Origin of the sequence: Vibrio sp. YMD68 (assembly GCF_029958905.1) — a bacterium.
Lineage (GTDB): Bacteria > Pseudomonadota > Gammaproteobacteria > Enterobacterales > Vibrionaceae > Vibrio.
This window is the reverse complement of the sequence record NZ_CP124614.1, coordinates 688,916-746,586: the sequence shown is the minus strand read 5'-3', so window position 1 is coordinate 746,586 and position 57,671 is coordinate 688,916. Positions and strand designations below refer to the sequence as shown.

Genomic DNA, 57,671 nt, shown 5'->3' with positions numbered 1-57,671 from the left:
GCCGACAACCGTTCAGGATCATCATCTGTAGCTTTAAGGTGCGCTAACCCCATCGCTGAACAGACCGTGTTTAAATTCGCCGGAATGGCACTGTTGTTGTTTAGCACGATAGCGCTAAATCCACACTCTAGCCCTCCTTCTGCTCGCCAGTGAGCGATACGAGCATCAATCTGGTTGTTAGCCACCTTTATTTGATAAAAGACACCTCGATAAGAACTGAGTGCAAACGCTAACGCCCCAACCAATAGCAGTGCAGTGACGACCAACGCAGCCGCCCCTTGTTGATTTTTTCTCATCGCCAATTCCTTTGCTTTATACCCATAGAAATGGACTGGTTGTATCGACCATCGTGCAGTTCGGCTTCGAGGTAAATATGAGTAAACAGGTTTTCAGCGCTACTGGTAACAAGTGGAGTAGTGGTTACCGCAAATGACACTACGTTTAGAATATTTTGATCAAGTAGATGAGTACACCCTGTTAACTCGGCTAAAGACGCTAGCGCAGCCTGCTTTCTTTCACATGCTTTCAATGAACCATTATCCAACGTGTATTTCACATGCTGATACTGGCCTGATTTTGAGTGATAATAAGCAAACCCCATGCTGCTGCCACTCACCGCAATGGTATCCTCAGCGCCTGTCAATCTAACTGATTGTCCATGCCCCCCATCAAAACCCGCACGCTGTATATCTGCTCGTATCATTGACGTTGTGGTCATCAAACTTTGCAGAACCAATAGATCCAAACTTCGCTCTTTTGCAATGCGCTGCCCGCTGATAAATACCGAACCTATAACCATGATTGCGATCAGAGTAATTGACGAGGAAATCATCAACTCAAGCAATAAGCTTCCCCGCTGATTTTTAGCACGCTTTATAACCATATCGGTCCCCTTCAATGCCACAAACTCTTATTCTGCCTGGTGGGTTAGACGTTTTAATGGCCATTTTATTGGTGCTGTCTAACTTGGGATGAAAAGTAAAACTGCCGGATTTAGGGCGACCTCTAATTTCCTCAAAAGAGACCTGTTGAGAACTGAACGTATGAGTCAACTTTATGCCTTTGTACGGGCTACCATCAAAGTGGGCAATCGTATATGCGGTACTCAAATCATCGGAGTCAGCTAATACGATACTCCAAGTGCCGGTCGCGTTCTCCGTCCCCTCAAGAAAAGATATATGTGCATAGAGTGCTTCATTTCGCATCACAGCCTCTGATCTCGCTTGAATCAAAAATCCGTTTAGCTCTGTGGCGAGACGTTGCATCTTGCTACTTTCGATCATTTTGCTAAAGTTTGGGGCAGCAAAAGCGAGGACAACACCACAAACACTCATCGTTATTACCAGTTCCAACAAAGTAAAGCCGCGAGTCATTTCCCAAATCCCCCTAAAACTTTTTGCTTAAAAATCAATTTACTTGCATCGATGCTAGCAGCTAACAAAAATAGGAGGAGAATATATAAGGACAACACGTAATGATTCGAATAATTAGCTGTAACCTATACAAAAATCGACAGGTTGGGATGACACTGATCGAGTTATTATTCACAGTTGCCATCATCGCCATCTTATCGGCGATCGCTTACCCTAGTTACACTTCTCATGTAATCGAAGCGCACAGAACGGCAGCAAAAATGGATATGATGCGAATACAACTATTGCTTGAAGAAGGGTATGTGGGAACTTATAGCTGGAGCAGTATTATTTCGGCGGGGACCTGCACGGTTTGTGAGAGTAGTGGTGAACGGTACCTGTTTTCAGTCGTTAGCTCCTCGACCTCGACCTATACCATTACGGCAACAGCGCAAACGGATAAAGGACAAACGAACGATGCTTGTCTATCAAGCGACCACAAGATGACGCTTAACGCGAAAGGTGAAACCGCCCCGAGTGATTGTTGGTAAGAGTGATACAGGTAAGAGTGATGCAGGTAAGAAAGGCATGAATATATCGGCTAAATCTTCAAACAATAAAATGCCGTAAGATTAGTGTAAATAGGCAGGATAAATTGACATAAAAAAGGGCATGCTAGATTAGCACACCCTTTCTTTTCAACACGTTACTTAGCTTGTCAGATCGTCAAAGAACTTTTTAACACCATTAAAGAAGCCTTCAGATTTTGGTTTATGCTTATTAGCCGCATCACCACCACAAGACTCTTCAAATTCTTTGAGTAACTCTTTTTGACGTGAACTTAATTTCACTGGTGTCTCAACGACCAGTTTAACCAGTAGATCACCAACACCACCGCCGCGAACACCTTTCACGCCTTTGCCACGCATACGGAACATGCGACCAGTTTGCGTCTCTTCTGGCACTTTTAGGTTAACTCGACCGTCCAGTGTTGGAACTTCAACTTCACCACCAAGCGCGGCCATTGCAAAGCTAACCGGCACTTCACAGTAAAGGTTGTTACCATCACGCTCAAAAATATTGTGTTCTTTTACGTGTACTTGTACATATAGGTCACCAGCCGGTGCGCCCATATCTCCCGCTTCACCTTCGCCTGAAAGACGAATGCGATCTCCGGTATCTACACCAGATGGGATTTTAACATTCAGTGTCTTCGTCTTTTGCTTACGCCCTTGTCCATGACAAGAGTTACAAGGGTCTTTAATGATCTTACCCTTGCCGTGACAAGTCGGACAGGTTTGCTGTACAGCAAAGAAACCCTGACGCATTTGAACTTGACCATGACCATGACACGTGCCACACGTTTCTGGAGATGAACCTTTTTTAGCGCCACTTCCATCACATGAGTCACAATGAACCAGTGTTGGAATCTCGATTTCTTTAGACACACCACGAACCGCTTCTTCTAACGACAGTTCCATGTTGTAACGAAGGTCTGATCCACGTTGAGCACGTTGACCGCCACCACCACCACGACGACCGCCACCGAAGATATCGCCAAACACATCACCGAAGATATCACCGAAGTCGCCTTGACCGCCACCGAAGCCACCGCCGCCGCCCATTCCACCTTGCTCAAACGCCGCATGACCATACTGATCATAAGCCGCCTTCTTTTGAGGGTCAGTTAGGATTTCGTACGCTACTTTGACTTCTTTAAATTTTTCTGGTGCGCTGTCATCACCCTGATTTCGATCGGGATGAAATTTCATTGCTAAGCGTTTGTACGCTTTTTTAATATCGCGCTCTGATGCATCGCGGCCTACGCCTAATACTTCGTAAAAATCACGTTTTGACATGTTCTAGGTCACCAAAATAATTGCTACTACCAAATAGTCACTTGAGTAGTCTATGTATCAATCTAGATAAAAGTTCTGTTATTAAAATATCAAATAAAGCTATTAGCTAGATCGACAAGTCTAAATACAAATTTACGGGCGTGAGAGTTACCTCTGACGCCCGTACTAATAAGTCTTTGAGACAATTTCTAAGCAAGTAGCTTGAACTCTAGGAGGAAGCGCTGAGCCTACAATGGTAGTGGTAGGTGAGCACTTCCGATAAGGAAATCAGGCTACTCTGCGACGAAATTATTTTTTGTCTTCTTTAACTTCTTCAAACTCAGCGTCGACAACATCGTCATCTTGATTTGATTGCTGATCACCCGCTTCTGCGCCAGCGGCTTGCTGTGCTTGAGCTTGTTGTTGAGCAATTTCCATCAGTTTTTGAGCTGCTTGCATAAGTTCTTGAACTTTAGCATCGATCGCTTCTTTATCATCACCAGACTTAACGGCTTCTAGTGCAGTAATAGCCGCTTCGATCTTCTCTTTATCTTCAGCAGGTAAAGCTTCACCCGCTTCTTCAACTTGTTTGCGAGTACCGTGAATCATTTGGTCAGCTTGGTTACGAGTCGTCACTAACTCTTCGAACTTTTTGTCCTCTTCTTTGTTAGCTTCAGCCTCTTGTACCATTTTCTCGATCTCTTCCTCAGACAAACCGCCTGATGCTTGGATAGTGATCTTCTGCTCTTTACCCGTTGCTTTATCTTTAGCAGATACGTTCAGGATACCATCAGCATCTAGGTCGAATGTTACTTCGATTTGTGGCATGCCACGTGGTGCTGGTTGGATGCCTTCTAGGTTGAACTGACCAAGAGACTTGTTGTAAGTCGCTTGCTTACGCTCACCTTGAAGAACGTGGATAGTTACTGCATTTTGGTTGTCTTCAGCGGTTGAGAACACTTGATCCGCTTTAGTAGGAATCGTTGTGTTTTTCTCAATTAGCTTAGTCATTACGCCACCCATCGTTTCGATACCGAAAGATAGAGGAGTAACATCTAAAAGAAGAACGTCTTTAACGTCACCAGCAAGAACACCACCTTGTACAGCCGCACCCATTGCAACCGCTTCATCAGGGTTCACATCTTTACGAGGTTCTTTACCAAAGAATTCTGTTACTTTAGCTTGAACCATAGGCATACGTGTTTGACCACCCACTAGGATAACATCATCGATGTCACCTACTGACAGGTCTGCATCAGCTAGAGCAACTTTAAGAGGCTCAAGAGAACGCTGTACTAGGTCTTCAACAAGAGACTCTAGCTTAGAACGTGTCACTTTAACGTTCATGTGCTTAGGACCTGTTGCATCAGCCGTTACGTAAGGAAGGTTTACGTCAGTTTGCTGTGCTGAAGACAGTTCAATTTTCGCTTTCTCTGCCGCTTCTTTAACACGTTGCATAGCAAGAGGATCGGTCTTAAGATCAATGCCTTGCTCTTTTTTGAATTCGTCAACTAGGTAGTTGATTAGACGGTTATCAAAGTCTTCGCCACCTAGGTGAGTATCACCATTAGTTGCTAGTACTTCAAATGTCTTTTCACCTTCAACTTCGTCGATCTCAATAATAGAGATATCGAAAGTACCACCACCTAAGTCATAAACAGCGATAGTGCGGTCGCCGCCTTTTTTGTCTAGACCGTAAGCCAATGCCGCAGCTGTTGGTTCGTTGATGATACGTTTAACATCAAGACCAGCAATACGGCCAGCATCTTTCGTTGCTTGACGCTGTGCATCGTTAAAGTAAGCAGGAACAGTAACGACTGCACCAGTGACTTCTTCACCAAGGAAATCCTCAGCGGTTTTTTTCATTTTCTTCAATACTTCAGCAGAAACTTGAGGAGCAGCCATTTTTTGGCCTTGCGCTTCAACCCAAGCATCACCGTTATCAGCCTTAACAATTTTGAATGGCATGATTTTGATGTCGCGTTGTACTTCTTCGTCTTCAAAACGACGACCAATCAAACGCTTGATAGCAAATAAAGTGTTTGTTGGGTTAGTTACCGCTTGACGTTTTGCAGGCTGACCTACTAGCGTTTCGCCGTCAGTGTATGCGATAACTGAAGCAGTTGTACGCTCACCTTCTGCATTTTCGATTACACGTGGCTTGTCACCGTCTAAAACAGCAACACAAGAGTTAGTAGTACCTAAGTCAATACCAATGATTTTACCCATCAGGCGATCTCCGAATTAATTCTATTTAGATTTTCTATATCCCCTATGTGGGGGATAAATAGTGGGCTTTCAACCCTTACGAATAAACAAAAATATAATCTTTGTTTTTGTATGAACCATAGATAAGGGCGGCAAAATTCTTTTCAAGGGGAAATGAAAAAAAAGTTACGTTAATTTCTCGCATAAAAAAGAGAAGCAACGGCTTCTCTTTATCTTTTATCCAAAAACTGTGGATGTTATTTAGCGACCATCACCATTGCCGGGCGAATCACTCGACCATTGAGTTCGTAACCTTTTTGCATAACAAACATCACACTATTTGATTCGTGATCTGGGCTTTCTTGGATAGACATCGCCTGATGCATTTCTGGATTAAAGGCTTCACCTTCAGGGTTAATTTCCTTAAGGCCATTCTTCGTCAGTGCATCTTGGAAAGACTTATGCGTGAGCTCGATACCTTCAAGGATTGGCTTAATCACTTCGTTTTCTGCATCAGCAGCTTGAATTGCGCGTTCAAGGTTGTCGATCACTGGCAACAATTCTTCAGCAAATTTATTAACGGCAAATTTACGCGCTTTATCGATTTCGATTTCAGTTCGACGACGCATGTTCTCGACTTCCGCTTTAGCACGAAGTACTGAATCCTTTTGCTCTTCAATTCTAGCTTCGCTAGTCAGCAATGCCGCTTCAAGTTGCGCTATTTTCGCTTCCTGTTCATCGACTTGTACTTCTTCGTTCCATTCGATATCAGCATCGCTTCCAACAACATCAGCATCTCGCTCTGTGTTTTCAGTTTGCTTTAATTGTTCTTCGTTCATTTTGTTTTCTTCGTTGCTCATGATATCTCCAGAATTTAATATAACGTGCGCCTAAACTCTTTATTACTCTCTTAAGGCACAAAAATTCGCATAAAAAGGTGACTTGCCCTTATTATGGGGATGAAGATTCTTGAATCAAGCCCAATTAGTCTGGAAAACCTATGAAAAAATGCTTTGAAGTGATTGCGATCATCGGAAAACCTCGAGATCAACAAGCAATACAAACACATAAAGAGCTCTATCTATGGCTAACCGCTGAAGGTTACCACGTCTTTATTGACGATCGTTTATGCGACATTCTTGATGATATCCCTAAAGAAAACTTCTCAAGCCTCATTGAACTGGGCAAAAAGGCAGACCTTGCCATCGTCGTAGGCGGTGACGGTAATATGCTTGGCGCTGCGCGAGTGTTGTCTCGCTTCGACATATACGTTATCGGCGTCAATCGAGGTAATTTGGGCTTTCTGACCGATTTAGACCCCGACAACTTTCAAGGTGGATTGCTTGGCGTTCTTAACGGTGAATACCTCATCGAAGACCGATTTTTACTGGAAGCAGAAATACATCGTCATGGGCAGGTAAAAAGCCATAATTCAGCGCTCAATGAGGCCGTTCTTCACCCAGGGCAAGTTGCTCACATGATCGAATTTGAAGTCTATATTGATGACAAATTTGCGTTTTCTCTACGTTCTGACGGTTTAATTATTTCCACACCAACGGGCTCGACGGCCTACTCATTATCGGGGGGCGGGCCAATTCTTTCACCAAGCTTAAACGCGATCAGCTTAGTCCCCATGTTTCCCCACACCTTATCCAGTCGCCCATTAGTGGTTGATGGCAATCGACGAATTAAGCTCATTGTCTCTCCTGACAATCGTGGCACGCAAGAAGTCAGCTGTGACGGCCAAATATCGTTACCGGTTTCTCCTGGTGATGAAATCCATATTTATCAAAGCCCTACGGCGCTAAAACTGATTCACCCTAAAGATTACAGCTACTATCATGTGTTAAGAAACAAGCTCGGTTGGTCAAGTAAACTATTTTGATTTTGCTCACAATCTAGCCACTACCGACAAATAATTTATCTGCACAACTTTACTGTACAAAGAAACAGTATATACTGTTTTCTTATACAGTATTGTTCAATTGTACAGGTAAATAAAATGCTGGCTCATTTAAGTGTAAACAACTTTGCTATCGTTAAATCTTTGCAGCTCGAACTCTCGAAAGGGATGACAAGCATTACTGGCGAAACTGGCGCGGGCAAATCCATTGCTATCGATGCTCTCGGCTTATGTCTTGGAGGTCGAGCTGAAGCCGGAATGGTTCGACAGGGTGAAGAAAAAACCGAAGTTAGCGCCGCCTTTTTATTGGACAATAACTTACTCGCTTCACGTTGGCTTGAAGACAACGACCTACTCGACGGAAACGACTGTATTTTACGTCGTACCATTACCAAAGAGGGTCGTTCAAGAGCCTTCATCAACGGCAGCCCTGTACCTCTATCTCAACTAAAATCGTTAAGCCAACTTCTGATCAACATCCATGGTCAACATGCTCATCATCAACTGATGAAAAGCGATCATCAAATGGCGATGCTCGATCAATATGCTGGGCACCACAACCTACTAAAAAATACACGTAATGCTTATCAAAAATGGCGACAATCCGATAACTTACTCAAACAACTCAAAGAAAATAGCCTGCAAAATCAAGCACAAAAACAGCTGCTCGAATATCAAATAAAAGAACTGAATGAACTCGCGATTACTGAAGACGAATTCAGTACCTTAGAGCAGGAACACAAACGCCTGTCGAACAGTGGTGAACTGGCTTCAACTTGCCAACAAGCAATCGAACTGATTTACGAAGGTGAAGAAGTTAACGCCCTCAGTGTTTTACAACTGGCAAACAGCGCTTTGATTCAACTCGCCGAATTAGATAGCAAGTTGGTTGAATTACCTAACATGGTGGCAGAAGCAACGATTCAGATCGAAGAAGTCAATAATGAGCTGCGTCACTATCTCGATAGCATTGACATGGATCCTTCTAGAATGGCGTTTGTTGAATCTCGCTTTTCAAAAATCATTTCCATCGCCCGTAAGCACAATGTCATGCCGGAAGAGCTTTACCAGCACCATCAAGACTTATTGTCACAGATCGAAGCACTGGATTGTTCTGATGAAAAATTTGAAGAATTAAAAAAAGATGTCGATGCGCATTTCCAGGCGTTCATTACAACGTCAGAAAAACTGAGCAAGTCACGTTGTCGATACGCCAAAGAGCTCAATAAGCTTATAACTCAAAGTATGCATGAACTGAGTATGGAAAAAGCTCAATTCAAGATTTCGGTCGATTATGAGGTCACGCACCCTTCCCCACTGGGTATGGATGCAATCTGTTTCTTGGTATCAACCAATCCCGGCCAACCGTTACAGCCAATAGCCAAAGTTGCATCAGGTGGTGAACTATCACGAATCTCTCTCGCGATTCAGGTCATCACAGCACAAAAAGTAGAGACTCCAAGCTTGATTTTCGATGAAGTGGATGTCGGGATTAGTGGCCCAACGGCGGCGGTTGTAGGAAGAATGCTAAGAACATTAGGCCAATCTACTCAGGTTCTGTGTGTCACCCACCTTCCACAGGTTGCAGGGTGCGGTCATCAACAATTGTTTGTAGCGAAAGCAACCAAATCAGGGAAAACAGAAACGAAAATGCACCAGCTTAATGGTGATGAACGAATAGCTGAGTTAGCAAGACTGCTTGGTGGTAGCGAGATTACCCAATCGACTTTAGCGAATGCAAAAGAATTACTAATAGCGGCATAATGATTGAAAAAGCTTAATTACCAAGCTAAAAAAGTTCCTTTTTCAATCTCATTTGAGCATTCTTTGCAACCTATCTCTAAATTCGCGGTCTGAAACACTTCGAAGGAAAAGGAGTTTTTTACTTCTGTGCCGAGGTTGTTTATTATCACCGCAGTTTAATGTTCATTTGCAAAGAAAGAAAATATGCAGTTTAAAAAATGGTTAGTCATCGTCCCCCTAGCTATGACAATGCTAACGGGTTGTTCAGTACTAGAAAAACTTGTTTATCGAATTGACATTAACCAAGGCAATTACGTAGAACAAGAGTCCGTAGACCAACTCAAGTTTGGTATGACAAAAGAGCAAGTACGCTATGTGATGGGCTCACCGATGCTGATTGAAAATGGTTACCCAGACACTTGGTACTACATCTACCATTTGACTGAGGGCCACAAAGATCCTGTTCAACAAAACCTCGTGGTCAATTTTGATCCATCAGGAACACTTGTTGATATTGTTGGCGATTACCCAGCGAGTGAGCAGTTTTTCGAAAGTATCAACTAGATTGTAATGTCTACTGATGATTTATATTTAAACAATATAAAAATGGCTCGTACGAATACGGGCCATTTTTTTCATCAAACTAAGACCCCACGAGATAAAGCCTTAATTCCTCACTGAGAGAATATGGCAACCGTCACTCACACATCGGTAATTTTCAGCTTTATTTACTCTTTTCTAGCTTGGCTTGTTCCGCTCTTTTACGGCGAATCTCTTTTGGATCAGCAAGTAAGGGGCGATAGATTTCGATACGGTCTTTATCCTGCACGGTCGCATCAAGCTTCACATTACGGCTAAACACGCCCACCTTATTCTTTTTCAAATCAATCTCTGGGTAAAGTGACAATACACCAGATTGAACAATGATCTCTTCCACACTTAATGACTTATTTACCACAAGCGTAAAAACTCTCTGCTCCTGAGGCAGAGCATAAACAACTTCAACGTGGATCATCTCAGATTCAATACTCATAACACCCATACACCTGTTTTGCACGCTTGGTAAACGAACTCACCATGTTGTTGGTTAACTCGCTAAAAATTTTACCAAAAGCCAACTCAACCATCTTGCTCGAGAATTCAAATTCTAATTTAAGCTCGACCTTACAGGCGCTATCATCCAGAGGGGTAAAATGCCACCCACCCGTTAGCGAACGAAAAGGGCCATCAACCAAGCTCATCATGATAGCTTGACCATCCGTTAACTGATTTAATGTGGTGAACGTTTTACTGATTCCGGCTTTAGACACATCAACAGACGCCACCATGCTCACTTGAGAAGATTCAATCACCTTCGCACCTGAACACCCCGGCAAAAACTCAGGATAGCTGGCAACATCATTAACCAATGCGTACATCTGCTCAGCACTGAAAGAGACCAATGCTGAACGACTCACTTGTTTCATGTTAACTCCGGTACTGCTTTACATAATCATTCATTACTGTAATTCTACGTTTATTCTCTCTTAGAGCAAATAAAGGATTTCCTAACCGAAATCCAAGCCGTATAATGCAGGCACTATGGCAAAGAAATCAAAGAATAAAGCGGGTAGCAATACCATCGCTCTCAACAAAAAAGCTCGCCACGAATATTTCATTGATGATGAAATTGAAGCCGGCTTGGAGCTACAAGGCTGGGAAGTAAAATCTCTGCGTGAAGGTAAAACCAACATTGCAGAAAGCTATGTCTATATTCGTGATGGTGAAGCGTTTGTAAGTGGTATGACAATCACACCATTAACTCAAGCTTCTACTCACGTTGTTGCTAACCCAACTCGTATACGTAAGCTACTTCTCTCTCGTAAAGAACTCGATAACCTTATTGGTCGTATCAACCGTGAAGGCATGACACTGGTCGCTACTGCACTCTATTGGTCTCGCTCTTGGGTGAAGCTAAAGATTGGTGTTGCGAAAGGTAAGAAACTGCACGATAAACGTACTGATATGAAAGAAAAAGACTGGGCTCGCGATAAAGCACGGATTATGAAGAGTAATTTGCGTTAATCTTGAGCACTTAAACGCACAGTGCTAGACAGCCAATGCTTTTCTGGTACTATGCGAATAACACTTGGGGCTGATTTAGGATTCGACAAGAATTTTGAAGTCTGAGGTGCATGCCGTGGGGCGGTTGGCCACGTTAAAAGCCGCAAAAAAATAGTCGCAAACGACGAAAACTACGCACTAGCAGCTTAATAACCTGTTGAGAGCCTTTCTGCCCTAGCTTCCGCTTGTAAGACGGGGAATAACAGAGAGTCAAACCCAAACTAGCTAGATCGGATTCTCCCGCCTGAGAGATGAAGTTCGAAATTTAATTCAGGATAGTCATTTACTAGCGTGTCGGTTCGCAGGTACTTGGTGAATTTAAAGATCGACTAAGCATGTAGTACCAATGATGAATGATTTTTGGACGCGGGTTCAACTCCCGCCAGCTCCACCAAACGTTTGGAAAGGGCGGTAACTCATTGAGTTATCGCCCTTTTTGTATTGATACATATTATTTTAACCGTTTTGTACTGAACGTAGGTACTAAAACATGCGCTATTTGCAAACCTAAGTAAAAACGGAATTTGCTCATTTAGATTCCAAATCCCCGCCATCCACAGGCCACTTTTTGAGCATCAGTAGCTCTGACTCAGCACATGTATACCCAGGAGATGCCTCTAATCCGCTGTTAAACTTGACAGACAGGATTAAATGTCGGTTTAGTGCAAAAGAGTAAATGTCCGACACTGATACATCTTCTTCAAAGGCACTACTGAGATATATCCCAGCCTCCTACAGTGTAAAAAATCTTTTTAGCTTAAGTAACTTGCTCATCTAGTTCTCTTTTTTCGTCTACAGGGGAATTCTGAAGTCATCACTCAACTTGCCCCAGTGTTTCTTTAGTGCGTCTTTTTGCCCTTCCTCCATGGGAAGCTCTTGCAACAAATCAGGCCAGTTTTTTCGAGCCTGGTTCATCACATCAATCAGGTGTGGCTTAATCGCAACCCACGGTGCTCCGGATTTCTCAGCCCACACTTCAAAGTGTTTCATGGTGATTTCAAACCATTGCTTGATTCCTACCATGTTCAGCGCAAGGCTGTCATTTTCTATATACGGAGAGGTGAATACCACGTCATAAAGGGGTGATAAGCGTGGGGAGTAAGCATCACTATAAATCAACGTCCAGTTTTTGAGGTGTGCATCGCCGTTTCCTAGCAAGATGTTAATCAGTAACCGTCTTGCCATCTGCTGAATGTCTTTCAATCGTTCAGAGCTAGATTGATAGAGCACGTTACCTAGTTGTTCATAATTAATCCGTTGATATTTGTCCGAAGGGTAAAGGCCGAATACTTGAGCAAAATCTTCAGTATGGATACGCCCCTCGGCACTACGGTCGAATCGCTTGATGCCATAGGCATATTGCTCATCCGGTAATTTAATACTGGGTAACCCCTCAAGCTCTTCCAGTTCAATTAGCCGTATTTCAGGTATCTCTGCCCCCGCCGCCTCAGCCAGTTTCATGCAGGTATATTCATTGACGGGTACACCTTTGTGTACGGTGGATGGGGTTTTAATAATCCACATATCCTTCGAAATCTCCTGGTCGATATGGTATCGGCCATCTAGATGTGACGAGGAAAACTTCATCTGTACGCCTGCCAATGAAAATTTGGTATTGGCATGTCTAACATTAATTTGTTGAGGTTCTGTCGATAATCGCTGCTCCAGCGCCCAATTGGATACATCACCCGCTTTTATCGGCTTAGCGATTAGTGCTCCTGGCAAGTTAGAGCCTAAATAGGCAAGGAGTGAAAATTCGTTGTTTACGTGGCATTGGAGCGCTTTGGCTGTCAACTCTCTCAATGCTCCCTCTGGTAACAAATTGGATAATACAGGCGGGATCTTATCGGTCCGAATCTGAGGTTTACTTAAATAGCCTGGATCGCGCAGTTGCCTCAAGGTAAAAACAGGCCTTTTATCAACTGGCACCGCAACAAATTCGGGGTTGAAGGTCAGTATGTTTTTCCCACCAGCATAATGTGCAATGACAGCAACATCGATACCGTGTAGTTGGATATTTAAGCCTTCTACTTTCTCGATCTGCTTACTCATGAGTTATCCTCTGAGTTGAACCAAAAACCAAGATCATCAGAGTCATCTTCTAGATCACCTTTATCTTTGCCAAATTCACTTTGGCTATCTGATATCCTCTCGCCGAGGGAAGGGGCCGCTTTACCTCCCTTAGGAACAATAGAAAGCTCTAAATCCAGCCCTTCCAGTACTCTGAGCAAGGTCGATAGCTTTACGTCACTACCCGCTTCAATGCGTTGATACTGTTGTTGCTTCATGCCGATTCGCATGTACATATCTTTTTGCTCGATACCCTGATTTTTACGCTGCTCAATGAGCAGCGCTGCAATTTCATCAATATTCTTCACTGCACACCTCAAACAACTCTATCGTTGTACCAGTCACTATAAACAACATATTAGTTGTAAATACACCTTTAAACAACTTTAAAGTTGTAATTGGCATTCTGAACAACTCAGGGGTTGTTCCATTGAGATCAATGAGAGAATTAGATTCTGAGGAAATGCACCCTATTTAGGTGGAAAATGGGGGTAACCGTAACTAATGGGTACACCGGAAGGTACATCAATGGAAATCAAATCAATTTAAATTAAAACATACAGTTAAAAAGCCAGATCAACTTATGCCAGCCCGGCCAAACGTTTGGGAATAGTGGTAAACCTTTGATTCATATCCCTTTTTACTTCTAAGCTATGAGTTTTTGCAGTTTTGTACTAAAAATTGGTACTAAACATGCGATATTTGACTTTATCAAAATCAGGTAACGGGGATTTCCGATATCAGCTTCCTCGCCAACAACGTTCTCTATTTGAAAACAGATCTGAAATAAAGAGATCGCTTAAGACATCTTGTAAGCACGAAGCTAAGCTTTTAGCCCTTGAGTTAGAGCTATCCATTAGAAAGAAAGTGATGGGCCAGCTCTCACGGAATGAACTTTGGTCAGTGTCAAAGCCACCAGCCATAGAAAAGAAAGCGACAAAACCCGATACATGCCCATTTTCAATACTCGAAAAGTTTTAACTATATAAGCTAGACCAAGTCTCCCCAAAAACCGCAGATAGCCTAAAGGCTCAATGCACCACGATTTTAAGTCTCATAAATAAATCGAATCTGAAGAACATACGAAGAGCTGAAGCTGAGTCTGTTAAACAGGCTTTAAGACACTACCCTACAAACGTCCGAAAGCACCGTGAGTTCCACTACAATGCTAGCGAGGTCTCTCCGAGATAAAAACACCTCAAGTGTTCATTTATTCCCCTGTTCATTTTTTATGAACAAACTAAAAAAATGAATAGAACCCGATGCTCCCTATGTCTCACCATACCATCCAATACCCCCACAAAGGGATATCAATTGTAAAATACCCTTGTGGGGATATGGTGGAAAATATCCCCACCAAGGGATATACTTTGCCATATCCTCACTAGAGGATAATGAGAGATGTAAAGTCGCAACTTAAATCTATAGAGGGTTGGAATAAATGATATATAGTCCAAAGCAACTCGCTGACATGATGCTCCTAATAAGGCAAAAGAACGGCTGGACTCAATCAGAGTTGTCCAAAAGGGTAGGCATAAAGCAAGCAACTATCTCAAACTTCGAAAATAGTCCTGATAAGACAACACTTTCGACTTTCTTCAAACTTATCCAGGCAATGGAACTGACACTGAGCATCCAGGAAAAAGCACAAGTAAGTTCACAAGATAGCCAAGATGATGAGAACTGGTAATGCAAAAACTAAACGCATACATGAACGGAGAACTCGTAGGGACTCTCAACAAACAGAAGAATGGTGCTCATACTTTTCAGTATGATAAGACCTGGGTAACCAGTGACAAGTCCCGACCACTATCATTGTCTCTAAAATTACAACTGCCACCTATAGCTTCAGACTCAGTCATCAACTACTTCGACAACCTTTTACCTGATAGCCCAAAGGTAAGAGATAGGATCGTAGCTCGTTGTAAAGCTTCATCTAAGCAGCCATTCGATCTTCTCAAAGAAGTTGGTAAAGATTGTGTCGGAGCTATTGCATTAATTTCTCCTGAGCAACCTTACAAAAATGAACCACTCAATTACCAAGTCTTAGATGATATAAAGTTGGATGCCGTGCTCTCAGCTTACAAATCCGATATCCCACTCGGAATGGTTGAAGAAGAAGAAGATTTCAGAATATCAGTGGCTGGTGCTCAAGAAAAAACAGCACTCCTATCCGTTGATGAACAGTGGTGTATCCCTAAAGGTAATACTCCAACAACTCATAGCATCAAACTACCAATTGGTGAAATACAACAAGCAAACACAACATTAGATCTTCAAGACAGTGTTGAAAATGAGTACCTTTGCATCGAGTTAGCTAAAGCACTAGGGTTTGCAGTTCCCAATGTCCACATGATCAAAAATGATAACCAGAAAGCTTTAGCTGTAGAGCGATTCGATAGACGCTGGACTAAAGATAAAGCTAACTTACTCCGTCTACCTCAAGAAGACATGTGCCAAGTATTTGGTATGCCATCATCAATCAAGTACGAATCTCAAGGTGGCCCTGGTATTTCGGAAATAATGAAGCTACTCATGGGTTCAAGTAATGCTCTGGAAGATCAGTATAACTTCATGAAGTTTCAAGTTTTTCAGTGGATTATAGGGGCAACCGATGGGCATGCTAAAAACTATTCTATTTATATTGAGAAGGGAGGGAGTTATCGTTTAACTCCATTCTACGATATTTTATCAGCATATCCGCTTCTGGGTGGTCGAGGTCTGAATATTAGAAAACTCAAGCTAGCAATGGGACTCAAAGCGACTAGAGGGAAAAAGTATGAAATTAACAAAATCTTACCTCGCCACTTTCTAGATACTGCTAAAGCTGTAAATTTCAGCCAAGATAAGATGCAAGAGATATTGAATGAGCTAAAAGATGAGTTCCCCGAAGCAATCTTACAAGTAAAAGCAAAGCTACCTGAAGATTTCCCTGAGAAGATTTCAGATTCAATTTTTGAAAATGCGACAAAGTTACTTTCGAAGATTTAATATTCAGAAAGTATCTTTGATGCAATGAGCTATAGGGAGACTTCGCTGAACTATAGAATATATAGCTATATCCGAGTGGGAATTTATAGCTAAATTACATATAAAGACGGGAGTTCAGTTCCTTTTTAAGCAGGATTTTGATGTAACATCTGAAGTAACACTAAATTAAAATATTAACTCTAAAGCCTTGTGTTGGTATTTGATACAACCATTCAACTCCCGCCAGCCCGGCCAATGTGGTGAAACAAGAAGAACCATTGATTCCGGATATTTTACGCTGAGATCTGCAACAAATGGCCACAAGTATATTGTCACCGGCATTGAATCCGTTAGCATTGCGTCGTTAGCCAAAAAATCCATGCAATCAAGTAATACGCTAGTTATGTATTCTCCTTTTCATCGCATTAATCGGACCAGACTTTGTATTTATATCGCTCCAGAGGCACAGTAATGAATCGTTGATGATGGCGTTAATTGGGGAGTGGATTATGGAAATCATACATCACGGCGGCAAAGATACCATTACCGGTTCTTGCCATGAACTAAGAGCCAATGAACAATCCATTCTCATCGACTGTGGATTGTTTCAAGGGGCTGACACACGCCCACTTGATATTGAGTTTACGACGTTGCATCTCGATGCATTACTGCTTACCCACTCTCACATCGACCATATTGGCCGCTTGCCCTGGTTACTTGCCACACAATTTAATAAGCCTATTTATTGCAGTGACGCGACCGCAGAACTGGTGCCATTAATGCTTGAAGACAGCTTAAAACTGCAACTGGGGTTAACACAAAAAAAAACCGAACTGGTGCTTAATCATCTGCGTCGACTGCTATGCCCGCAAAAATACAATCAATGGTTCCCGATCACGAAAGAAAACCCTAACGGGCTAGTGGCTCGATTCCAGCAAGCTGGGCATATTCTTGGATCTGCCTATATAGAGGTCCGCCTACCCAACCAAGAGGTTATTGTGTTTTCTGGTGATTTAGGGCCGAACAATACCCCTCTTTTACCTGACCCAGTTTCCCCGCAACGCGCCGATCACCTATTGATTGAAACCACCTATGGTAATGCCACGCACGAGAACATCAGTACCCGCTCTGAGCGACTGAAAGCCATTATCGACCGTTCTCTCAACGATGGTGGAGCCATTCTGATCCCCGCTTTTAGCGTAGGTCGAACTCAGGAGTTGCTGTTTGATATTGAGCAGCTCATTTATACGCACCAGATTGATATTAATATTCCTATCATTCTTGATTCACCAATGGCTCAAAAGGTCACAGATTCGTATCGTCGCTTTAAGCAGCTGTGGGGCCAAGAAGCCAAAGAACGGTTACAAACACACCGTCACCCACTCGCTTTTGAACAATGTATTACCGTTGAAGACCATCGCAGCCATCAGCGTTTGGTTAACAGGCTACAATCGACAGGAGAACCCGCGATCGTTGTGGCTGCTTCAGGTATGTGCCAAGGGGGAAGAATTATGGATTACCTTAAAGCACTGCTACCCGATAAGCGAACAGACGTCATTTTAGCGGGTTACCAGGCGAAGGGGACATTAGGGAGCGATATTCAAAATAATAAGCGCTCAGTGTTGATTGATGATGAGGCCATTACAGTTAACGCCCAGGTGCACAGTATGTCGGGTTACTCGGCTCATGCTGATAAAGCTGATTTGTTAACCTTCATTGAAGGGATATCACCTCCGCCAAAAAACATTCATTTGATACATGGGGAACCAAAAGCAAAAGAACGGTTTTCAAGTGAGTTAATCAAAAAAGGGTTCACTGTCATAAAATGATTTAATTCAACTGATTAGATTCATTTCATCGGCAAGTGAATGATCTTAGGAACGGTTTTGATCTCATCCGTTAATCCCCTTTCTTTTACCCGCTTTTATCGCAACTCTCTATCGACTCAGTGAGAAAGAAAAGAGCAAGAATGAAAAGAGTGAGAAAGAAAAACGCCTAACGTCATGTTGTTATTGATACGTTAGGCTTTTTGCGGCATTTTTTGCGACATGGTTTTTTATAAATTCAGCATTTTCTTTTTAAGTCTGGCCAGATCAATTGGGTTCGAGCGTACAGTCAGCTTTATATGGTCGTATTCGTACTCTTCATTCGTGACACTCATGCTTGAACGAATTTCACCAACAATGCCTTTCGCGGTATAAGGCACAATGATTTCGTCTTCAATCATCTCATTTTCAGCCACACTGACGATATACTTGTGTAGCTTCGCAATATCAAGCGGGTTACGTGTTGACGTCATCATGGCATCCGGAAACTCTTCCATCAGCGCTTGCTTCTGTTCTTCGCTAAGCTGATCGGATTTATTCAGTACCAATAGCTTTTCAATGCCATCAACACCGACTTCACCAAGAACCTCGTGCACAACATCAAGCTGAGCACGGAATGATGCGTCTGAGGCGTCAACCACATAAAGCAGTAACGATGCATCATGAGCCTCAGCTAAAGTGGAATGGAATGAAGCAACGAGGTCGTGCGGTAATTTTTTAATAAACCCGACGGTATCGGATACCAGAATACGGGGTTGTGTGATCGGGTGTAACGCGCGCACAGTCGTATCAAGCGTAGCAAAGAGTTTATCTTCTCCTGATACTTCACTGCCTGTAATGGCGCGCATCATCGATGACTTGCCCGCATTGGTGTATCCCACTAATGCCACACTAAACAGTTCCGCACGCTGTTTTCGGCGGCCTTTCAGTTCAGATTGCACGCTGACCAGTTCACGTCTTAGGTCTGCCAATTGATCACGTACTTTACGGCGATCCAACTCTAACGAGGTTTCACCAGCCCCTTTGCCCATTTGACGTTCGTTATCACCCGTTAATGACTCACGAAGTCGTGGCACTAAATAATTAAGACGGGCTATCTCCACCTGTAAACGTGCCGTACGAGTGCGAGCATGACGGCTAAAAATTTCAATGATGATGCCCGTACGGTCAAACACTTCTACGCCCAGTTGATTCTCTACATTACGCAGTTGAGATGGTGTCAAATCGCAATCAAAAACAACCACATCAGCGCTAGAGAGTGGCAGGTTTTCTGAGGGAAGATCGTCAAAATCCGTCTCATCAAACAGCTCTTCAATTTCTTGGTCTTCTTCTCCTATTGAGCCTTTATTGCCCGTAAGGTGCGCAATTTCCGCCAATTTACCTAAACCAAGTACATTAAGCCCTTGAGTCGAACTTTGCTTTTGAGACTGTGTGCCGACCACTTTAAACCCTAGGGTTGTCACTAAACGAGCAAGTTCTGCTAGTGATTCTGCCGCCTCATCTCCTTTAAATTTGGGCGTGCAAATAGAGATGAGTAAAGCGTGATTAAGCGATGGTTTTGCTGTTAGTTTCATATTTTTTGATGATCGTGCACCGAAATGCAAACCTAGTTTTTGTCTAAAGTAGTGTGATCCTACGCTGTTATCGATGCGCTTTATAGGGCAATGGAATAGTAAATGGATATATAATTTAAATTTCCTATAAATCAATAATTTAAATTAACCAATTGCTTTTCCGAGTAACCATTTTTCTAGTAATGACAAAAACCGATTTGCTCTCGGCTTTCTCTCTATATCGAAGTATTATCGACACTCTAATTTCATTTGGCACATGGATAACCCAAAGCTACCTCACCAATTTTATGAACAAAAAAACACCCGACAACCAAAAATACTAACCCATTGAAATAAAACATTTAATATCAACGCCAGAATATAAAACCTCAAAGAACAGTCGATTGGGTTGCCATGGGCCAATCCCTTTTAAACCTCCCCACACCTATCGTTTCTATGCTAGTCTAACAAGTCAATGAGGGAGCTTACCCACACTGGCACCCGCGATGTCGAACTAAGCTCACAATAAGATCACAATAATATCGGTACTCTTCCTTATGTCTTCCCGCACACTCTGTTCTTCGTATCTCTACTCTGCTTCTTTTTATAATTTTTCTCTTGCGGATAAAGAAACGCTTGCTTTAGATATTGAGCACTCTTTACCCGCGGATATGTCTGAAATGATCAGGGTCGTCCAGTTGCAATTGAAAGAGCTCCTTCATCTTGCAGGGCAAGTCGTGTTTGAATATCAAGTGTCTGACATGCACCCCAAAGCAAACATGATTATGTTGTATCGCGGCTTGGTCTTTGTTGTTGTGTTTCGAATCGGGGAAAGGGAATACAAAGCAGAAGATATCGACCTAGCTGAGGAGATCGCAATGACTTTAAAAAAACACCACTCACAGTGCGAGGACAGATTTATTGTTCCAGTGGTCATTGCAACAGAGGCCGTTCCAAAAGGGTGTGATATTGAGGTTAGCCCTCAACGTGTCATGAATACGATCGTTGATAACGGTAGCAACTTAGCCGCTTTACTCGAGCACTTTGCAAACCAATTTAAGGCCGATGAAATAGAAGTACAACGCTGGCTAGAAGAGTAACAAACAAGACAAACATTTTAACCCTGAACGGGAATAACATACGCGCTCAGATGAATGGTAAAGCCAGAACACATGGTTCTGGCTTTCTCTCAACTACTCAATATTTCTTATTTTTCGCTATGTGCTATTCGCACGGTTTCCTTATTAACGCCCGTTCATTTAGGCATTTAAGGCTTGCTCAAGATCCGCAAGAATATCATCGATATGTTCAATACCGACGGATAAACGGATCATTTCCGGCGAAACGCCCGCTTGTTTTTGTTCTTGTTCGCTCAATTGACGATGAGTCGTTGATGCAGGATGACAAGCCAAGGATTTAGCATCGCCGATATTCACTAGGCGCTTAAATATCTCAAGTGCGTCATAAAAACGAACCCCCGCGTCATAGCCATCTTTTAAGCCAAACGAAAGAATCGCCGAAGGCTTCCCATTCATGTACTTCTCTGCGAGCGGAAAGTAAGACGAGGTAGGAAGACCGGCATAACTTACCCAGCTGACTTTCTCGTGCTGACTTAAATATTCTGCCACTTTCAATGCGTTCTCAGTATGACGCTCCATACGCAGTGATAATGTTTCTAAGCCTTGCATCAACATAAACGCATTCATTGGAGACAGGGCCGCCCCAGTATTGCGTAGCGGCACTGTGCGAGCTCTACCGATGAATGCGGCTTCGCCAAACGCTTCAGTATAAACAACACCATGATAAGACGCTTCTGGTGTATTAAATACAGGGAAACGTTCTTTATGCTCAGCCCAAGGAAACTTGCCTGAATCGACAATCATGCCACCTAATGTGGTTCCATGCCCACCCACGTATTTGGTGAGAGAGTGCACCACAATATCAGCACCAAAGTCGATGGGTTTGCACAATACTGGCGTTGCCACCGTGTTATCAACCACCACTGGAACCCCCTGCGCATGGGCAAGTTCTGCGATGCGTTCTAAATCAATAATGTTCCCCGCAGGGTTACCGATACTTTCGCAATAGACCGCTTTGGTATTTTCATCAATCAGTTCGGCCAGACTTTCTGGTTTATCGTCTTTGGCGAATCGAACCTCAATGCCTTGCTTTGGCAGCATATGAGCAAACAACGTGTATGTCCCACCGTATAACTGTGGCGTAGAAACGATATTGTCGCCTCCCTCAGCCAAAGTTTGGATGGCATAATTGATAGCGGCACTTCCTGCGCTCACCGCAAGACCCGCAATGCCGCCCTCTAACGCTGCCATTCGTTTTTCCAGCACATCATTGGTTGGGTTCATGATTCGCGTGTAGATATTCCCTGGAACTTCAAGGTTGAATAAATCAGCGCCATGTTGAGCGCTGTCAAATTCGTACGCGACGGTTTGATAAATAGGCGTTGCCACCGATTTTGTTGTTGGGTCGGTATCATAACCAAAATGGATGGAAAGGGTTTCGTCTTTCATTTCTCTTCCTTGAATGTTGTCGTTTTTTTGTTCGACCATCATGACACACAAGATTATCCATATGAAAGAATGCGCCATCACACATTGATAAAGATCTCTTCATCAATCGACTTCTATTCATTAATCTATTTATCCCCTCACCAGCGTCTACTCCTGATTAAGGGGCTCTGTGTGTTAATCCTAAGTAAGTCTCGGCTTCTGCTCTTCCCATGTATTTGGCTAAGGTTTTCAAAGGAACCGCTTTTAGATTCACGACAATCAGACCATCAAGTGCGTCATTGAATGCAGGGTCGACATTAAAACAAACCAGCTTCCCATTCATGCCTAAATACTGCCGAAGTAATACAGGAAGGCCTTTACCTTTTTCCATACGAGCCAACACTTTAGACAATAACGAGACACTCGCTAATGATGACAACAAATTCGCCTGCCAGAAGACAGCGCCACTGGATCGAAGTGGTGTAGAAGCTTTTACCAGAGTGGCTTTCTCTTGATCGTAATGATGAATAGATAACGTCGCTGCCATTAATTGCCGCGCGACATGGCTATAGTCGCTGCTGATACTGACAGGGCCAAATAAATGAGTGTACTGTGGATGACGCTGAACAAAAGCAGCGATGCCTTTCCAAAGCATCAATAACGAGCTCAGATTACGTTGATATTTTTTCGCCACGACAGAGCGGCCCAATTCAAGACTCTTACCCAGTGAATCAATAAAGCTCTGATCATATTGAAAAAGGCTTCGCGAGTAGAGCGCGTCTAATCCATGCTTCTCAACAAGCTCATCGACCAATCCCATTCGATAGGATCCAACGATTTCTCGTTCCTTTTCATTCCAAACAAACAATTGATAGTAATGCAGGTCGTATTCATCGACATCGCAGGCTAAGCCACTGCCTTCGCCAACCGCACGAAAGCTCTCTTCTCGTATTCGACCGATTTCTTGCATAACGGTTGGAATCGCCTGAGTTGGCGCGCAATAGACTTTATAATCGCCTTGCGCAAACAGTAGGGTCGAGGGTGGCAATGAAGAGGTTTCTAAATGCAGTTGATCCTGAGGTAACGGGGCAATGATCGGCGTCTGAAACACGGACGGGGAACCCTGAACCAAATGCTCTTTTGGAGTTGCCGCTGAATGTTGGCTCATCAGATAGGTATTCAGCCTTAAATAATGAACAATGTCCTTGTCTTGTTCAAAGCCCTTAAGTTCAGAAAATGGAATAGCACTGCCTATGGAAATAGCGATGCTTGACGCTTTTTTATTGAGCAGCTCTCGCCCTAGCATTGCGGTTCTCAGCAACGGATGAATTCGCCCAGCTTGATAAAACAAGGCGCTGTTTTTACCATTGATAAAAATCGGCACCGTTGTAGCCTGACTGCGCTTAATAAATTTCGCAACCGATTGACTCCACTCTATATCCAACAAAGAATCGCTCCCCTCTTGATAGGTAGAGACTTCGCCAGCAGGGAAAACAATGAGAACACCTCCTTCCGATAAATGACGATGTGCTTCGCGAATCGCATTGGCATTGGTTCGCTGCGATGATTTTCCATTAAACACATCGATACCAATAAACAGCTCGTTGATCTCAGGAAGACGTTTCAGAAGTTGATTCGCTAACACTTTGACGTCTTTACGAACGGCGCCCATTAAATCCGCCAAAATAACGCCCTCAAGTGCCCCTAAAGGATGATTAGCCACAATGACCGCCGCCCCTGATTTAGGGATGCTCTCCACAATGCCTTGTTCTACATGATATTGAATATTGAGCGCGTTAAGCGTGTAATTCATAAACTCGAAACTTGTCCGCGTCTTGGGCCTTTGCTGATACAAGCTATCAAGTTTCGATAAACCCGTCGCCCATTCAACCACGGACTCTCCAATCCCAAAAGGGGTATATCTTGGCAAACGAAAAGGACTATCTATCATGGTGATCACCTTGTGTATTTGGCGTAATTCAATCGAATTATTGGATTAACGAGGGCCAATTTTGGTTTGCTTGAGTAATATGCTGAGTGCGGTCAGACTCCCATTTATTCTTGATATCTTCGTTGTAATTGAGATAAAGCTTTCCATCCACCAAGGACCATTGCTCTGGATCGCCGGGGGCAAAATCGTTCTTTTCAGAAATCGCCCAGGCGCAATACCCTCCGTATTGAGGGGCATATTTTTCAGGGTTGGCAATAAACGCCTGCAGATTTTCTTGAGACGAAAAATACCAATCTGCCTCTTTGTACTCCGTTTTAAATTCAGCGAGACCTTTGACAGGCGCGTTCTCTGTAAAGTACGCAACACTGTCGTAGCCACTGAGTGCTTTGTTGTTAAAAAAACCGGTATACACTTCATCGCTTGCGTAGCTAAAAGAACTCACGAATAGCAGCAATAATGCTGAGATGATGTTGACGTTAATGAATGTTTTCATATTGACACTTAATTCCTTTTCAATTTTATTGGCATTCTAGTGAGCGTGGTTGTCACTCAAGAAGCCAAGCGGCGGTTAAGACGAAGATCATATTGATGTTGCTTTAGCGTTTGTTCCGACAATTGGTCACATGGAGAACCAGCAACATAGGACATGTATTGGCGATTTTTAGACACATTTAAATAGGTAAAACTCACCGTTTGGGCATCTTCTCGATGCATACAGGTTGAGCGGTGCAAATGTTCCGGATGATGATGGGTATGAAATTCTAATAAGGTCTGAACGCTTTTATCTTTAGCGGTCAATTTAGAAAACTGTTCTAACCGATAAGCGGTCACGGCTTCTAAATCAACGCTTGATGAAAATAGCGGGCAGTCAGTTAAATGAATAAGCCGCTTCTGACCATCCCATTCCAAGGCCGTAACGTAAGGGTTATCCGTTTTGAGCGACGGAGAAAAAGCCAGTAATGTAAAAGGCGCAAAACGATGAAGATCCCATTGCCTAAAAGCTTGCTCTACTTTCTCGACTTCGGAGTAACTAGACAGGTGCTTAAGCAGTAGTCCTCGGCTCATTAACGTCTCTTTCTTCTCGTTTATCGCCGAAGGCATCACACCTTGCTCGTTGTTTACTGAACCTTGATCGTTATTTACCAGACCCTGAGAGTGATTTGCCGGGCCTTGATAGTTATTTAGTAAGCAAAGTGACAACCCAAACTCATTCAAGCTGATCCAGCTACCACTTCCAACAGGATCAATCGGCATGATCACATCGGTTCCGTCGACGGTGATTTGTCTAGGCGGCAATGCAAGAGCACGGCTTTTTTGTTCATCACGGTTAAAAAATATCTGGTAGCCATGCTCATCCACCAACCAAGAAACAGAACACATACTATTGCCCCCGAATAAATGTGGCGGTAGCCGGTGCCAAACCAAAATCATCACTCGTTTCGATGGCCAAAAGAGTGGTCACCACTTTTGCCATTGCGAAATGATGGTTGGCGTGTAAGGCCGCAAAGGTTAACTCACGTTCAAACGTTGACGACATTAAGCAAACCTTACTTTTTTTCAGCGACACTTCGGTAGAGATGACGACGGGGGCAATAAGATCGCTTGTCTTTGCCGTTTTGAGTATTTCAATAAAATACAGGATCTCTTCTATGGCTATCTGGCGTTGTGTTTCAACCTCATGCCCTCTTCTTCTTTGGTTATAATCCACAGGACTACCCTCTTGAAAAAGTGCGTGAAAGATATCAAGCCAATGACGAAAATGTTGGCCAATTGAGCTAGAAAGATAAGGCTGAGCATCGTAGCCATATTGAGCGTCAGTGATCCCAGTTAGAAACTGAAGGCCTTGATCTAGGGTTTCAATCGCACCCGATATAACAGGAGACATGGTGGGAGCTTCTGCATCACAGTCCCTTTCCGGCATTAAGCTCTGAGTTGAAAGTACAAGCATATTTATCCCTATAATTCGTTGTTATTTAGTCGGTCTTGGGGTAGTGCTGAGTCAATAATTTTTCTTCTCGCCAGGCATTCAGTAAAACAGAGAGAGATGGTGACTTGTGTCCCAGTAACTTTTGTTGGGCACCAATAGCAAATAAAATTCGGTATTGCTTAAGCAACGTAGAAAAAATCTCTTTCAGTGGCGTGTTGCAATCCCAGATGTGGGCGGCTTCACTGCTCGCTCCATTGATTTCCAAAATGGTAAATTTTTCACCGGCCATAAACTGATCAATATCTTCAAATTTAATGTCCAACCTACCAAAGTGAAAACCAGCTAAATCGTCAAATATCTCGTCCAATTTCTTCGTTAACATCGGACTGATATAGTGATTCCCATTCCTAAAAATAGAACCTCGACTGTGGCTTCCGGCAAACGCCAACTGGAACTCTTCCGACTTTTCAGGAACCCAATCGAGTTTGTCTTGGTGTCTTGGGAAATAGAGATGAGATAACTGCCCTGCTCTTGGGCACTGTTCGATAAGCTGCTTTAAGGTACTCACGCCATCACCCGTCACTGAGGGGGCATACTTGAGAGTCATAGAGATGATCTCACCTTGTTTTTGACCAGGGTAGCGCACATAAAAAACACCCGCTTCGGCTTGATATGGCGCTTTTTCCTGTAGAAGAAAACGGGCATTGCTGGGGAACGCTTTTATGTAACCGTGCAAATGTTCTGGTGAACGTAATAACTGAACCCCTGCACCACGACAGCCTAAGTCCGGTTTAGCCACAATAGGAAATTCCAGATTGTTTTTTTTCATGGCGGCCAGCGCTAATGTGCACTGCTGAGAAACAGATTCATGCCCTTTTGTCACTAGGATATAGCGTGAAATCCATTCCCTTGCTTTTGAACCTGCGAGTGAAAGAATATCGTGTTTTGATTCTCCGACCATTCCACTTAATTTAATGCTTGGATTCGCGATAAGTGGCAATGCGATATCTCGGTGTTTCGCTCCTAACAACAGGCTTTGAATGAGCACTGGCGTGTAAAAAAACCAACTGGGTAAAAATTCATACGGTGAAACCGCTCGCGTTGTCTCTACCTCGAGTTTTGGCATCCCTGCATTGATTTTATTTTTGGCAATGCATACCACACCATTGTTCAAGCTCATGAAAAACCTCTTGAGAGTGATTTATTAAGAATTCGGTTGACGGAAAAAAGCACCAAGAATGCAATAGGAATCGTTAGCCATTGGAAAACCCCGGTTTGCAACCAATCTGCACTGCCCAGCGAATAGATAACGCCGAACACAGCCACCGTCCAGACGCTACTCGCGGTTAACACCGCCAACAAAAACTGAGGTAATGGAATGGCAAAAAAGCCACTTAAAGTGAACCCAACTGTCCTCATTCCCGGAATAAATCGGATGAAAAATAAATTGATAAAAGTGCGTTGATGTAGCTTTCGTCTTAATGTACGAAAGTGTCGGCTAGTTAACGCCTTGTAACGTACCCCACGAAAATAACGACCGCTTTTTCCGAGGTAATAAAGCCCAATGTCACCGGTTGTTATTCCAATAAATATGGCAAGCAAGGCTAACGAAGGCGACATCAGTTGCTGCATCGCTAAGCTAGCCGCAGAAACGATCGCGAGATCCTCCAAAAGATAGGAAAGCAATATCACCCCCGCAAACATCCACAAAGCAGAATGCGTACTGCTAAAAAGCTCTGTCTGTAAGTTGGTAATCATTGACATTCACATCTCCATTCCACAGCGAAGTAATTCCGATAGCCCAATTCACTCATGCGTTACGTAATAAACGACCGTTGTCATTAACAAGTGAATAAACGATCGTGTAATAAGCAGTTGAGTGATACACGTAAGAGTTATAGGTCATATTCAGACACACAAGACTCGCTATTAAGCAGACCGCTTGATCCACAAAAAACTTACATCGACTGTAAATTCACCTGTTTTTTATACGTTCTATTTCAGTCTAAATCGGATATGTGTGGGAAAGATGAAGGTTTGTTAACGGCAGAAAGTTTGAATATTATTTAGGGGCGAAATCAGAGAAGCCACTGATGTCATTGGCTTCTCTGATTTTGGCGATCTTTTTATCTCGTCATTTTTTTCACAAAAACAACCACAAACAACGCCATGGTAAAACTGCCCATAAACGCTTCAAATGCAGCAATGAAGCGAGCCACGCCAACAGGGGATATGTCCCCGTATCCTAAGGTTGTAAAAGTGACCACACTAAAATACAAGGCGTTAAAGAACTCGAACATATAGAAACGCCACCCTTCGATATCTTCATATATCGGATTACTGGCGGTGGTATCCAACACAAAATAGGCCATCGCACAGGTAAGAATGAGCCCCAATGAAAAGGCAACGACTCTTATTGGCGACTCGCCATAACCACAAAAAACATCAACGGTCTTTGAAATAATACGATTCAAGCTCATCAATGGCATTTGATAGCGCCGATAACGCATTTCTTTTTTGAAGAATATTCCCGCGGTTTCAAATAAACCTTGTTTTTCACACTGCTTTCGAATGTTACGACACACCTCTTCTGCTTCTTGGCACAACGAGATGCTTCGCTTTCGATCGCCCTTTTTCATCGCCGAACGCGTATCTATCTCTTGTTTTAACGAACCTCCCCACTCTATATTTTCAAGTTTGGCCCGGCTCAGGTCTGCACCCAATAAATTGCAGTTATCCAATCGTGCACAATGCAGATTTGCACCGTTTAACTTGGCTTTCATCATTGAAGACCCTCTTAGATCTAAGCCAAAAAAGTGGGCATCCGATAAATCCGCACGATAAAAATCCACATCTCGACACTTGTAGCCTTCTTTGTTTCCTCTATTTACCAGGTTGATATCCACCAAATTTGTTCTCGCCAACTGAAATCCATCCAAAGGTTTACCCTCGGCGGCCCAGTTTTCAATCTTTTCACGTACGTTATCATTGCTTTTATCTACGTTTGGATCATGCCAGTAACATAACTCCGACTCTCCACAAGATTGATCACAACGCCAGTTATCGGGGCTTTGATAACGGCATTGGCTTTGTTCTGATTTCATAGTCGTACCCCTCAATAATTAATTGTAGGAGCTCGCGATTAAGTTGCCATTGAAAATTCTTTTCTTTCTTTAACCTCTCCCAAAACACGCCAAATACTTTCAAACAACACAAACACACCATTTATTAGATTAACAAACTAAAATTAGGCGCTTATTAAGAATTAAAAACCACAGCAATAGAACCCCATCAACCAAGATATAACTCCACTTAAAGTTATACAAAGGAATGAATTAACACCACATTAACATCTAAATAGTGATTTCATCGGTAAATCAAATGTAAACCAGTTTTGTGCACTCGTTCACATCAAGAAACTGAAACAGATAAAACCATTAACAATTACGCTACAAAACCGTTAATCTATCGTCTGAAAAATAATCACAACATAAACAGGGAAAATGCTCATGCAGTCGTTCGTTGACTTTTTGAATGGAATTATCTGGAGCCCAGTGCTTATCTACTTGTGTCTTGGTGCGGGATTGTTCTATTCCATCTTGACTCGATTTGTTCAGGTTCGTCACTTTTTTGAAATGTGGCGCTTGCTACTGTCAGGAAAAAGCTCAAGTAAAGGTATCTCATCATTTCAAGCCCTAGCGGTGTCTTTATCTGGTCGAGTAGGTACAGGTAATATTGCGGGGGTTGCCGCTGCTATCGGATTTGGTGGCCCTGGGGCCGTATTCTGGATGTGGGTTGTTGCCTTCTTTGGTGCTGCAACGGCTTACACAGAGTCTACCTTAGCCCAAATTTACAAAGAAGAAGATGAAGGACAGTTCCGCGGTGGTCCGGCTTACTACATCGAAAAAGCGATGGGTCAGAAATGGTATGCGTGGATCTTTGCGATCATGACTATCTTCGCTTGTGGTGTTTTACTTCCTGGCGTTCAATCAAACAGTATTGGTAATGCAGTCGAAGCGGCATTCGGCTCGGGCGACATGATTGAGACGGCTATCGGCACATTCAGTTTTGCTAAAATCTTTACCGGTACCGTTGTTTGCATCATTCTAGCGTTCATTATTTTTGGTGGCGTTAAGCGTATTGCTAACTTTACTCAAGTGGTTGTTCCTTTCATGGCACTTGCGTACATCATTACGGCTTTCATTATTATTCTTCTGAACATTGGTGAAGTGCCACGCATCTTCGCAATGATCATTGGTGACGCATTCACTCCAATGGCTGGCTTTGGTGCTGCTATCGGCTGGGGTGTTAAACGTGGCGTTTACTCCAATGAAGCAGGTCAAGGTACGGGGCCTCACGCAGCGGCAGCAGCAAGCGTTGATCACCCTGCTCAACAAGGCCTAGTTCAATCGTTCTCTATCTATATCGATACACTACTCGTCTGTTCTGCTACCGCGTTTATGATTCTGATCACTGGCGCGTATAATGTTCACGGCGGTCCTGACGCGTTTATCGTACAAAACTTAGCAGAAAACATCAGTGCTAACGGCCCTGTGTTCACGCAAATGGCGATTGAAAGTGCGCTTCCTGGTGTGGGTAAACCATTCATCGCGATTGCTCTGTTCTTCTTTGCTTTCACGACGATTCTGGCTTACTACTACATCGCGGAAACCAACATTGCTTACATCCGTAGAACGGTAAAAGTCAATGGTCTGATGTTTGTCCTTAAGTTGGTTATCATTGCCGCTGTTTTCTATGGCACGGTGAAAACAGCTAATTTAGCTTGGGCTATGGGTGACGTGGGCGTAGGCATGATGGCTTGGTTGAATATAGTGGGTATTATCATTATTTTCTTCATGTCAAAACCTGCACTAAAAGCACTGGAAGATTATGAAGAACAACAAAAGCGTGGTGTTACTGAGTTCACCTTTAACCCTATTAAACTAGGCATTAAAGGCGCGACATACTGGGAAGAGAAGTACAAACGCAAGACAGGTAACGAACCTCAGGCTGAAGAAAAAGAAGCCAAACCGGTTGAACAACCATCAACCTAGGATTAGAGACAATAAGCCGTCACTAATTAAAGCGAAGTAAATTCAGTTCAATAACCAAAAGGGTTAGCAATATTGCTAACCCTTTTTATTTTTATCACCTTGTGTTGCAACGTATAAGGTGAGTATTCCCAGACTTAAGCCGCAATTTCTTGAGTCATTGGAATGACCTGAGCGTGCGGTTTTTCACCAATCGGTAATACGGTACGCCCGTACTCGTTATTGATAACTTGTGCCATGGCAAAGTAAATCGCGCTTGCTCCACAGAAGATTCCTTCAAATCCAGCAATGGCTCCAACTAGATCACTACCGGTAAAATCTCGTATCGCTAACAAAGCAAATAGAACAGTCAGGGATCCGAAGACCACTTGTTTGGCTCGTGGGTAACACAAGGATCCGATAAACATAAAGCCAGTAAAGATCCCCCACAATGCAAGATACCACCCCATAAAGTGCGCCGGACTGGCTGGTAGCCCTATGTAAGGCATAACAATAATCGCAACAAGGCTTAGCCAAAATAGCCCATAGGATGTAAATGCGGTTGTTCCAAACGTATCACCACGTTGAAAGCACATGATGCCCACGATAACTTGGCTCAATCCGCCATAAAAGATTCCCATCGCTAGAATCATTGAATCCATAGGAAAAAATCCCGCATTATGGATGTTTAGCAGGATGGTTGTCATACCAAAACCCATTAATCCAAGAGGCGCAGGGTTTGCTAGTTTCGTTGACATTTCACTTACCTTTTAAAAAATAGTTATAAAATTTACACTCGGAGTTTAGTCCTGAGTGTTATAAAAAGGAAACGTCGCTAGCGAAAACTAAGATTGCAGTTCGATCATAAGAAAGATAGAGGCAAAAAAAAACCTCGCAATAACATCACGAGGCTTTCCTATTCTGATAGACCTAATCTATTGAAAGACTATTCCCACTCAATCGTCGCAGGTGGCTTACCTGAAATATCGTAAACAACACGAGAAATGCCATCGACTTCATTGATGATACGGTTAGAAACCTTACCTAGGAAATCGTATGGTAGATGTGCCCAATGCGCCGTCATAAAGTCGATGGTTTCTACCGCACGTAGCGATACAACCCAATCGTACTTACGGCCATCGCCCATTACGCCAACTGAACGTACTGGTAGGAATACCGTGAAAGCTTGAGATACTTTGTGATAAAGATCAGCAGCGTGAAGCTCTTCAATGAAGATAGCATCTGCGCGACGTAGTAGATCACAGTACTCTTTCTTCACTTCGCCAAGCACACGAACACCTAGACCTGGGCCCGGGAACGGGTGGCGGTAAAGCATGTTGTATGGGAGACCAAGCTCTAGACCGATCTTACGTACTTCATCTTTAAACAGCTCACGTAAAGGCTCAACAAGGCCCATTTCCATATCATCAGGAAGGCCACCAACGTTGTGGTGAGATTTGATTACGTGTGCTTTACCCGTCTTAGATGCAGCAGACTCGATGACGTCTGGGTAGATAGTACCCTGAGCAAGCCATTTAGCATTCTTCAGTTTCTTAGACTCTTCATCGAAGATATCTACGAATACGTGACCGATGATCTTACGTTTCGCTTCTGGTTCAGCTTCGCCTTCCAGAGCGTCAAGGAAACGTTGTTCAGCGTCTACTTTGATGATGTTTAGGCCAAACTTGTTGCCGAACATCTCCATAACCTGCTCACCTTCGTTTAAACGAAGCAGCCCGTTATCAACAAATACACATGTTAGTTTGTCGCCGATTGCACGGTGAGCAAGCATCGCAACTACTGAAGAGTCGACCCCGCCAGAAAGACCAAGGATAACTTCATCGTCACCTACTTGTTCTTTAATACGTGCAACAGCGTCTTCGATAATAGATTCAGATGTCCATAAACGCTCACAACCACATACATTCAGTACGAAGTTTTCTAGCATTTTTAGGCCATTTTTCGTGTGCGTCACTTCCGGGTGAAATTGTACGCCGTAGTATTTTTTCTCTTCATTTGCCATCGCAGCATATGGACAAGTGTCTGTTTGTGCGATTTTAACGAAGTCAGATGGAATCTCGACCACTTTGTCACCGTGACTCATCCAAACATCTTGAGTCGTCTCAAGATCAGCGAAAAGTGCTGATTCGCCAGTCACTTGTACCGCTGCGTAACCGAATTCACGCTCATTCGAACCTGCAACCTTACCACCCAGTTGCTCAGCCATGGTCTGCATGCCATAACAGACACCAAATACAGGAACGCCTGAATCAAACACGTACTGAGGTGCACGTGGAGAGTTCTCTTCCGTTACACTTTCTGGGCCGCCAGAGAGGATGATACCGTCTGGATTGAATTCACGAATATCCGCTTCTTCTACGTCCCAGCTCCAAAGTTCACAGTAAACACCGATTTCACGAATACGACGAGCAACAAGCTGCGTATATTGAGAACCGAAATCCAGAATTAGAATACGTTGGTCATGAATATTTTTAGTCATTTGAGGTAGTCTTATTAGCTAAATAATGAAACGGAGACGAGTTTACTCGCCCCTTATTAAGTCTTCAAGCGATAAGGCAATCGTTTTCGTGGGGCTACTTCATGACTGAAATAGCCTCAACGAACCTGCCATTAACCTAGACGGTAATTAGGTGCTTCTTTTGTGATTTGAACATCATGTACGTGAGATTCGGCCATACCTGCACCAGAAATACGAACAAATTCAGCTTTAGTGCGCATGTCTTCAACCGTTGCAGAACCCGTTAGGCCCATGCTTGAGCGAAGGCCGCCCATTTGCTGGTGTACGATTTCTTTCAAGCGGCCTTTGTATGCGATACGACCTTCAATACCTTCTGGAACAAGCTTGTCTGCAGCGTTGTCAGATTGGAAGTAACGGTCAGAAGAACCTTGCGACATAGCGCCAAGAGACCCCATACCACGGTAAGACTTGTAAGAACGACCGTTGTAAAGAATGACTTCACCCGGTGCTTCTTCAGTACCAGCGAACATTGAACCAACCATCACACAAGATGCGCCAGCAACGATAGCTTTGCAGATATCACCCGAGAAGCGGATACCGCCATCTGCGATTACTGGAATACCGTATTCGTTTGCTACTTCAGCTGCGTCTGCGATGGCTGTTACTTGAGGAACACCAACACCTGTAACGATACGAGTTGTACAAATTGAACCCGGGCCGATACCCACTTTAACTGCACTAACACCTGCTTCGATAAGAGCACGAGCGCCAGCGCCAGTTGCTACGTTACCACCGATGATTTGTAGATCAGGGTAGGCAGCGCGAGTTTCGCGGATACGGTTAAGTACGCCTTCAGAGTGACCGTGTGAAGAGTCAATAAGTAGAACGTCGACACCCGCTTCAACAAGAGCAGCTACGCGCTCTTCGTTACCCGCGCCAGCACCAACAGCTGCACCGACACGTAGGCTGCCGCGCTCATCTTTACAAGCGTTTGGTTTACGTTCTGCTTTATGAAAATCTTTTGCTGTGATCATTCCTGTGAGTTGGAAGTCATCATTGACGACAAGCACTTTTTCAACGCGTGCTTCGTGCATTTTCTCTTGAACTTCTTCACGAGTTGCACCTTCTTTAACAGAAGCAAGGCGAGCTTTAGGCGTCATTACTACATCAACTTTCTTCGAAAGGTCAGTAACAAAACGAACATCACGGCCCGTAATAATACCAACCAATTCGTTTGTTTCAGTAACAACAGGGAAACCGGCAAAACCGTGTTTTTGAGTAAGGGCTACAACATCAGCGATTGTCGCATCAGGGCTTACCGTTACAGGATGAGAAACCACACCTGCTTCGTAAATTTTAACCTGATGAACCATTTCAGCCTGCTGCTCGATTGACATATTCTTATGAATGAAACCAATGCCACCTTCTTGCGCGAGGGCAATGGCTAGGCGTGCTTCCGTAACAGTATCCATCGATGCAGAGATCATTGGGATGTTTAAAGAAATGTTTTTCGTCAACTGAGTGCGAAGATCAGCGGTGTTCGGAAGAACAGTAGAGTGTGCAGGGACGAGTAAAACGTCATCAAACGTTAAAGCTTCTTTTGCGATTCGTAGCATTTGCAATATCTCACAACAAAGGTGTTAAAGGGAGTAAATCCAACTCTATCGTTTCGCATAACAGAGTCATTTGGATTTGATATTGCAGACGGATTATACGCAGGGCGCAATCGCTTGGCTACACATTTATCTAACTTTAATTTGCATTTACCCCCTTGCTATGTATTATATTGCCGCTAACTTCCATACTCACGCCCAAGAGTTTAGCTGTGTCCTCTCTGACCAACCCAAATATCTTTACTGTCTCTCGCCTTAATTCTGAAGTCCGATTACTGCTTGAAAATCAGATGGGTATTGTTTGGCTGGTCGGCGAAATCTCAAACTTCTCATCCCCCGTCTCTGGTCATTGGTACCTCACGCTTAAAGATTCCCGCGCTCAAGTAAAATGTGCAATGTTTAAAGGGAACAACCGTCGAGTCACATTTAAACCTAAAAATGGTCAACAGGTATTAGTGAAAGCGCGCCTTTCTCTTTATGAACCTCGCGGCGATTACCAGTTGATTATTGACAGTATGCAGCCAGAAGGCGATGGTCAGCTGCAGCAGCAATTTGATGAGTTGAAAATGAAGCTCGCCGCAGAAGGGCTATTTGCACAAACCAATAAATCTCAGCTGCCAGAAAACCCTAAGTGCGTGGGCGTCATTACATCGAAAACGGGAGCGGCTCTTTTCGATATTCTTGATGTACTAAAACGTCGAGATCCAAGCTTACCGGTGATCGTATATCCAACCCTTGTACAAGGTAATGATGCCGCAATCCAGATAGCACAGGCCATCGGACGAGCAAACAGCCGGCAAGAATGCGATGTTCTCATCGTTGGCCGTGGCGGTGGTTCTCTGGAAGATCTTTGGTGTTTTAATAATGAGATCGTTGCGCGGACCATCGCAGCCAGCCAGATCCCAATTATCAGTGCAGTAGGTCACGAGATTGATGTCACTATCGCTGATTTTGTCGCTGACATGCGAGCGCCGACGCCTTCAGCCGCAGCAGAACTGGTCAGTCGTGATAACAGCAATAAATCTCAGTCTTTTGCTGCAAAGCAGAGAAACCTGATTAATGCCATGCGTCATTACATGTCGTTACAGAGCGCCAATGTTTCACAGCTCACTCATCGATTAGACAAGCAACACCCGAGCGTCCAGTTTCAGCAACAAAGCCAGCAAATTGACCAACTGGAAGCTCGTCTAGTTCATGCATCAAAGCAATACTTAAATCATCACCAAACCAGTCTCAATAACCTCACGCATAAATTACAACTGCACTCTCCGGCAATGCAATTGAGTCGACAAGCATCTCACTTATCTCGCTCAGAACAAAAACTCATTGATGCAATGAAAAGTCAGTTAGTCAATCGACGTTACCAGTTTAATTTGATGACCGAAAAGCTAGATACGGTTAGCCCTCTTGCAACATTACTGCGTGGCTATTCGATTACTAAAGACAGTCGTGAAAATGTCATTACTCATCGTGAGCAAGTCAAAACAGGTGATCAAATCACAACTCGCCTAGCCGATGGAGAAATACAGTCAATCGTCAGATAGCATGTTACTGCGCTAGATGGCTAGCCTAAACACAGATTCAGTCACTCAGCTCTAACCTCTAACCTCTAACCTCTAACCTCTAACCTCTAAAACTATACGGGGTTTATCACTTCAAACACGATTTTCACTCGTGATTTCGACTTTAATTCATTACACGAGTTACAAAAGTAGCTCGCAGAACCACAGGCTTGCAGCTTTTCCAACTCTTTATCACATTCAGGACAATACCCGATCTTTTTGTAATGTTCACCGCAAGGGACACATAAATACGCACCATCCCACTCTAACTCTGTGGTGCACTCTGGACAGTTATTGTTGCTCATGCTTTTAACCTACCTTGTAATCGTAATATTTGATCATATTGAACGTAGATGAATATACCATGATCTGCATCACTTCAGTCTGATTGGCTCACTAAGCATATAAATGTCATCACCTTTGTGGCACCGTGGTCAAACCCTCTGTTATAGAGATCATTTTGAGGACAAATGATCTCTATAAGATCATCTGCTTTATCCATCGTGATCAGCGATCTGCCTGATTAAGAACATTTATATAACCACACACCGAAAGCATAAGTTACATGTTCTGCATTTGAATTTAAAACGAAATATAAATCTAAATACCAATGGCATTTACACCCAATATGGATTTATGTAAAAAGATCCATTAGAGAGTACAGAGTGTTGTATTTCAACTCAATACTGGCATGTTTTCGATGGAAAAGACTCGAAAGATAACACCTAACGTCACGATGGCCGACGATAGATTCGTGTAGGTCGACCCACTTTCCCATGAGCCAAAAATGCGTCAAGATCTCCCTGCTCAACGGCTTTATCAAGATATCTTCTTGCGGTACTTTTGCTTATTCCAAATATCTCTGCGATTGTACTTACGTTCATCTCAATATGAGAGTGACAAAACTGGTCAACAATTTGTCTTAGTGTATGCTCATCGGTCGCTAACCTTTTCAAGCCACTCGAATCATGGTGGAACAACTGATCTAAATCTCCCTGTGCAAACTGGTTACTTTGCGCTAACGTCTTTTGAACTTCACAAAATTTGTCTAAACTTTTCATGAGTCGAGTATAATCAAGTGGCTTGATTAGGTAATCGAAAGCACCGTGCCGAAGGGCTTTTTGCACGGTATCAGCATCGTTTGCGGCAGTCACCAATATCGCTTCAGGGCATTTGTCTAACTGCTGCAACGAAGAAAAAACATCCACTCCAACTCCATCTGGAAGATAGTTATCAACAATTAACAGATCAACAGCCGTAATAGCGAGTGCTTCTCTAGCTTGTTTAAGGGTGGGAATACAGCCTAAGACACGGAAGCGTTTATCACGAGAGATGAAATGACTATGCAAGGCCGCAATATCGGCATCATCTTCAAGAATTAATACCTTATACATCGACCTTCTCCGGAAAATAAACGGTAAACATGGTTTCGTTTTTATCGCTATCTAACTCTATATAACCACCAGCGTCTTCCACTAAAGACTGGACCAAATGCATACCAATGCCATGCTCGTTATAGTCCCCCTTTGTTGTAAAACCCAATTGGCACAACACATCAAGGCTAACGTGTATAGCGGGTCCATTATTCGAAACTGATAACACTCTTTCACTTCCTGTTTGGTACATTATAATACGTATCCAGCCATCCGTTGTTGCTTCTTCCAGTGCATCAATGCTATTGATGATCAAGTTCCCAATAATTGAGCTTAACCCTTGTTCACCAATTAACGCTGGCAAACCGTTCCAACCTTGAAGCCCTGTTAGGTCAATGTGGATGCCTTTTTCAGCAGCTTTACCTAGGTTCGCCAATATCAGACCGGATATAAGTGGCAAAGATTCTAACGGAGAAACGCTGTCCATATTCGCTTGGTCAACCTTCGCCTGAGCAAGCAAAACATTGAGAGCCTTATCGACATGGCCCAATTGCAACAACCCTGTCACGGTCGAAATTTTATTCTGATATTCATGACGAGTTACGCGAATTGATTCGAGGTAATTGTCCACTTGGCTGATTTTATTAGAAAGAATGTGTAACTCTTTTTGGGCTCTTAAACTGAATACGGCTCCCACTTGCTTCTTATCATTTGAGGCTAATGTCACTCGAGTCATGACCAAATTTCGGCCATTTATACGAACCATACGATCAAGAAAATCTTCACCTTTTAAAGCAAACACCTCAGCGTCTACTGAAAGGTTCTCAATTCGTAATGGTGGCGTTTTATCACCGCCACTACCTAGACCACACAATCCTAATAAATCACGGGCAGAATCGTTCACTAGGTAGATCTCCCCTTGCGGATTTATAGCCATAACGCCCTCATGAGTCGCTTGTAAAACCCCTTGGTGGGTTTGAAGAGCTTGATTGAGTTGCCAGGGCTCTAAGCATTGCATTTTATCCCGGACGTATCGGGAAAATCGCCACGCCACCATGACTGAAAACAATAGGCTGAAGCCTGCAAATAGAAGTAGCGGAGAAAGGTTTGCTTCGTTAAGAACCGCTATTGACTGCTTAAGGTAACCCACTTTGATCATTCCTATCACTTGGCCTGATTGATCAAATAGAGGGCTAATATAACGAACAGAAGGCCCCAATGATCCAACACCGTGGGACAAATAGGCGACCCCTTTTGTTAACGCTTGATCAATATCCCCACCGACGACAGGCAAGCCGATTCGACTTTTTATCGGATGGGCAAGTCGTACACCTTGAGCATCACTGACCGTAATAAAATCAGCATCCGTTTCAACTTGCAAGCGGTCGACAATACTACTGACCTTAGCAGTGTCTCTTTGTTCAACAGCGGCGAGCAACGTCGGTAACTGGGCGAGCTGTTGAGACTGAACTTCAGCGCGTAATGCCACTTGCTCCGCCAGCACTTGGTTTAAACGAACAGTACTAACCAACCACCAACCCACTGAGCTCAACATCAGCGCACCACACAACAATAAGGTTGAGTGCACCATAAATGAACGGGGGAAAAACCTTGATGCCATGTTTTCACTTCCTCTGATAACTCAACCTAGAATACGAGCTTCTTACAATAAATTCAGCGGATCTAACCACGAAGTTGAGTAAGCTCTCACTGATGATGTTTATTGTTTTTATTCATTTAATTACCCTTATCTCACACTTATTACATGAGTACTTTGCACTAGGTTAAGAGGTTACTGGACGAACAAAATAGACACGGTAACTATTGATTTAAGACAGGTTTCGACGCACTGATTATGAGTAAGTTAGCGAAAAATATAAGGAGATTTATATGCTAACTTCAAGTAATTTACGGCTACTTGCACTCGCGGCGATTGGCGTCATTTTGTGGTTCAGTCCTATACCTGAAGGGTTGACGACAGAAGCATGGAAAATGATGACGGTATTCGTCGTGACCGTGATCAGTTTAATTATTGCACCGCTTCCGCTGGGTGCGATGGCTCTGATGGGGTTGACCGCAGCGACTTTGCTCGATGTCATTCCAATTAGAACCGCCCTCACAGGTTTCGCACACCCAACTATTTGGATGATAGCAGCGGCGTTTTTTATTTCACGAGGCTTTATCAGTACAGGATTTGGGCAACGTGTCGGTTATTGGTTTATCGCCAAGCTCGGTCACAGCTCATTAGGATTAGCTTATGGATTAATACTAACTGATCTCCTGTTTGCGCCAGCCACGCCCAGTACGACCGCTCGATGCGGTGGGATAATTTCACCACTCTTTCGCTCTGTTGCTAGTGCTTATGACTCCGATCCAGAGAAAGGCACCGAAAATAAAATTGGCGCTTTTCTCGTTCAATGTATCTTTCAGTGTAACGCCATTACCTGCGCCATGTTTCTCACCTCGATGGCAGGGAACCCACTAGCTGCGAACTTTGCAAAAGAGCAAGGTGTAGAGATAACCTGGGCGGGCTGGGCATTGGCTGCGATTGTTCCTGGTGCCATCTGTCTTTTTCTTATTCCACTAGTGATGTACTTTGTTTTTCCACCTGAGCTTAAAAAAACACCAGAAATGCGCCTACTTGCGCGCCAGAAACTCAAAGAAATGGGGGCCATGTCCCGTGATGAATGGATGGTCTGCATTACGTTTATTGGCATGGTCAGTTTGTGGGTACTCGGGCCAACTTTGGGAATTCACTCAACGGTTACTGCACTGATGGGGTTAGTCTTTCTATTGTTTACGCGCACCATCACTTGGGACGCGGTACTGCAAGAAAAAGAAGCATGGCACACGATTACTTGGTTTGCAGTGCTGGTTATGATGGCGGCGCAACTCAACAAACTGGGCTTTATTCCTTGGTTTGGTGACATGATTGGCCAATCTCTATCCGGCTTTGGCTGGTTAACCACTCTCGCTATCTTGCTTCTTGTGTATTACTACAGCCATTACTTGATGGCGAGTGCTATGGCACATATTAGTGCTATGTATTCAGCCTTCCTTGCAATTGCAATCGCTGCAGGTGCTCCCCCTATGCTGGCAGCGATCGTCTTAGGTATGTTCAGTAATCTATACATGTCGACCACTCACTACTCTTCTGGTCCCGCGCCGATATTGTTTGGCGCAGGTTTCCTGAGCTTACAAAACTGGTGGAAAATTGGTTTTGTTTTTTCTCTTATCGTAATACCGGTCTTTTTCTTTATCGGCGGAGCATGGTGGAAATTACTTGGGATGTGGTGATCCCGAACACAGTAAGTAGCAGAAGAGGTCGTTAATTGGACTTCAGATAACGAACAAAGGTCTAGTGTTCAGGCTAGACCTAGCTGTATTAATAGAAAAAAGCCCAAGCGTTGATGCTTGGGCTTTTCATTTATTTTTTGCGACCTTTCATCATGGTCATCAAGCGCTTACGCTTGCGCTCTTGAGAAATAGTGACTTTGTTACTCTTACCCTCAAATGGGTTATCACTGCTTTGGAATTGAATACGAATAGGTGTACCCATTATTTCCAGAGACTTGCGATAGTAATTCATCAAATAACGTTTGTATGAAGCCGGAAGCTCTTTAACTTGGTTACCATGAATAACAACAATCGGTGGATTGTATCCACCAGCGTGCGCGTATTTCATTTTAACTCGACGGCCACGAACCATTGGTGGTTGGTGATCATCAGAGGCCATTTTCATGATGCGAGTCAGCACTGAAGTCCCTACACGCGTTGTCGCCGATTTGTAGGCTTCTTGCACAGATTCAAACAGATGACCAACACCTGTTCCATGTAGCGCAGAAATGAAGTGAATACGAGCAAAGTCGACAAAACCTAAACGGCGATCCAGTTCTTTTTTAACATGATCTTTGACTTCGCTATCCAGTCCATCCCATTTATTAACAGCGATAACGATAGAACGACCAGCGTTCAAGGCAAAACCGAGCAAGCTTAAGTCTTGCTCTGAGATATTCTCGCGAGCATCGATCAGTAGCAACACAACATTGGCATCTTCAACGGCTTTTAGCGTCTTAACCACCGAGAACTTTTCAACCGTTTCGTTAATGGCTTTACGACGGCGAACGCCTGCTGTGTCAATCAGTACGTACTCACGATCATCGCGCTGCATTGGAATATAGATAGAATCGCGAGTTGTGCCTGGCATGTCATAAACAACAACACGCTCTTCGCCGAGAATACGGTTGGTTAGTGTCGATTTACCAACATTCGGGCGACCAATAATGGCAAGTTTAATCGGCTGATCTTGAAGGCGCTTGAATTCTTCTTCTGCTTCTTCTTCAGTAAATTCAACTTGTTCTTCGTCTTCATCTTCAAACTCAGTCAGGTCGTTGATTTCACCGTTTTCTATTTTCAGTGCTTCCGCAAACGGGTTGAGAGCAAGCTCAATCAATGCCGTAACACCTCGCCCATGAGCCGCAGCAATCTGATACATATCATCAACGCCGAGTTTCCAGAACTCAGAGCAAGCTGCGTCACCATCAATGCCATCAATCTTGTTCACGACAAGCAGTGATGGTTTTTCAATTTGGCGTAAATGTTTAGCAATCGCTTCATCAGAAGGCGTCAATCCCGCTCGACCATCAACCATGAAGAGAACAACGTCAGCTTCATCAATAGCGGCTAGTGACTGTGCTGCCATTTTCGTTTCAACACCTTCTTCAGTGCCATCAATACCACCGGTATCAATAACAATGAATTCGTGTTCTTCTGATTTAGCATGGCCGTATTTACGATCACGTGTTAAACCAGGGAAGTCAGCAACCAATGCGTCGCGAGTGCGAGTCAGTCGATTAAACAATGTAGATTTCCCTACATTTGGACGCCCGACCAGAGCAACAACAGGTACCATAATTAACCTCTACAATATAGTCTCTATGTAGTTATAGGTAACGGATTGCATTTGTTCTAAGCTGACTCATACTCAACAAGATCGTATCAACTTGTCTGTATCACTCAGCCGCAATGCTGTTACCTATAACCACATGATTTGATTTTTCTCAATAAAACGGCCCCTAACTGATAACAGCAAGGAGCCGAATGTGAATTATATCACGATATTACTTATTGATCGTCAGTTTCTTTACATCGCCATTGCGTGTTACGAGTACATACCCATCAGAAGTCACGACAGGTCCCACAGCAAAACCGCTATCATCGATAAGTTGTTGAGCAACAAACTCACCAGTACTTCGATTAAGCCAGTGTAGATAGCCTTCCGAGTCACCAACAACCACATGATTATTAATCATAACCGGTGCACTAAGTTGACGATATTCAAGCTTTTTATTGCTCCAAAGCTCGGTACCACTTCGTGCATCGACTGCCACTAGGTGATCTTTGTCTGTCACTACGTATAGACGGCTACCATCGGTTGCTAGATCCGTTGCAGAAGAGTATGAACGCTTCCACATTGGACGACCCGATTGAAGGTCGATACTCGTTAACTGACCATTAAAGCCAACTATATATAGCGTGCCACCGATGATGACCGGTGATGAGTCTACATCTACGAGACGGTCAATTTCAGTAGAGCCTTGAGGCATACCAATTGGTTGTTGCCAAATCAGTTGTCCGCGTTCAACAATAGCCGCTGCTAAACGTCCGTTTGCCGTTCCCCAGAATACACCGCCAGAAACGGTCACAGGGGTACTGTCGCCACGTAAAGTCAGGTTGGGAACATCAGTACTGATGGTCCATTTTTGCTCCCCCGTTGCTTGATCGTACGCGACCAACATGCCACGACTGGTGTTAACGATGATCATATTACTGTCTGCGACAGGTCTCGCTAGAACTTCACCATCAACTTCAACACGCCATGCTTGTTCACCCGTTTCAGCATTCAGTGCAATCAACTCACCATTTTCACTGCCAATATAAATCTGGCTATAAGCCGCAATGATTCCGCCGGATAATCGAGCAGAAACCTCGAGCTCTAAGTCCGTTTGCCAAAGAGTATTACCCGTTTCAGAATCCAATGCTTTCACTAGCCCGTCGCGGCTTGCCACAAAGACTTTGTCATACGCATATTCAGGCGAAAGCTTAGAAAAATAGTGCCCAACACCTTTGCCTATAGAAGCGCTCCATTGCTGGTCTGGTGTAAACTCACTATTCACTAACGGTACAGGGGCCATAATAATGGTGTCTTCTTCACTGGCACAACCGATAAGGGTGCCCATAGCGATAGCAGAAAGAAGAACCCTACTGAGTAATTTTTTCATTTACAAAAGCCCTTACTTGGCGAGATCATCAAGCTTAAGCTGTAATGTTTGGCTTGCATCAGCCGATTGCTGTGCTTCAGTGTACGCTGCGTAAGCCGCATCATTATTGCCTTGTCTTAGTTCAATATCACCGCGTAATTCGGCAATGCGACCAGACCAATTTGCATCCGTAATGTTCGTCAATTCACTGAGAGCACCAGCGTAGTTTTCTTGTTCTGCTTGAATGCGAGCAATACGATAAGAAATCACAGCTTTAAGCGCTTCATCATTGCTGTTTGCTTTGGCCCACTCTAATTGCGCCAATGCTTCATCCAATTGACTCTCTTCGACTTGAACTTTTGCCAATTGAAGCGCTGCAAGCACCGAGTATTCAGATTTACCATTCTCATCAATAAAGCTCTGAACTCTATCTTCACTGCCTGACTGCTGGCTCAACAACGCAGTGATGACTTCGGTATAAGCTTCCGAAGCTTGCTCTTTGCTTTCTAGAGCGGCATCTTGATAATAGCGCCAACCAAAAAGACCACCAAGACCAACGACTGCACCTAAAATTACGGCTTTGCCGTTCTCTTTCCACCAGTCTTTAATCGCTTCTACTTGTTGTTCTTCAGTATCGTAGACTTCCACTTGCTGTCCTCTATTATTCAAAAAGTAATGCCTGTTCAGCACCACTTAAAATCAATTTATTATCAAATCAATGGGGAGTTAATTAAATAAGTTCTGCTAATTTAGCAACAACATCCACTTGTGAATACGTGTCTTGGGTCCCACCAAGTAAGTCTTTAAATACCACCGTATTTTCTGCAACTTCGTTTTCGCCCAGCACCAGTGCAACAGCCGATCCAACTTTATCTGCACGCTTAAACTGCTTTTTAAAATTGCCACCGCCGAAATGATTCATCACTCGAAGGCCTGGTACCTGCTCACGAAGTTGTTCGGCAAGCTTCATTCCTGCCATCATCGTACCTTCACCAGAGGTAATCATGTAGACATCAACACTTCGACGAACGTCGGTAAGCTCGAGAGTCTCCATCATCAGAACCAAGCGCTCTAAGCCCATGGCAAAACCAACCGCAGGTGTTGATTTCCCACCGAGTTGCTCAACAAGACCATCATAACGGCCACCGCCACAAACGGTACCTTGCGCACCTAAACTTTCAGTGATCCATTCAAATACGGTTCGATTGTAGTAATCCAGACCACGCACTAAACGGTCATTGACTGTGTATTCGATACCTGCAGCATCAAGAAGTTCACACAATCCAGAAAAATGTTGCGTTGATTCGTCATCTAAGTATTCGGATAAACGAGGGGCATCACCTAAAATAGCTTGAACGTCTGGATTTTTTGTATCTAAAACCCTTAAAGGATTAGTGTGCATGCGTCGTTTACAGTCGTCATCCAAGACATCTTCGTGCTGCTCTAGATACGCAATTAAGGCGGTACGGTAGTCAGCACGTGCTTCTAAAGATCCTATCGAATTAAGTTCCAAGCGAACATGCTTATCAATACCTAACTCTCGCCATAGACGAGCCGTCATCATAATGAGTTCAGCATCAACGTCAGGGCCATTTAAACCAAAGACTTCGACACCACACTGGTGGAATTGACGATAACGTCCTTTCTGAGGGCGCTCATGGCGGAACATAGGTCCCATGTACCATAAACGTTGCTCTTGGTTATAAAGCAAACCATTTTCGATTCCAGCGCGAACACAACCCGCCGTTCCTTCTGGACGTAATGTTAGGCTATCACCGTTGCGGTCTTCAAATGTGTACATCTCTTTTTCAACAACATCCGTCACTTCACCAATAGCTCGGCTAAATAAGTGTGTTGATTCTACGATAGGCATACGAACTTCATTGTAGCCATAAGCGCTGATGACGCTTTTTACAGCACCTTCTACTTTGTGCCAAAGCGGAGATTGAGTTGGGAGACAATCGTTCATGCCTCGAATTGCTTGAATAGTTTTTGCCACAATAGATACCGTAAATTAGTTATTGTCGATTTGACGAATGTCGATGCGATTATTTTCATCAAGTTGTGATGCTTTTGCTCGGATTTTTGCTTCTAACTGAGCAACAAGATCATCGTTATCAAATCGTTCTTTTTGACGTTTACCGTCTTCATAAAATGCGCTTTTTTTATTACTTCCTGCCAAACCCAAATGGGAGATTTCAGCTTCGCCAGGGCCATTAACCACACAGCCAATAATCGATACATCCATAGGAGTAATAATATCTTCTAGGCGTTCTTCTAATGCATTGACCGTGCTGATGACATCAAACTCTTGACGAGAACAGCTAGGGCAAGCAATAAAATTAATGCCTCGAGAGCGTATTCGAAGTGATTTTAAAATATCAAAACCGACTTTAATTTCTTCAACCGGATCAGCAGCTAATGAGATACGCAGCGTATCACCGATCCCTTCGGCCAATAGCATTCCTAAGCCAACCGATGATTTAACTGCACCAGCTCGCGCTCCGCCAGCTTCAGTAATACCCAAGTGCAGAGGTTGATCGATTCTTTTCGCCAGCAGTCGATAGGAATCAACCGCTAAGAAAACGTCTGATGCTTTTACGCTGACTTTAAACTGGTCAAAGTTAAGACGGTCGAGAATATCGACATGTCTCATCGCCGATTCAACCAAGGCTTCAGGAGTCGGTTCGCCATATTTCACCTGAATCTCTTTTTCTAGCGAACCACCATTAACGCCAATACGAATTGGGATATTTTTGTCTCTTGCACAATCTACCACCGAGCGAACGCGTTCTTCGCTACCAATATTACCAGGGTTTATTCGTAAGCAATCGACGCCGTACTCCGCCACTTTGAGGGCGATACGGTAATCAAAATGAATATCAGCAACGAGCGGAACCGAAACTTGCTGTTTGATTAGCTTAAATGCTTCTGCTGCATCCATAGTAGGAACAGAAACTCGAACGATATCAGCACCCACGTTTTCAAGTGCTCGAATTTGAGCCACAGTTGCAGCTACATCCGTTGTTCGTGTATTGGTCATAGACTGCACCGCAATAGGCGCGCCATCACCAATAGGTACGTCACCAACGTATATACGTTTCGATGGGCGACGCTTTATAGGGGATTCGTATTGCATAGTTAGTTTCTAAGGTAAGGTGAATCTGGCTACTTTACCTGAAGTATACCCAGAAAGGTCAACAGGTTCACTCGCAAATGTCATTGAAACGCTTTCAGGTGCGCCAAGAATAATATTTACGGGTGATTCGGCACCCAACTCAATCGTTTGACCGGCTTTCTTAATCCCTGTCGAGAGTATTTTTCCAGAAGCGTCTTTCACTTGAATCCAGCAATCGGCACTAAAGGTCATCGCCAAAGGTTTTAATGACTCGGATTCAAAAGAAGCAACAGGCTCTGCTTCAACATTCTTTGAAACGCTCGTTACCCCTGAATCAATCTCTTCAGATGATGGAATACTGGCATTGTCACGAGTTTGAGTCTCGATTCCATCGTCAAACACCGTGTTTTCTTTCGTCTGTTGATCTGAAGTTGAAACGTTATCATCTTTAAGTGAGGTGTCAGTGGACTCTACAAGCTCTTGCTCTAGGGCGGTACTTTCCTGTTGTGACTCCATGAGTGCGATGACTTCAGCAGCCTCAATAGTGTCAACGGGTGTAGGTTGGTTTATATCGGTAATTGGCTCTTCAATTTCGATGTCGTCACTGCTTGATACCACCAATGTATCTTGCAGCTGGTTTTGCCACCACCAGAGCGAAGAAATTGCGATAATTATCGCCAAGATTCCCCATGTGAGCATCATGATACGGCTATCGTTACGCTCACGTTTGGTTTGTCTTGAAAAGCTCATCATCGGCTGTTCTTGAGGTTGAGCATCACCACAATCTGCTAAAGCATCCAAAACAACCTGCTCATCCATGTTCACGGCTTTGGCGTACGAACGGAGATAGCCGCGGATAAATGTCGCCACTTGGCCTGATTCAAAATGGTTCTCTTCAATGCCTTCAATGATCGATAATCTAAGTCGTAAACGATCAGCGATTTGTTTTTGAGTCAGACCTAATTCAATACGACGCTCTTTGAGCAGCGTACCCGCTTCTTTTGTTTTTTCTGCCACTTGTGGCTCTTCTGTCACGATATCTTGTTCAGTACTCATGAGTAATGTACTTCTCGTTTGGTGGTTCTTGTTCACTGATAGCCTTTATTCGTTATAGTTGGTGGCCAGTTCAATGTACAAAAACAGATAGTTGTGGAGGAACTAACCTCACTCAAAATAGAAAAATTCAAGGTATTTACCTCAAAAACCTTTCCAAAATATGAATCAAATCTGAAACTTCAGACTAATTAGCAATTCTAATAGATATTAGGCGATTAACAATATGTCCTTGAAGCCAAAATCGCAGACAGGTCAAGGTTTTTCACAAAACTTACAAAGATATGAACGGATTTAATTTCAAAATGTGAATACAACAAAGCCAGAGCAGGCTCTGGCTTTGTTGATGCTGTTTGAATTAAACCGATGTTGTCGGGATAGTTTGACCCACGGCAAGCTTTGCTTTGGTGCGTTTAGTTCTATCAATAACATCACCAACCAATTGACCACAAGCGGCATCGATATCATCGCCACGAGTTTTTCGTACTGTCACGGTGTAATTGTATTCCATCAATGTTTTCTGGAAACGATCAATACGAGAATTACTTGGTTTTTTGTATGGCGAACCAGGATAAGGATTAAAAGGGATCAGGTTTATCTTACACGGCGTATCTTTCATTAATACGGCCAATTCACGGGCATGGTCCATGTCGTCATTCACATGATCCAATAACACATACTCAACAGTAACTTTGCCACGGTTTGCGTTTGAAGATGCAATATAACGACGTACAGACGCGAGGAAATCTTGAATATCCCAGCGATCATTGATCGGCATAATTTGGCTACGTAATGCATCGTTTGGCGCGTGCAGAGAAATAGCCAAAGCGACATCAATGTTGTCCGTCATTTGATCAAGGCCAGAAACCACACCCGACGTCGATACCGTCACACGTCGTTTAGACAGTGAAAAACCGAGATCATCAAGCATAATCTCTAGAGATGGAATAAGGTTCTTCATGTTGAGTAGAGGTTCACCCATACCCATCATAACAACGTTAGTAATTGGTCGACGACCGGTTTCTTTCTCTAGACCGATCTCTCTTGCTGCTCGCCAAATTTGACCTACAATTTCAGATACTTTGAGGTTACGGTTAAAGCCCTGCTGAGCTGTCGAGCAGAATTTACACTCCAACGCACACCCCACTTGTGATGATACACATAGCGTGGCTCGCTCACCATCTGGAATATAAACGGTTTCAACGTCTTGATCGCCTACACGCATTGCCCATTTTATCGTACCGTCTGTCGAGTACTGAGCTTCAGAAACCACAGGAGCAACAATTTCACAGCGGTGCTGCAGCTTTTCTCGCAACTTCTTATTGATGTTGTTCATTTTTTCGAAGTCATCAACGCCGAAATGATACATCCACTTCATTACTTGATCTGCTCGAAAAGCCTTTTCATTGAGTTCTTCAGTGAAAAATTTACGAAGACCTTTACGATCAAAATCGAGTAGATTAGTTTTAGCTTTGGTCATGATGCCTCTCAATGACAGAACAATAATGAAGGGCGCGAATTGTACAGGCTTTATGCTGCATCAACAAGCATTGTAAAACCCTGTGTTTACTAAGACATTCATAGTAAAGCGGTTAAAGTTTATCCATCATTAATTTTAGGAGGGTATAAAAAAGACTCCATCGAAATGGAGCCTTAAATCACTTTGTAACGTGTTTTTTCGCTTAACGCTTTTTCATCCAGGTTACGCGTTTATTTGACAGGGCGCGGGCAAATTTCAGAGGCAGGAAAAAAATAGTCAATCTCTCTTGCTGCTGATTCTGAGCTGTCTGAACCATGCACCGAGTTATAACGCATGCTGATAGCGTAATCCGCTCTTATCGTGCCACAGGCGGCTTCTTCAGGGTTGGTTTTACCCATGAGTTCACGGTAACGTGTGATGGCGTTCTCGCCTTCTAAAACCTGAACCATGATTGGACCCGATGTCATGAATTCTTTTAATGCATCATAAAAAGGCTTACCTTCATGTTCCGCATAAAAACCACCCGCTTGCTCTTCCGTTAAGTGCACCATTTTTGCGGCAATCACTTGTAAACCCGCTTTTTCAATTCGATGATAGATTTCACCAATTAAGTTTCGTTCTACTGCATCTGGTTTTATTATCGAGAATGTTCTTTCAAGAGACATAGTCTTTCCTTGTGCTTCATTAATATCGTCATTAAAAGCAGCCAATAGGGCTGAAAAATAAATTATTTTGCTTGGTCTGTCAGTAAGCGCGCTAAGGTTCTTACTCCCATTCCAGTTGCGCCCCCAGCCCACTTATCACTTGCTGATTTTCGGTAAGTGCCAGCACAATCGAAATGCAGCCAACCTTTTTTATAATCATCAACAAAGTAAGACAGGAATGCTGCTGCGGTACTTGCACCAGGAGAGTAATCACCCGTGCTAATATTAGAGAGATCGGCAAAATTTGAAGGTAACATTTCTCGGTGAAAGTCCGCTAATGGCAATGGCCATAATCCTTCTTTTTCTTGATTCGCCGCGGTCAACGCTTGGTGGGAAAGCTCATCATCAAAACTCAATAATGCATGATAGTCATTTCCTAGTGCATTTTTGGCCGCGCCCGTCAGTGTTGCACAGTCGATAATAAGTTCTGGGTTTTGTTCGCTTGCGTACATAAGACCATCAGCGAGCACTAAGCGCCCTTCTGCATCGGTATTCATGATCTCGACCGTTTTGCCATTTTTATAGGTGATAACATCGCCCAGCTTTAATGCACGACCAGAAATCATGTTTTCAGCACAACATAAAATCAATTTTACACGTTTGTTCAATCCACGCAGAATGGCTAAGCCTAAGCCACCTGTAATGGTTCCAGCGCCCCCCATATCCGCTTTCATGGATGTCATGAACTGACCTGGTTTGATGCTATAGCCTCCAGAATCGAATGTGATCCCTTTCCCAACAAGACAAGCGAATACCGGCGCATTGTCATCACCAGTCGGGTTATAGTCGAGTTGCAGCATCGCTGAGGTACGTTCCGAGCCTCTTCCTACTGCATAGATACCCTGCCAATTTTCCGCAAGCAAGTCTTTATCTTTGACTATCTTCACCGTCACCGTCCCTTTCGGAGCGACAGACTTAATAAACTCAGCGGCCATTGTTGCTAATTGTCTCGGAGCAACTTCTTCAGCGGGTTTATTGATAATGTCACGAGTCCAGTCCGAGGTTTTAATTCTGGCTTCTAACTCTGCTTGGTGCTCTGCTTCTAATGGCAACCACTCGATACTATTGAGTTTTTTAGCGCTTCTGTAACCTTGCTGAAAAGCCCAGATTTTCTCTAAATCCCAGCCATTTCCTTGTAATGAAACGGCTTTAACACCTTGAGAGTCTAATTTGCGAGCCGCACGTTGAATAACGTCTAATTCATGGCCTTCACCAGTATGTACCGTTGCACCGCTATCTGAGAATGACAAAATCGCTTTGTCGCCCCATTGGGGTTGTGCGGGTTCATGGCTAATGTATAGGGACATCTGTGTTGACATGGTTGCTCCTTGTTTTTGTAAGGTAATCAATACCATTTTTCATATCAGAGGAATGTTAGCATTATGTAGGATGAAAGTGTCAATTTGATAAAAAAACGGACCAAGAGGTCCGCTTTATTTATTTAGAATTGTTAACTAGGTAATGTTTTAAACCAAGCTTGCCTGAAAAAACACCATTAATCGATTTCATCCATCCAGCACAGCATAATGGCTTCTAAGATTTTTTCGTTAGAATGGTTAGGGTCGTCATCAAAATCTTCAAGCTCCATAACCCATCGATGCAAATCGGTAAAGCGAACCGTTTGTGGGTCTGTCTCGGGATGCAAATCACATAGTTCAATCGCGATGTCACGCGAGTCAATCCATTTTAAACTCATAAGTGCTCCTTAATTTCGCTAAGCTTTATTGACTCAGTTTTAATGATCTTCAGACGCGAGGTTTAAGGTGTACTTTGGAATTTCCACCACTAAATCAGTATCGGCGACTCTTGCTTGGCAGCCTAAACGAGATTCCATCTCCAATCCCCAAGCCTTATCTAGCATATCGTCTTCTAGCTCATCACTTTCAGTCAGTGAATCAAAACCTTCACGAATAACAACATGACAGGTTGTACATGCGCACGACTTCTCACAAGCGTGTTCAATACCGATACCGTTCTTCAAAGCAACATCAAGAACAGTGTCGCCCGATTTGGCTTCTAATACAGCACCTTCTGGGCAAAGGTCTTCATGAGGTAAAACAATAATTTTAGGCATCTTTATCTATTCTCTAACGGTTAAATATCATCAACTGACTGGCCAGACAGCGCAGTACGAATAGACTTATCCATACGGCGAGAGGCGAAATCTTGGCTTGCGGCATCGGTTTGTTTGATACCCTGCTCTATCGCGTCAGGATCGTCGCCATTGCGAAGCTCAATCAGTGACTCGATCGCTTTAATCAGCGCATTCTTTTCTTGTTCTGTTAATAAATCATCACCATCAAGGTCTATCGCTGCGATCAGACCTTCAATCACACGATCCGCTTCAACACGCTGCTCAGCAAGAGAACGTGCATCCATATCCGCCTTGGCATACGTCATCGAATCTTTCAGCATGTTAGCCACTTCGTTGTCACTTAAGCCATAAGAGGGTTTAACCTGAATTTCAGCCTGGACACCTGTGCTCTTTTCCATGGCGGTTATTGAGAGCAAACCATCTGCATCCACTTGGTATGTCACACGAACATGGGCAGCGCCAGCCGTCATCGGTGGTATTCCTTTCAACGCAAACCGCGCTAATGAACGACAGTCGTCAACCATTTCGCGTTCACCTTGCACGGTATGAACGGTCATTGCCGTTTGACCATCTTTAAACGTGGTAAATTCCTGCGCCTTGGCTACGGGTATGGTTGTATTCCGCGGGATGATCTTTTCAACTAACCCTCCCATCGTTTCAATACCCAATGACAATGGAATAACATCAAGCAATAATGTTTCAGAGTCAGATTTATTTCCTGCTAACACATCAGCTTGAATAGCCGCACCGATAGCGACCACTTCATCAGGGTTAATATCGGTTAATGGGGTTCGACCAAAAAACTCACCGACTAAATCACGAACGTGCAAGGTGCGAGTAGATCCACCCACCATGACGACCTCCATAACCTCACTGGCAGACACATCCGCATCTTTTAGTGCTCGTCGGCATGACATTAACGTTTTCTTAATCAGAGGAGTAATAAGATCATTGAAGCCCTGACGGGTTAATGTACCTTCCCAGTTCAGCACGGAGATATTACTCACGTCATTGTCTGACAGCTCTATCTTTGCCTTAGTGGCGGCATTGAGAAGTTGTCGGTGCTGCTCTGCTGTTAATGGCGTCGAGATATCCATTTGTGACAATAAGTGTTCAGCGACTAAATGGTCGATATCATCGCCACCTAGCGCAGAATCCCCACCCGTCGCTAGGACTTCAAACACGCCTTTCGACAATCGTAGTATCGATATATCAAAGGTACCGCCACCTAAATCATAAACAGCAATGATCCCTTCTTTACCTGAATCTAATCCGTAAGCCAGTGCGGCGGCTGTCGGTTCGTTGAGTAAGCGTAAGACATGTAAGCCAGCCAGATTTGCGGCATCTTTTGTGCCTGCTCGTTGAGCATCGTCAAAATAAGCTGGGACAGTGATGACAACACCAGCAAGCTCACCACCGAGTGTTTGTTCTGCGCGTTTGGCTAGGACTTTTAGAATATCGGCCGACACTTGAATCGGGTTTTTAACACCATGCTTGGTATGCAATAACGGAAGCCCGTTATCACTTTCTTCAAACTGGTAAGGCAATGTAGGATATCGACTTTGAATGTCTTTCAGAGAACGACCTAACAATCGCTTAATGGAGATGATTGTATTTTCAGGGTCTTGCTCTGCTAACTCATGAGCCGCGTAACCAACCTTGGCCTCTTCGTTTGAGTAATTCACTACCGAAGGGAGAATGCTACGACCTTGATCGTCTTGAAGAGGGGCAGTTTTACCACTGCGCACAGAAGCAACGAGTGAATTGGTGGTACCTAAATCAATCCCTGCCGCCAACTTATGCTGATGCGGCGCAGAGCTTTGTCCTGGTTCGGCAATTTGAAGTAGTGCCATTGAAGAGTCCTTAATTGTTCTAAATTAGCTAAGCAGTCTGTCTTCGACTTGTTCTATTTGTTGGATTAATTTAGCAATGAATTTTAATTTTCTGACTGAATCTGCGGCTTTCATCCAATGCGACGCGGCTAATTCTGTTTCAAGTTCGCGTTGTTGCTTTTCAAACGACGTGCTGATTTTATCACTAAAATCATACAGCTTTTCTTCTGCATCATTCGCTGACTCTATATCACCAAGTTCTTCGCGCAGCTCCATCTGTTCCATAAGAAACATCGGGTCTTGCATCGTCTTTTGTTCGCCATCGAGCTCTACTCCATTTAACATCAACAGATATTCAGCGCGTGAAATAGGGTGCTTTAAAACTTGGTATGCGTCATTTATCTGCGCGGCCTTTTGCACTGACATCAAACGATCGCGCTCAGAAGCGGTCGCAAAATTGTCAGGATGAAAGCTTTTCTGCAGTTCTCTAAATTGAGAAGAAAGAAGGCTACCGTCCAGATTAAACTGAATTGGTAGCCCAAATAATTCAAAATGATTCATGGAAACTCAATCCTAGGGTGTAGCTAGGCTGACTCCACCTAGCTATCTGATTTGATGTTGAAGCTATTGGCTTGAAGAAGACTATACGTTGAAGCTCTCGCCACAACCACATTCGCCTTTAGCGTTAGGGTTGTTAAACTCGAAACCTTCGTTCAGCCCTTCTTTCACGTAATCAAGTTCAGTTCCATCTAAGTAGACCAAGCTTTTAGGATCGATAATGACCTTTACACCGGAGTGTTGAAACACTTGGTCTTCTTCATTCAATTCGTCTACAAACTCCAGTACATATGCCATACCTGAACAGCCTGTCGTTTTCACTGCTAGCCGCAACCCGATGCCTTTACCGCGGTTGTCTAAGAATGATTGAACTCGGCTTGCTGCCGTATCCGTCATGGTGATGGCCATACTACAACCTTGTGTTTTATCAATAGTAGAACTTAGTTGAGAGCATTATACCGCCCTCAACTAATATTTAACGTTTTTTCTTGTAATCTGCAACGGCCGCTTTAATCGCGTCTTCTGCAAGAATCGAGCAGTGCACTTTTACAGGCGGTAACTCGAGCTCTTCAGCGATCTCAGAGTTTTTGATAGCCGCAGCTTCATCAATACTCTTGCCTTTAACCCACTCAGTTACTAGTGAGCTTGATGCAATTGCACTACCACAGCCGTACGTTTTAAATTTTGCATCTTCGATAATACCTTCTGGTGTCACCTTAATTTGCAATTTCATTACGTCACCACATGCCGGCGCACCAACCATGCCACTACCCACATTTTCATCATCTTTATCAAATGAACCTACGTTACGTGGGTTTTCATAATGATCGATTACTTTTTCGCTATAAGCCATAATATTTACCTCGAATCCTCTACATCCCTGAGATTAGTGATGAGCCCACTCAACAGTGTCCAAATCAATCCCTTCTTTATACATATCCCATAGAGGAGACATGTCGCGTAATTTGTTTACCGCTACGCGAATCTGTGCGATTGCGTAGTCGACTTCTTCTTCCGTTGTAAAACGACCGAATGAAAATCTAACTGAGCTATGAGCTAACTCATCGTTGAGGCCGAGAGCTCGTAAAACGTATGAAGGCTCTAAGCTCGCAGATGTACACGCAGAGCCAGAAGAAACCGCAAGGTCTTTAAGAGACATAAGCAGTGATTCACCTTCAACGAAGGCAAAGCTCACGTTCAGGTTATGTGGAACACGTTGGTCCAAATCACCGTTAACTGTAACAGCCTCTAAATCAATAACGCCATTAAGTAAACGGTCACGAAGAGCTTTCGCGTGTTCAAAGTCTTTTTGCATATCTTGCTTCGCAATAGCAAAAGCTTCACCCATACCGACGATTTGATGAGTCGCTAGCGTTCCTGAGCGGAAACCTCGCTCATGACCACCACCGTGCATTTGTGCCTCAAGGCGAATGCGTGGCTTACGGCTGACATAAAGTGCACCGATGCCTTTGGGACCATAAGCTTTATGAGCAGAAAGTGAAACCAGATCGACTTTCATTTCTTGAACATCAAGAGGAATCTTACCTACAGACTGTGCGGCATCAACGTGGAAAACAATCTTGCGTTCGCGACACATTTCGCCAATTGAAGTAATGTCTTGAATCACTCCAATTTCGTTGTTTACATGCATGATAGAGACTAGCACGGTGTCTTCACGCATTGCTGCTTGAAGTTTATTTAGGTCAATAATGCCATTCGATTCTGGATCAAGGTATGTAACTTCATAGCCTTCACGCTCAAGTTGACGACAAGGATCAAGAACCGCCTTGTGCTCTGTTTTACAGGTAATGACGTGCTTACCTTTTTTACCATAAAAGTGGGCGGCACCTTTAATAGCAAGGTTATCTGATTCTGTTGCTCCCGAGGTAAAAACAATCTCGCGAGGATCTGCATTCAGTAAATCTGCGATTTGCTCTCGTGCATTGTCGACTGACTCTTCTGCCTGCCAACCATATCGGTGTGAACGAGAAGCAGGATTACCGAAGTTTCCGTCAATTGTCATGCACTGAACCATTTTTTCGGCAACGCGTGGATCTACGGGACATGTTGCTGAATAATCAAAATAAATAGGCAGTTTCATTTATTACTCCAATGTAAAACCATTTCGTTATGAACGAACATTCACGCTTATAGAAGCAGCGCTAGGCATTTTTTTTGATACCCCTTGATTTATCGCCAATTTAATATCCTGACGATCAGAGATGTCAATTATCTCGCTGTCATTCATTAGCTCACCAAGTGTAATATTATTTAGAAACCCACTGATACGTGAGCTAAGGTCGTGCCATAATGTGTGAGTAAGGCATCGAGATCCGCCTTGGCAATCTCCTTTGCCACTGCATTTCGTTGCATCAACCGACTCATCGACAGCCGAAATAACCGATCCAATAGCAATTTGATGTGCATCTTCACCAAGTCGATAACCACCACCGGGCCCACGAACACTCGCAACCAAACCGGCTTTTCTCAATTTAGAAAATAACTGCTCTAAATAAGAAAGAGAGATGCCTTGTCGTTCAGAAATATCAGCGAGGGGCACTGG

Annotated in this window: 54 protein-coding genes and 1 other RNA gene (2 of these 55 running past the window's edge); 13 read left to right on the top strand and 42 right to left on the bottom strand. The window is 43.6% G+C overall.

The genetic code is table 11. The annotated features are described in order from the left end of the window. The 3 genes in view from QF117_RS09560 to QF117_RS09550 are tightly spaced (each overlapping or abutting the next) and all read right to left on the bottom strand, a layout consistent with a single transcriptional unit that may run on beyond the window. Nucleotides 1-296, bottom strand: the 5' portion of a protein-coding gene (locus QF117_RS09560) for a hypothetical protein (RefSeq protein WP_282388691.1). It extends 1,003 nt beyond the left edge of the window; 296 of the gene's 1,299 nt are visible here — the first part of the coding sequence; its start codon is at nt 294-296; its stop codon lies off the left edge, out of view. Next, a complete protein-coding gene (locus QF117_RS09555; RefSeq protein ID WP_282388690.1) occupies nt 293-883 on the bottom strand; it encodes a hypothetical protein in 591 nt (196 codons plus the stop codon). The genes QF117_RS09560 and QF117_RS09555 overlap by 4 nt, the downstream gene beginning before the upstream one ends. Next, the gene (locus tag QF117_RS09550; protein WP_282388689.1) at nt 864-1,373 is read right to left on the bottom strand and encodes a GspH/FimT family pseudopilin; all 510 of its coding nucleotides are present in this window, start codon (nt 1,371-1,373) and stop codon (nt 864-866) included. Before QF117_RS09550 ends, QF117_RS09555 begins: the two co-directional genes overlap by 20 nt. Nucleotides 1,374-1,474: 101 nt before the next feature. Here QF117_RS09550 and QF117_RS09545 point away from each other — a divergent pair, with 101 nt between their 5' ends. Next, nucleotides 1,475-1,903 carry a type IV pilin protein gene (locus QF117_RS09545; protein ID WP_282388688.1) on the top strand — a complete coding sequence of 143 codons (429 nt, stop codon included), beginning with the start codon at nt 1,475-1,477 and terminating at the stop codon, nt 1,901-1,903. Nucleotides 1,904-2,062: 159 nt separating this feature from the next. Here the strand turns inward: QF117_RS09545 and dnaJ are convergent, their stop codons facing one another. The 3 genes from dnaJ to grpE all read right to left on the bottom strand — a co-directional run bounded on the left by dnaJ (nt 2,063) and on the right by grpE (nt 6,258). Continuing rightward, a complete protein-coding gene (gene dnaJ / locus QF117_RS09540; protein WP_282388687.1) occupies nt 2,063-3,211 on the bottom strand; it encodes a molecular chaperone DnaJ in 1,149 nt (382 codons plus the stop codon). Nucleotides 3,212-3,499: 288 nt separating this feature from the next. After that, nucleotides 3,500-5,419, bottom strand: a complete 1,920-nt coding sequence (dnaK, locus tag QF117_RS09535; protein ID WP_282388685.1) for a molecular chaperone DnaK — start codon at nt 5,417-5,419, stop codon at nt 3,500-3,502. 236 nt (nt 5,420-5,655) lie between these two features. After that, nucleotides 5,656-6,258, bottom strand: a complete 603-nt coding sequence (gene grpE, locus QF117_RS09530; protein ID WP_017034188.1) for a nucleotide exchange factor GrpE — start codon at nt 6,256-6,258, stop codon at nt 5,656-5,658. Between the two features lie 140 nt (nt 6,259-6,398). Between grpE and nadK the strand changes: the two genes are divergently transcribed. The 3 genes from nadK to bamE all read left to right on the top strand — a co-directional run bounded on the left by nadK (nt 6,399) and on the right by bamE (nt 9,608). Continuing rightward, entirely contained in the window at nt 6,399-7,283 is an 885-nt protein-coding gene (gene nadK / locus QF117_RS09525; protein WP_017034187.1) for an NAD(+) kinase, read from the top strand. Nucleotides 7,284-7,400: 117 nt separating this feature from the next. Then, nucleotides 7,401-9,065 (top strand): DNA repair protein RecN, encoded by a 1,665-nt coding sequence (recN, locus tag QF117_RS09520; RefSeq protein WP_282388684.1) that lies wholly within the window; start codon nt 7,401-7,403, stop codon nt 9,063-9,065. A gap of 183 nt (nt 9,066-9,248) precedes the next feature. Continuing rightward, nucleotides 9,249-9,608, top strand: a complete 360-nt coding sequence (bamE, locus tag QF117_RS09515; protein ID WP_282388683.1) for an outer membrane protein assembly factor BamE — start codon at nt 9,249-9,251, stop codon at nt 9,606-9,608. Nucleotides 9,609-9,768: 160 nt separating this feature from the next. On the opposite strand, the gene QF117_RS09510 is transcribed toward bamE, so the two are convergent. Continuing rightward, nucleotides 9,769-10,077, bottom strand: a complete 309-nt coding sequence (locus QF117_RS09510; RefSeq protein ID WP_026026567.1) for an RnfH family protein — start codon at nt 10,075-10,077, stop codon at nt 9,769-9,771. Continuing rightward, nucleotides 10,067-10,510, bottom strand: a complete 444-nt coding sequence (locus QF117_RS09505) for an SRPBCC family protein (RefSeq protein ID WP_282388682.1) — start codon at nt 10,508-10,510, stop codon at nt 10,067-10,069. The genes QF117_RS09510 and QF117_RS09505 overlap by 11 nt, the downstream gene beginning before the upstream one ends. A 115-nt stretch (nt 10,511-10,625) precedes the next feature. Here QF117_RS09505 and smpB point away from each other — a divergent pair, with 115 nt between their 5' ends. Next, entirely contained in the window at nt 10,626-11,108 is a 483-nt protein-coding gene (smpB, locus tag QF117_RS09500; RefSeq protein WP_017034182.1) for an SsrA-binding protein SmpB, read from the top strand. Nucleotides 11,109-11,174: 66 nt separating this feature from the next. Further along, nucleotides 11,175-11,541: a transfer-messenger RNA gene (gene ssrA / locus QF117_RS09495) on the top strand. 398 nt (nt 11,542-11,939) lie between these two features. Here ssrA and QF117_RS09490 read toward each other — a convergent pair. Both QF117_RS09490 and QF117_RS09485 read right to left on the bottom strand, forming a co-directional pair. After that, nucleotides 11,940-13,199, bottom strand: a complete 1,260-nt coding sequence (locus QF117_RS09490) for a type II toxin-antitoxin system HipA family toxin (protein WP_282388681.1) — start codon at nt 13,197-13,199, stop codon at nt 11,940-11,942. Further along, a complete protein-coding gene (locus QF117_RS09485) occupies nt 13,196-13,525 on the bottom strand; it encodes a helix-turn-helix transcriptional regulator (protein WP_282388680.1) in 330 nt (109 codons plus the stop codon). The genes QF117_RS09490 and QF117_RS09485 overlap by 4 nt, the downstream gene beginning before the upstream one ends. A 1,133-nt stretch (nt 13,526-14,658) precedes the next feature. Here QF117_RS09485 and hipB point away from each other — a divergent pair. From hipB to QF117_RS09470, 3 genes are all read left to right on the top strand, one after another. Then, nucleotides 14,659-14,907 (top strand): type II toxin-antitoxin system antitoxin HipB, encoded by a 249-nt coding sequence (gene hipB / locus QF117_RS09480; protein WP_282388679.1) that lies wholly within the window; start codon nt 14,659-14,661, stop codon nt 14,905-14,907. Then, complete coding sequence (locus tag QF117_RS09475) at nt 14,907-16,208, top strand: type II toxin-antitoxin system HipA family toxin (RefSeq protein ID WP_282388678.1); 1,302 nt, start codon at nt 14,907-14,909, stop codon at nt 16,206-16,208. The genes hipB and QF117_RS09475 overlap by 1 nt, the downstream gene beginning before the upstream one ends. Nucleotides 16,209-16,696: 488 nt before the next feature. Then, on the top strand, nt 16,697-18,016 hold the full coding sequence (locus QF117_RS09470) for an MBL fold metallo-hydrolase (RefSeq protein WP_282388677.1): 1,320 nt from the start codon (nt 16,697-16,699) through the stop codon (nt 18,014-18,016). Nucleotides 18,017-18,243: 227 nt separating this feature from the next. Here QF117_RS09470 and hflX read toward each other — a convergent pair whose 3' ends face one another. Next, nucleotides 18,244-19,587 (bottom strand): GTPase HflX, encoded by a 1,344-nt coding sequence (gene hflX / locus QF117_RS09465; RefSeq protein WP_282388676.1) that lies wholly within the window; start codon nt 19,585-19,587, stop codon nt 18,244-18,246. A 536-nt stretch (nt 19,588-20,123) separates the two neighbouring features. Between hflX and QF117_RS09460 the strand changes: the two genes are divergently transcribed. Beyond that, on the top strand, nt 20,124-20,666 hold the full coding sequence (locus tag QF117_RS09460) for a hypothetical protein (RefSeq protein WP_282388675.1): 543 nt from the start codon (nt 20,124-20,126) through the stop codon (nt 20,664-20,666). A gap of 159 nt (nt 20,667-20,825) precedes the next feature. Here the strand turns inward: QF117_RS09460 and QF117_RS09455 are convergent, their stop codons facing one another. The 8 genes from QF117_RS09455 to QF117_RS09420 form a co-directional block, all read right to left on the bottom strand. Next, nucleotides 20,826-22,094 (bottom strand): O-acetylhomoserine aminocarboxypropyltransferase/cysteine synthase, encoded by a 1,269-nt coding sequence (locus QF117_RS09455; RefSeq protein WP_282388674.1) that lies wholly within the window; start codon nt 22,092-22,094, stop codon nt 20,826-20,828. 157 nt (nt 22,095-22,251) lie between these two features. Next, nucleotides 22,252-24,024, bottom strand: coding sequence for a lysophospholipid acyltransferase family protein (locus QF117_RS09450; protein ID WP_282388673.1), 1,773 nt, complete (start codon nt 24,022-24,024; stop codon nt 22,252-22,254). 37 nt (nt 24,025-24,061) lie between these two features. After that, nucleotides 24,062-24,517 (bottom strand): YHS domain-containing (seleno)protein, encoded by a 456-nt coding sequence (locus tag QF117_RS09445; RefSeq protein WP_282388672.1) that lies wholly within the window; start codon nt 24,515-24,517, stop codon nt 24,062-24,064. Between the two features lie 56 nt (nt 24,518-24,573). Continuing rightward, entirely contained in the window at nt 24,574-25,404 is an 831-nt protein-coding gene (locus QF117_RS09440; protein ID WP_282388671.1) for a hypothetical protein, read from the bottom strand. A gap of 1 nt (nt 25,405) precedes the next feature. Then, nucleotides 25,406-25,945, bottom strand: coding sequence for a hypothetical protein (locus QF117_RS09435; protein WP_282389451.1), 540 nt, complete (start codon nt 25,943-25,945; stop codon nt 25,406-25,408). A gap of 52 nt (nt 25,946-25,997) precedes the next feature. Then, nucleotides 25,998-27,131 (bottom strand): D-alanine--D-alanine ligase, encoded by a 1,134-nt coding sequence (locus QF117_RS09430; protein WP_282388670.1) that lies wholly within the window; start codon nt 27,129-27,131, stop codon nt 25,998-26,000. Next, nucleotides 27,128-27,715 (bottom strand): VTT domain-containing protein, encoded by a 588-nt coding sequence (locus QF117_RS09425; protein WP_282388669.1) that lies wholly within the window; start codon nt 27,713-27,715, stop codon nt 27,128-27,130. Before QF117_RS09425 ends, QF117_RS09430 begins: the two co-directional genes overlap by 4 nt. Nucleotides 27,716-28,077: 362 nt before the next feature. Then, nucleotides 28,078-29,055 (bottom strand): ion channel, encoded by a 978-nt coding sequence (locus tag QF117_RS09420; protein WP_282388668.1) that lies wholly within the window; start codon nt 29,053-29,055, stop codon nt 28,078-28,080. A gap of 405 nt (nt 29,056-29,460) precedes the next feature. On the opposite strand from QF117_RS09420, the gene QF117_RS09415 reads away from it, so the two are divergent. Then, nucleotides 29,461-31,005 (top strand): alanine/glycine:cation symporter family protein, encoded by a 1,545-nt coding sequence (locus tag QF117_RS09415; RefSeq protein ID WP_282388667.1) that lies wholly within the window; start codon nt 29,461-29,463, stop codon nt 31,003-31,005. Nucleotides 31,006-31,139: 134 nt separating this feature from the next. On the opposite strand, the gene QF117_RS09410 is transcribed toward QF117_RS09415, so the two are convergent. From QF117_RS09410 to guaB, 3 genes are all read right to left on the bottom strand, one after another. Further along, nucleotides 31,140-31,739 carry an acetate uptake transporter gene (locus QF117_RS09410; protein WP_282388666.1) on the bottom strand — a complete coding sequence of 200 codons (600 nt, stop codon included), beginning with the start codon at nt 31,737-31,739 and terminating at the stop codon, nt 31,140-31,142. A gap of 188 nt (nt 31,740-31,927) precedes the next feature. Beyond that, nucleotides 31,928-33,481, bottom strand: a complete 1,554-nt coding sequence (guaA, locus tag QF117_RS09405) for a glutamine-hydrolyzing GMP synthase (protein WP_282388665.1) — start codon at nt 33,479-33,481, stop codon at nt 31,928-31,930. A 131-nt stretch (nt 33,482-33,612) separates the two neighbouring features. Beyond that, a complete protein-coding gene (guaB, locus tag QF117_RS09400) occupies nt 33,613-35,076 on the bottom strand; it encodes an IMP dehydrogenase (protein ID WP_282388664.1) in 1,464 nt (487 codons plus the stop codon). A 209-nt stretch (nt 35,077-35,285) separates the two neighbouring features. Between guaB and xseA the strand changes: the two genes are divergently transcribed. Then, nucleotides 35,286-36,617 carry an exodeoxyribonuclease VII large subunit gene (gene xseA / locus QF117_RS09395; protein WP_282388663.1) on the top strand — a complete coding sequence of 444 codons (1,332 nt, stop codon included), beginning with the start codon at nt 35,286-35,288 and terminating at the stop codon, nt 36,615-36,617. A gap of 92 nt (nt 36,618-36,709) precedes the next feature. Here xseA and QF117_RS09390 read toward each other — a convergent pair whose 3' ends face one another. From QF117_RS09390 to QF117_RS09380, 3 genes are all read right to left on the bottom strand, one after another. Then, entirely contained in the window at nt 36,710-36,940 is a 231-nt protein-coding gene (locus QF117_RS09390; RefSeq protein ID WP_282388662.1) for a zinc ribbon domain-containing protein, read from the bottom strand. Nucleotides 36,941-37,366: 426 nt separating this feature from the next. Then, nucleotides 37,367-38,029: a response regulator gene (locus QF117_RS09385; protein WP_282388661.1), complete on the bottom strand. Its 663-nt coding sequence runs from the start codon at nt 38,027-38,029 to the stop codon at nt 37,367-37,369. After that, nucleotides 38,022-39,629 (bottom strand): sensor histidine kinase, encoded by a 1,608-nt coding sequence (locus QF117_RS09380; RefSeq protein WP_282388660.1) that lies wholly within the window; start codon nt 39,627-39,629, stop codon nt 38,022-38,024. The genes QF117_RS09385 and QF117_RS09380 overlap by 8 nt, the downstream gene beginning before the upstream one ends. Before the next feature lie 269 nt (nt 39,630-39,898). Between QF117_RS09380 and QF117_RS09375 the strand changes: the two genes are divergently transcribed. Next, nucleotides 39,899-41,305, top strand: a complete 1,407-nt coding sequence (locus QF117_RS09375; RefSeq protein WP_282388659.1) for a DASS family sodium-coupled anion symporter — start codon at nt 39,899-39,901, stop codon at nt 41,303-41,305. Nucleotides 41,306-41,435: 130 nt separating this feature from the next. Here the strand turns inward: QF117_RS09375 and der are convergent, their stop codons facing one another. From der to iscR, 17 genes are all read right to left on the bottom strand, one after another. Further along, complete coding sequence (gene der, locus QF117_RS09370) at nt 41,436-42,920, bottom strand: ribosome biogenesis GTPase Der (protein WP_017034155.1); 1,485 nt, start codon at nt 42,918-42,920, stop codon at nt 41,436-41,438. Nucleotides 42,921-43,128: 208 nt separating this feature from the next. Next, nucleotides 43,129-44,289: an outer membrane protein assembly factor BamB gene (gene bamB / locus QF117_RS09365; protein WP_282388658.1), complete on the bottom strand. Its 1,161-nt coding sequence runs from the start codon at nt 44,287-44,289 to the stop codon at nt 43,129-43,131. Nucleotides 44,290-44,301: 12 nt separating this feature from the next. After that, complete coding sequence (locus QF117_RS09360) at nt 44,302-44,916, bottom strand: YfgM family protein (protein ID WP_282389450.1); 615 nt, start codon at nt 44,914-44,916, stop codon at nt 44,302-44,304. 82 nt (nt 44,917-44,998) lie between these two features. Continuing rightward, complete coding sequence (gene hisS, locus QF117_RS09355; RefSeq protein WP_282388657.1) at nt 44,999-46,267, bottom strand: histidine--tRNA ligase; 1,269 nt, start codon at nt 46,265-46,267, stop codon at nt 44,999-45,001. 15 nt (nt 46,268-46,282) lie between these two features. Continuing rightward, nucleotides 46,283-47,407 carry a flavodoxin-dependent (E)-4-hydroxy-3-methylbut-2-enyl-diphosphate synthase gene (gene ispG, locus QF117_RS09350; protein ID WP_282388656.1) on the bottom strand — a complete coding sequence of 375 codons (1,125 nt, stop codon included), beginning with the start codon at nt 47,405-47,407 and terminating at the stop codon, nt 46,283-46,285. Nucleotides 47,408-47,416: 9 nt separating this feature from the next. Then, nucleotides 47,417-48,442, bottom strand: a complete 1,026-nt coding sequence (rodZ, locus tag QF117_RS09345) for a cytoskeleton protein RodZ (protein WP_282388655.1) — start codon at nt 48,440-48,442, stop codon at nt 47,417-47,419. Between the two features lie 355 nt (nt 48,443-48,797). Continuing rightward, the gene (locus tag QF117_RS09340) at nt 48,798-49,919 is read right to left on the bottom strand and encodes a bifunctional tRNA (adenosine(37)-C2)-methyltransferase TrmG/ribosomal RNA large subunit methyltransferase RlmN (RefSeq protein ID WP_282388654.1); all 1,122 of its coding nucleotides are present in this window, start codon (nt 49,917-49,919) and stop codon (nt 48,798-48,800) included. 230 nt (nt 49,920-50,149) lie between these two features. Further along, nucleotides 50,150-50,584 (bottom strand): nucleoside-diphosphate kinase, encoded by a 435-nt coding sequence (ndk, locus tag QF117_RS09335; protein WP_282388653.1) that lies wholly within the window; start codon nt 50,582-50,584, stop codon nt 50,150-50,152. 62 nt (nt 50,585-50,646) lie between these two features. After that, complete coding sequence (pepB, locus tag QF117_RS09330; RefSeq protein WP_282388652.1) at nt 50,647-51,942, bottom strand: aminopeptidase PepB; 1,296 nt, start codon at nt 51,940-51,942, stop codon at nt 50,647-50,649. Nucleotides 51,943-52,118: 176 nt separating this feature from the next. Next, nucleotides 52,119-52,319 (bottom strand): Fe-S cluster assembly protein IscX, encoded by a 201-nt coding sequence (gene iscX, locus QF117_RS09325; protein ID WP_282388651.1) that lies wholly within the window; start codon nt 52,317-52,319, stop codon nt 52,119-52,121. Nucleotides 52,320-52,358: 39 nt separating this feature from the next. Continuing rightward, nucleotides 52,359-52,697 carry an ISC system 2Fe-2S type ferredoxin gene (gene fdx / locus QF117_RS09320; protein WP_282388650.1) on the bottom strand — a complete coding sequence of 113 codons (339 nt, stop codon included), beginning with the start codon at nt 52,695-52,697 and terminating at the stop codon, nt 52,359-52,361. A 20-nt stretch (nt 52,698-52,717) separates the two neighbouring features. After that, complete coding sequence (gene hscA, locus QF117_RS09315) at nt 52,718-54,571, bottom strand: Fe-S protein assembly chaperone HscA (protein WP_282388649.1); 1,854 nt, start codon at nt 54,569-54,571, stop codon at nt 52,718-52,720. 24 nt (nt 54,572-54,595) lie between these two features. Then, on the bottom strand, nt 54,596-55,111 hold the full coding sequence (gene hscB / locus QF117_RS09310) for a co-chaperone HscB (RefSeq protein ID WP_282388648.1): 516 nt from the start codon (nt 55,109-55,111) through the stop codon (nt 54,596-54,598). A gap of 81 nt (nt 55,112-55,192) precedes the next feature. Continuing rightward, nucleotides 55,193-55,516, bottom strand: coding sequence for an iron-sulfur cluster assembly protein IscA (gene iscA, locus QF117_RS09305; RefSeq protein ID WP_017034142.1), 324 nt, complete (start codon nt 55,514-55,516; stop codon nt 55,193-55,195). Between the two features lie 67 nt (nt 55,517-55,583). Further along, complete coding sequence (gene iscU, locus QF117_RS09300) at nt 55,584-55,961, bottom strand: Fe-S cluster assembly scaffold IscU (protein WP_282388646.1); 378 nt, start codon at nt 55,959-55,961, stop codon at nt 55,584-55,586. Nucleotides 55,962-55,994: 33 nt separating this feature from the next. Further along, nucleotides 55,995-57,209 carry an IscS subfamily cysteine desulfurase gene (locus QF117_RS09295; protein ID WP_282388645.1) on the bottom strand — a complete coding sequence of 405 codons (1,215 nt, stop codon included), beginning with the start codon at nt 57,207-57,209 and terminating at the stop codon, nt 55,995-55,997. A 27-nt stretch (nt 57,210-57,236) separates the two neighbouring features. Continuing rightward, nucleotides 57,237-57,671: the 3' portion of a Fe-S cluster assembly transcriptional regulator IscR gene (iscR, locus tag QF117_RS09290; protein ID WP_017034139.1), read on the bottom strand. Its footprint extends 72 nt past the window's final position; 435 of the gene's 507 nt are visible here — the last part of the coding sequence; the start codon falls outside the window, past its right edge; its stop codon occupies nt 57,237-57,239.

Coding starts and splice junctions, on each gene's coding strand:
- QF117_RS09295 (WP_282388645.1), bottom strand. CDS start 57,209: ATGAAACTGCCTATTTATTTTGATTATTCAGCAACATGTCCCGTAGAT.
- QF117_RS09545 (WP_282388688.1), top strand. CDS start 1,475: ATGATTCGAATAATTAGCTGTAACCTATACAAAAATCGACAGGTTGGG.
- guaB (WP_282388664.1), bottom strand. CDS start 35,076: ATGCTACGAATCGCAAAAGAAGCTTTAACGTTTGATGACGTTTTACTC.
- QF117_RS09385 (WP_282388661.1), bottom strand. CDS start 38,029: ATGTATAAGGTATTAATTCTTGAAGATGATGCCGATATTGCGGCCTTG.
- QF117_RS09470 (WP_282388677.1), top strand. CDS start 16,697: ATGGAAATCATACATCACGGCGGCAAAGATACCATTACCGGTTCTTGC.
- nadK (WP_017034187.1), top strand. CDS start 6,399: ATGAAAAAATGCTTTGAAGTGATTGCGATCATCGGAAAACCTCGAGAT.
- QF117_RS09490 (WP_282388681.1), bottom strand. CDS start 13,199: ATGAGTAAGCAGATCGAGAAAGTAGAAGGCTTAAATATCCAACTACAC.
- hipB (WP_282388679.1), top strand. CDS start 14,659: ATGATATATAGTCCAAAGCAACTCGCTGACATGATGCTCCTAATAAGG.
- iscX (WP_282388651.1), bottom strand. CDS start 52,319: ATGAGTTTAAAATGGATTGACTCGCGTGACATCGCGATTGAACTATGT.
- QF117_RS09455 (WP_282388674.1), bottom strand. CDS start 22,094: ATGAAAGACGAAACCCTTTCCATCCATTTTGGTTATGATACCGACCCA.
- QF117_RS09450 (WP_282388673.1), bottom strand. CDS start 24,024: ATGATAGATAGTCCTTTTCGTTTGCCAAGATATACCCCTTTTGGGATT.
- pepB (WP_282388652.1), bottom strand. CDS start 51,942: ATGTCAACACAGATGTCCCTATACATTAGCCATGAACCCGCACAACCC.
- QF117_RS09435 (WP_282389451.1), bottom strand. CDS start 25,945: ATGCCGGAAAGGGACTGTGATGCAGAAGCTCCCACCATGTCTCCTGTT.
- QF117_RS09510 (WP_026026567.1), bottom strand. CDS start 10,077: ATGAGTATTGAATCTGAGATGATCCACGTTGAAGTTGTTTATGCTCTG.
- hscA (WP_282388649.1), bottom strand. CDS start 54,571: ATGGCACTACTTCAAATTGCCGAACCAGGACAAAGCTCTGCGCCGCAT.
- QF117_RS09390 (WP_282388662.1), bottom strand. CDS start 36,940: ATGAGCAACAATAACTGTCCAGAGTGCACCACAGAGTTAGAGTGGGAT.
- smpB (WP_017034182.1), top strand. CDS start 10,626: ATGGCAAAGAAATCAAAGAATAAAGCGGGTAGCAATACCATCGCTCTC.
- QF117_RS09460 (WP_282388675.1), top strand. CDS start 20,124: ATGTCTTCCCGCACACTCTGTTCTTCGTATCTCTACTCTGCTTCTTTT.
- iscU (WP_282388646.1), bottom strand. CDS start 55,961: ATGGCTTATAGCGAAAAAGTAATCGATCATTATGAAAACCCACGTAAC.
- QF117_RS09475 (WP_282388678.1), top strand. CDS start 14,907: ATGCAAAAACTAAACGCATACATGAACGGAGAACTCGTAGGGACTCTC.
- QF117_RS09375 (WP_282388659.1), top strand. CDS start 39,899: ATGCTAACTTCAAGTAATTTACGGCTACTTGCACTCGCGGCGATTGGC.
- dnaJ (WP_282388687.1), bottom strand. CDS start 3,211: ATGTCAAAACGTGATTTTTACGAAGTATTAGGCGTAGGCCGCGATGCA.
- fdx (WP_282388650.1), bottom strand. CDS start 52,697: ATGCCTAAAATTATTGTTTTACCTCATGAAGACCTTTGCCCAGAAGGT.
- QF117_RS09555 (WP_282388690.1), bottom strand. CDS start 883: ATGGTTATAAAGCGTGCTAAAAATCAGCGGGGAAGCTTATTGCTTGAG.
- guaA (WP_282388665.1), bottom strand. CDS start 33,481: ATGACTAAAAATATTCATGACCAACGTATTCTAATTCTGGATTTCGGT.
- QF117_RS09410 (WP_282388666.1), bottom strand. CDS start 31,739: ATGTCAACGAAACTAGCAAACCCTGCGCCTCTTGGATTAATGGGTTTT.
- iscA (WP_017034142.1), bottom strand. CDS start 55,516: ATGGCCATCACCATGACGGATACGGCAGCAAGCCGAGTTCAATCATTC.
- der (WP_017034155.1), bottom strand. CDS start 42,920: ATGGTACCTGTTGTTGCTCTGGTCGGGCGTCCAAATGTAGGGAAATCT.
- QF117_RS09440 (WP_282388671.1), bottom strand. CDS start 25,404: ATGTGTTCTGTTTCTTGGTTGGTGGATGAGCATGGCTACCAGATATTT.
- QF117_RS09420 (WP_282388668.1), bottom strand. CDS start 29,055: ATGAAATCAGAACAAAGCCAATGCCGTTATCAAAGCCCCGATAACTGG.
- QF117_RS09380 (WP_282388660.1), bottom strand. CDS start 39,629: ATGGCATCAAGGTTTTTCCCCCGTTCATTTATGGTGCACTCAACCTTA.
- hflX (WP_282388676.1), bottom strand. CDS start 19,587: ATGAAACTAACAGCAAAACCATCGCTTAATCACGCTTTACTCATCTCT.
- QF117_RS09445 (WP_282388672.1), bottom strand. CDS start 24,517: ATGAAAACATTCATTAACGTCAACATCATCTCAGCATTATTGCTGCTA.
- recN (WP_282388684.1), top strand. CDS start 7,401: ATGCTGGCTCATTTAAGTGTAAACAACTTTGCTATCGTTAAATCTTTG.
- grpE (WP_017034188.1), bottom strand. CDS start 6,258: ATGAGCAACGAAGAAAACAAAATGAACGAAGAACAATTAAAGCAAACT.
- bamE (WP_282388683.1), top strand. CDS start 9,249: ATGCAGTTTAAAAAATGGTTAGTCATCGTCCCCCTAGCTATGACAATG.
- QF117_RS09425 (WP_282388669.1), bottom strand. CDS start 27,715: ATGTCAATGATTACCAACTTACAGACAGAGCTTTTTAGCAGTACGCAT.
- ndk (WP_282388653.1), bottom strand. CDS start 50,584: ATGTCTCTTGAAAGAACATTCTCGATAATAAAACCAGATGCAGTAGAA.
- QF117_RS09430 (WP_282388670.1), bottom strand. CDS start 27,131: ATGAGCTTGAACAATGGTGTGGTATGCATTGCCAAAAATAAAATCAAT.
- QF117_RS09505 (WP_282388682.1), bottom strand. CDS start 10,510: ATGAAACAAGTGAGTCGTTCAGCATTGGTCTCTTTCAGTGCTGAGCAG.
- QF117_RS09340 (WP_282388654.1), bottom strand. CDS start 49,919: ATGACCAAAGCTAAAACTAATCTACTCGATTTTGATCGTAAAGGTCTT.
- dnaK (WP_282388685.1), bottom strand. CDS start 5,419: ATGGGTAAAATCATTGGTATTGACTTAGGTACTACTAACTCTTGTGTT.
- bamB (WP_282388658.1), bottom strand. CDS start 44,289: ATGAAAAAATTACTCAGTAGGGTTCTTCTTTCTGCTATCGCTATGGGC.
- ispG (WP_282388656.1), bottom strand. CDS start 47,407: ATGCAATACGAATCCCCTATAAAGCGTCGCCCATCGAAACGTATATAC.
- hscB (WP_282388648.1), bottom strand. CDS start 55,111: ATGAATCATTTTGAATTATTTGGGCTACCAATTCAGTTTAATCTGGAC.
- QF117_RS09550 (WP_282388689.1), bottom strand. CDS start 1,373: ATGACTCGCGGCTTTACTTTGTTGGAACTGGTAATAACGATGAGTGTT.
- QF117_RS09415 (WP_282388667.1), top strand. CDS start 29,461: ATGCAGTCGTTCGTTGACTTTTTGAATGGAATTATCTGGAGCCCAGTG.
- rodZ (WP_282388655.1), bottom strand. CDS start 48,442: ATGAGTACTGAACAAGATATCGTGACAGAAGAGCCACAAGTGGCAGAA.